59 protein-coding genes and 1 pseudogene (1 of these 60 cut by a window edge) are annotated in these 55,741 nt (G+C 70.9%); 26 read left to right on the top strand and 34 right to left on the bottom strand.

Annotated elements, in window-relative coordinates; all coding sequences use genetic code 11:
- The 3 genes from E1166_RS32445 to E1166_RS05350 all read left to right on the top strand — a co-directional run.
- Positions 1-1,324, top strand: the 3' portion of a protein-coding gene (locus E1166_RS32445) for a DUF6531 domain-containing protein (RefSeq protein ID WP_279433206.1). The gene continues 1,028 nt to the left of window position 1, outside the view; the window shows 1,324 of its 2,352 coding nt (coding positions 1,029-2,352); the start codon falls outside the window, past its left edge; it ends in the stop codon at positions 1,322-1,324.
- A gap of 5 nt (positions 1,325-1,329) precedes the next feature.
- Positions 1,330-2,091, top strand: a complete 762-nt coding sequence (locus E1166_RS31810; RefSeq protein WP_243710175.1) for an RHS repeat-associated core domain-containing protein — start codon at positions 1,330-1,332, stop codon at positions 2,089-2,091.
- Between the two features lie 1,002 nt (positions 2,092-3,093).
- The gene (locus E1166_RS05350) at positions 3,094-4,101 is read left to right on the top strand and encodes an aldo/keto reductase (protein ID WP_132336306.1); all 1,008 of its coding nucleotides are present in this window, start codon (positions 3,094-3,096) and stop codon (positions 4,099-4,101) included.
- Positions 4,102-4,277: 176 nt separating this feature from the next.
- On the opposite strand, the gene E1166_RS05345 is transcribed toward E1166_RS05350, so the two are convergent.
- Entirely contained in the window at positions 4,278-4,469 is a 192-nt protein-coding gene (locus E1166_RS05345) for a DUF397 domain-containing protein (protein ID WP_132336304.1), read from the bottom strand.
- Entirely contained in the window at positions 4,460-5,227 is a 768-nt protein-coding gene (locus E1166_RS05340; RefSeq protein WP_132336302.1) for a Scr1 family TA system antitoxin-like transcriptional regulator, read from the bottom strand. The genes E1166_RS05345 and E1166_RS05340 overlap by 10 nt, the downstream gene beginning before the upstream one ends.
- 379 nt (positions 5,228-5,606) lie before the next feature.
- On the opposite strand from E1166_RS05340, the gene E1166_RS05335 reads away from it, so the two are divergent.
- Both E1166_RS05335 and E1166_RS05330 read left to right on the top strand, forming a co-directional pair.
- Positions 5,607-5,903, top strand: a complete 297-nt coding sequence (locus E1166_RS05335; protein WP_132336300.1) for a hypothetical protein — start codon at positions 5,607-5,609, stop codon at positions 5,901-5,903.
- A 36-nt stretch (positions 5,904-5,939) separates the two neighbouring features.
- The gene (locus tag E1166_RS05330) at positions 5,940-6,131 is read left to right on the top strand and encodes a hypothetical protein (protein ID WP_132336298.1); all 192 of its coding nucleotides are present in this window, start codon (positions 5,940-5,942) and stop codon (positions 6,129-6,131) included.
- Between the two features lie 40 nt (positions 6,132-6,171).
- On the opposite strand, the gene E1166_RS05325 is transcribed toward E1166_RS05330, so the two are convergent.
- The gene (locus E1166_RS05325) at positions 6,172-6,723 is read right to left on the bottom strand and encodes a hypothetical protein (protein WP_132336296.1); all 552 of its coding nucleotides are present in this window, start codon (positions 6,721-6,723) and stop codon (positions 6,172-6,174) included.
- A gap of 167 nt (positions 6,724-6,890) precedes the next feature.
- On the opposite strand from E1166_RS05325, the gene E1166_RS05320 reads away from it, so the two are divergent.
- On the top strand, positions 6,891-8,039 hold the full coding sequence (locus tag E1166_RS05320) for an aminoglycoside phosphotransferase family protein (protein WP_132336294.1): 1,149 nt from the start codon (positions 6,891-6,893) through the stop codon (positions 8,037-8,039).
- A 64-nt stretch (positions 8,040-8,103) separates the two neighbouring features.
- Here E1166_RS05320 and E1166_RS05315 read toward each other — a convergent pair whose 3' ends face one another.
- The 11 genes from E1166_RS05315 to E1166_RS30755 all read right to left on the bottom strand — a co-directional run bounded on the left by E1166_RS05315 (position 8,104) and on the right by E1166_RS30755 (position 18,796).
- Positions 8,104-8,916 carry a citrate lyase subunit alpha gene (locus E1166_RS05315; RefSeq protein ID WP_165944246.1) on the bottom strand — a complete coding sequence of 271 codons (813 nt, stop codon included), beginning with the start codon at positions 8,914-8,916 and terminating at the stop codon, positions 8,104-8,106.
- Positions 8,917-8,924: 8 nt separating this feature from the next.
- Positions 8,925-9,704, bottom strand: coding sequence for a hypothetical protein (locus E1166_RS05310; protein WP_132336290.1), 780 nt, complete (start codon positions 9,702-9,704; stop codon positions 8,925-8,927).
- A gap of 87 nt (positions 9,705-9,791) precedes the next feature.
- Positions 9,792-10,937 (bottom strand): helix-turn-helix domain-containing protein, encoded by a 1,146-nt coding sequence (locus tag E1166_RS05305; protein WP_132336289.1) that lies wholly within the window; start codon positions 10,935-10,937, stop codon positions 9,792-9,794.
- A 113-nt stretch (positions 10,938-11,050) separates the two neighbouring features.
- Positions 11,051-11,419 carry a VOC family protein gene (locus E1166_RS05300; RefSeq protein ID WP_132336287.1) on the bottom strand — a complete coding sequence of 123 codons (369 nt, stop codon included), beginning with the start codon at positions 11,417-11,419 and terminating at the stop codon, positions 11,051-11,053.
- 84 nt (positions 11,420-11,503) lie between these two features.
- On the bottom strand, positions 11,504-14,566 hold the full coding sequence (locus E1166_RS05295; protein WP_132336285.1) for a DUF3427 domain-containing protein: 3,063 nt from the start codon (positions 14,564-14,566) through the stop codon (positions 11,504-11,506).
- Between the two features lie 49 nt (positions 14,567-14,615).
- The gene (locus E1166_RS05290) at positions 14,616-15,065 is read right to left on the bottom strand and encodes a DUF6069 family protein (RefSeq protein ID WP_132336283.1); all 450 of its coding nucleotides are present in this window, start codon (positions 15,063-15,065) and stop codon (positions 14,616-14,618) included.
- A 57-nt stretch (positions 15,066-15,122) separates the two neighbouring features.
- The gene (locus tag E1166_RS05285) at positions 15,123-16,121 is read right to left on the bottom strand and encodes an RNA polymerase subunit sigma-70 (RefSeq protein WP_132336281.1); all 999 of its coding nucleotides are present in this window, start codon (positions 16,119-16,121) and stop codon (positions 15,123-15,125) included.
- A gap of 424 nt (positions 16,122-16,545) precedes the next feature.
- A complete protein-coding gene (locus E1166_RS05275) occupies positions 16,546-17,766 on the bottom strand; it encodes an MFS transporter (RefSeq protein WP_207914011.1) in 1,221 nt (406 codons plus the stop codon).
- 200 nt (positions 17,767-17,966) lie between these two features.
- The gene (locus tag E1166_RS05270; protein ID WP_165944239.1) at positions 17,967-18,320 is read right to left on the bottom strand and encodes a hypothetical protein; all 354 of its coding nucleotides are present in this window, start codon (positions 18,318-18,320) and stop codon (positions 17,967-17,969) included.
- 10 nt (positions 18,321-18,330) lie between these two features.
- Positions 18,331-18,603, bottom strand: a complete 273-nt coding sequence (locus E1166_RS05265) for a hypothetical protein (RefSeq protein ID WP_132336273.1) — start codon at positions 18,601-18,603, stop codon at positions 18,331-18,333.
- A 19-nt stretch (positions 18,604-18,622) separates the two neighbouring features.
- Entirely contained in the window at positions 18,623-18,796 is a 174-nt protein-coding gene (locus E1166_RS30755; RefSeq protein WP_165944244.1) for a hypothetical protein, read from the bottom strand.
- Positions 18,797-18,978: 182 nt separating this feature from the next.
- On the opposite strand from E1166_RS30755, the gene E1166_RS31805 reads away from it, so the two are divergent.
- Both E1166_RS31805 and E1166_RS31800 read left to right on the top strand, forming a co-directional pair.
- Positions 18,979-19,293: an FAD-binding oxidoreductase gene (locus E1166_RS31805; RefSeq protein ID WP_243710174.1), complete on the top strand. Its 315-nt coding sequence runs from the start codon at positions 18,979-18,981 to the stop codon at positions 19,291-19,293.
- 45 nt (positions 19,294-19,338) lie between these two features.
- Complete coding sequence (locus E1166_RS31800) at positions 19,339-19,719, top strand: hypothetical protein (protein WP_243710173.1); 381 nt, start codon at positions 19,339-19,341, stop codon at positions 19,717-19,719.
- A 73-nt stretch (positions 19,720-19,792) separates the two neighbouring features.
- Here the strand turns inward: E1166_RS31800 and E1166_RS05255 are convergent, their stop codons facing one another.
- Positions 19,793-21,301 carry an aminotransferase class V-fold PLP-dependent enzyme gene (locus tag E1166_RS05255; protein ID WP_165944243.1) on the bottom strand — a complete coding sequence of 503 codons (1,509 nt, stop codon included), beginning with the start codon at positions 21,299-21,301 and terminating at the stop codon, positions 19,793-19,795.
- Entirely contained in the window at positions 21,298-21,894 is a 597-nt protein-coding gene (locus E1166_RS05250) for an XRE family transcriptional regulator (protein WP_243710172.1), read from the bottom strand. The genes E1166_RS05255 and E1166_RS05250 overlap by 4 nt, the downstream gene beginning before the upstream one ends.
- 61 nt (positions 21,895-21,955) lie before the next feature.
- Between E1166_RS05250 and E1166_RS05245 the strand changes: the two genes are divergently transcribed.
- Entirely contained in the window at positions 21,956-23,107 is a 1,152-nt protein-coding gene (locus tag E1166_RS05245) for a pyridoxal-phosphate dependent enzyme (RefSeq protein WP_243710170.1), read from the top strand.
- On the opposite strand, the gene E1166_RS05240 is transcribed toward E1166_RS05245, so the two are convergent.
- A complete protein-coding gene (locus E1166_RS05240) occupies positions 23,050-24,408 on the bottom strand; it encodes a PLP-dependent aminotransferase family protein (RefSeq protein ID WP_132336269.1) in 1,359 nt (452 codons plus the stop codon). The two genes, E1166_RS05245 and E1166_RS05240, sit on opposite strands and share 58 nt — an antisense overlap.
- Positions 24,409-24,482: 74 nt before the next feature.
- On the opposite strand from E1166_RS05240, the gene E1166_RS05235 reads away from it, so the two are divergent.
- Entirely contained in the window at positions 24,483-25,655 is a 1,173-nt protein-coding gene (locus E1166_RS05235) for an MFS transporter (protein ID WP_132336267.1), read from the top strand.
- Positions 25,652-26,308: an HAD family phosphatase gene (locus E1166_RS05230; protein ID WP_132336265.1), complete on the top strand. Its 657-nt coding sequence runs from the start codon at positions 25,652-25,654 to the stop codon at positions 26,306-26,308. Before E1166_RS05235 ends, E1166_RS05230 begins: the two co-directional genes overlap by 4 nt.
- A gap of 359 nt (positions 26,309-26,667) precedes the next feature.
- On the opposite strand, the gene E1166_RS05225 is transcribed toward E1166_RS05230, so the two are convergent.
- The gene (locus E1166_RS05225; RefSeq protein WP_132336263.1) at positions 26,668-27,102 is read right to left on the bottom strand and encodes a VOC family protein; all 435 of its coding nucleotides are present in this window, start codon (positions 27,100-27,102) and stop codon (positions 26,668-26,670) included.
- Positions 27,103-27,377: 275 nt separating this feature from the next.
- Positions 27,378-28,817 carry an arabinofuranosidase catalytic domain-containing protein gene (locus E1166_RS05220; RefSeq protein ID WP_279433205.1) on the bottom strand — a complete coding sequence of 480 codons (1,440 nt, stop codon included), beginning with the start codon at positions 28,815-28,817 and terminating at the stop codon, positions 27,378-27,380.
- Positions 28,818-29,192: 375 nt separating this feature from the next.
- On the opposite strand from E1166_RS05220, the pseudogene E1166_RS05215 reads away from it, so the two are divergent.
- Positions 29,193-29,711 (top strand): annotated as a pseudogene (locus E1166_RS05215) (penicillin acylase family protein); the annotation flags it as partial.
- A gap of 198 nt (positions 29,712-29,909) precedes the next feature.
- Here the strand turns inward: E1166_RS05215 and E1166_RS05210 are convergent.
- Positions 29,910-30,503: a DUF4386 domain-containing protein gene (locus E1166_RS05210; protein ID WP_132336259.1), complete on the bottom strand. Its 594-nt coding sequence runs from the start codon at positions 30,501-30,503 to the stop codon at positions 29,910-29,912.
- Positions 30,504-30,603: 100 nt separating this feature from the next.
- Here E1166_RS05210 and E1166_RS05205 point away from each other — a divergent pair, with 100 nt between their 5' ends.
- The 3 genes from E1166_RS05205 to E1166_RS05195 are packed head-to-tail and all read left to right on the top strand — an operon-like array spanning position 30,604 to position 33,057.
- A complete protein-coding gene (locus E1166_RS05205) occupies positions 30,604-31,314 on the top strand; it encodes a TetR/AcrR family transcriptional regulator (RefSeq protein ID WP_243710167.1) in 711 nt (236 codons plus the stop codon).
- Positions 31,315-31,342: 28 nt separating this feature from the next.
- Complete coding sequence (locus tag E1166_RS05200) at positions 31,343-32,653, top strand: AAA family ATPase (RefSeq protein ID WP_132336257.1); 1,311 nt, start codon at positions 31,343-31,345, stop codon at positions 32,651-32,653.
- 53 nt (positions 32,654-32,706) lie between these two features.
- Complete coding sequence (locus tag E1166_RS05195) at positions 32,707-33,057, top strand: globin (RefSeq protein ID WP_243706049.1); 351 nt, start codon at positions 32,707-32,709, stop codon at positions 33,055-33,057.
- A 14-nt stretch (positions 33,058-33,071) separates the two neighbouring features.
- Here E1166_RS05195 and E1166_RS05190 read toward each other — a convergent pair whose 3' ends face one another.
- The 3 genes from E1166_RS05190 to E1166_RS05180 form a co-directional block, all read right to left on the bottom strand.
- Positions 33,072-33,392: a GYD domain-containing protein gene (locus tag E1166_RS05190; RefSeq protein ID WP_132261538.1), complete on the bottom strand. Its 321-nt coding sequence runs from the start codon at positions 33,390-33,392 to the stop codon at positions 33,072-33,074.
- 134 nt (positions 33,393-33,526) lie between these two features.
- On the bottom strand, positions 33,527-34,393 hold the full coding sequence (locus E1166_RS05185) for a cellulose binding domain-containing protein (protein WP_132336255.1): 867 nt from the start codon (positions 34,391-34,393) through the stop codon (positions 33,527-33,529).
- Positions 34,394-34,455: 62 nt separating this feature from the next.
- On the bottom strand, positions 34,456-36,048 hold the full coding sequence (locus E1166_RS05180) for an NAD(P)/FAD-dependent oxidoreductase (RefSeq protein ID WP_132336253.1): 1,593 nt from the start codon (positions 36,046-36,048) through the stop codon (positions 34,456-34,458).
- A 225-nt stretch (positions 36,049-36,273) separates the two neighbouring features.
- On the opposite strand from E1166_RS05180, the gene E1166_RS05175 reads away from it, so the two are divergent.
- On the top strand, positions 36,274-37,560 hold the full coding sequence (locus tag E1166_RS05175) for a hypothetical protein (protein ID WP_243710165.1): 1,287 nt from the start codon (positions 36,274-36,276) through the stop codon (positions 37,558-37,560).
- A 50-nt stretch (positions 37,561-37,610) separates the two neighbouring features.
- On the opposite strand, the gene E1166_RS05170 is transcribed toward E1166_RS05175, so the two are convergent.
- Positions 37,611-38,462 carry an aldo/keto reductase gene (locus E1166_RS05170; protein ID WP_132336251.1) on the bottom strand — a complete coding sequence of 284 codons (852 nt, stop codon included), beginning with the start codon at positions 38,460-38,462 and terminating at the stop codon, positions 37,611-37,613.
- 142 nt (positions 38,463-38,604) lie between these two features.
- Complete coding sequence (locus E1166_RS05165; protein WP_132336249.1) at positions 38,605-39,564, bottom strand: LysR family transcriptional regulator; 960 nt, start codon at positions 39,562-39,564, stop codon at positions 38,605-38,607.
- Between the two features lie 37 nt (positions 39,565-39,601).
- Here E1166_RS05165 and E1166_RS05160 point away from each other — a divergent pair, with 37 nt between their 5' ends.
- Positions 39,602-40,486 carry a serine hydrolase gene (locus E1166_RS05160; protein WP_132336247.1) on the top strand — a complete coding sequence of 295 codons (885 nt, stop codon included), beginning with the start codon at positions 39,602-39,604 and terminating at the stop codon, positions 40,484-40,486.
- A 153-nt stretch (positions 40,487-40,639) separates the two neighbouring features.
- Positions 40,640-41,611 carry an MBL fold metallo-hydrolase gene (locus tag E1166_RS05155; protein WP_132336245.1) on the top strand — a complete coding sequence of 324 codons (972 nt, stop codon included), beginning with the start codon at positions 40,640-40,642 and terminating at the stop codon, positions 41,609-41,611.
- Positions 41,612-41,658: 47 nt separating this feature from the next.
- Here E1166_RS05155 and E1166_RS05150 read toward each other — a convergent pair whose 3' ends face one another.
- The 6 genes from E1166_RS05150 to E1166_RS05125 form a co-directional block, all read right to left on the bottom strand.
- The gene (locus tag E1166_RS05150; RefSeq protein ID WP_132336243.1) at positions 41,659-41,886 is read right to left on the bottom strand and encodes a TM2 domain-containing protein; all 228 of its coding nucleotides are present in this window, start codon (positions 41,884-41,886) and stop codon (positions 41,659-41,661) included.
- A gap of 170 nt (positions 41,887-42,056) precedes the next feature.
- Positions 42,057-42,542, bottom strand: coding sequence for an SAP domain-containing protein (locus tag E1166_RS05145; RefSeq protein ID WP_132336241.1), 486 nt, complete (start codon positions 42,540-42,542; stop codon positions 42,057-42,059).
- A complete protein-coding gene (locus E1166_RS05140; RefSeq protein WP_165944242.1) occupies positions 42,539-43,468 on the bottom strand; it encodes an AAA family ATPase in 930 nt (309 codons plus the stop codon). The genes E1166_RS05145 and E1166_RS05140 overlap by 4 nt, the downstream gene beginning before the upstream one ends.
- Positions 43,469-43,592: 124 nt before the next feature.
- Entirely contained in the window at positions 43,593-44,345 is a 753-nt protein-coding gene (locus E1166_RS05135) for a hypothetical protein (RefSeq protein WP_132336237.1), read from the bottom strand.
- A 2-nt stretch (positions 44,346-44,347) separates the two neighbouring features.
- On the bottom strand, positions 44,348-45,133 hold the full coding sequence (locus E1166_RS05130; RefSeq protein ID WP_132336235.1) for an ABC transporter permease subunit: 786 nt from the start codon (positions 45,131-45,133) through the stop codon (positions 44,348-44,350).
- A complete protein-coding gene (locus tag E1166_RS05125) occupies positions 45,130-46,029 on the bottom strand; it encodes an ATP-binding cassette domain-containing protein (protein WP_132336233.1) in 900 nt (299 codons plus the stop codon). Before E1166_RS05125 ends, E1166_RS05130 begins: the two co-directional genes overlap by 4 nt.
- Positions 46,030-46,162: 133 nt before the next feature.
- On the opposite strand from E1166_RS05125, the gene E1166_RS31410 reads away from it, so the two are divergent.
- From E1166_RS31410 to E1166_RS05110, 3 genes are all read left to right on the top strand, one after another.
- Positions 46,163-47,401: a histidine kinase gene (locus E1166_RS31410; RefSeq protein WP_132336231.1), complete on the top strand. Its 1,239-nt coding sequence runs from the start codon at positions 46,163-46,165 to the stop codon at positions 47,399-47,401.
- Between the two features lie 71 nt (positions 47,402-47,472).
- On the top strand, positions 47,473-48,081 hold the full coding sequence (locus E1166_RS05115) for a response regulator transcription factor (protein WP_132336324.1): 609 nt from the start codon (positions 47,473-47,475) through the stop codon (positions 48,079-48,081).
- Between the two features lie 167 nt (positions 48,082-48,248).
- A complete protein-coding gene (locus E1166_RS05110) occupies positions 48,249-48,848 on the top strand; it encodes a hypothetical protein (RefSeq protein WP_132336229.1) in 600 nt (199 codons plus the stop codon).
- A 126-nt stretch (positions 48,849-48,974) separates the two neighbouring features.
- On the opposite strand, the gene E1166_RS05105 is transcribed toward E1166_RS05110, so the two are convergent.
- Positions 48,975-49,760, bottom strand: coding sequence for a D-Ala-D-Ala carboxypeptidase family metallohydrolase (locus E1166_RS05105; protein ID WP_132336227.1), 786 nt, complete (start codon positions 49,758-49,760; stop codon positions 48,975-48,977).
- Positions 49,761-50,079: 319 nt separating this feature from the next.
- On the opposite strand from E1166_RS05105, the gene E1166_RS05100 reads away from it, so the two are divergent.
- Entirely contained in the window at positions 50,080-50,721 is a 642-nt protein-coding gene (locus E1166_RS05100; RefSeq protein ID WP_132336225.1) for a hypothetical protein, read from the top strand.
- A gap of 129 nt (positions 50,722-50,850) precedes the next feature.
- Positions 50,851-51,315, top strand: a complete 465-nt coding sequence (locus E1166_RS05095) for a PPOX class F420-dependent oxidoreductase (RefSeq protein WP_132336223.1) — start codon at positions 50,851-50,853, stop codon at positions 51,313-51,315.
- Positions 51,316-51,320: 5 nt separating this feature from the next.
- On the opposite strand, the gene E1166_RS05090 is transcribed toward E1166_RS05095, so the two are convergent.
- Positions 51,321-51,962 (bottom strand): NAD(P)H-binding protein, encoded by a 642-nt coding sequence (locus tag E1166_RS05090; RefSeq protein ID WP_132336221.1) that lies wholly within the window; start codon positions 51,960-51,962, stop codon positions 51,321-51,323.
- A gap of 64 nt (positions 51,963-52,026) precedes the next feature.
- Positions 52,027-53,259 (bottom strand): serine hydrolase domain-containing protein, encoded by a 1,233-nt coding sequence (locus E1166_RS05085; RefSeq protein WP_132336219.1) that lies wholly within the window; start codon positions 53,257-53,259, stop codon positions 52,027-52,029.
- 79 nt (positions 53,260-53,338) lie between these two features.
- Here E1166_RS05085 and E1166_RS05080 point away from each other — a divergent pair, with 79 nt between their 5' ends.
- From E1166_RS05080 to E1166_RS05070, 3 genes are all read left to right on the top strand, one after another.
- A complete protein-coding gene (locus E1166_RS05080) occupies positions 53,339-53,932 on the top strand; it encodes a pentapeptide repeat-containing protein (RefSeq protein ID WP_132336217.1) in 594 nt (197 codons plus the stop codon).
- Positions 53,933-54,287: 355 nt separating this feature from the next.
- Positions 54,288-55,160, top strand: a complete 873-nt coding sequence (locus E1166_RS05075) for a hypothetical protein (RefSeq protein ID WP_243710163.1) — start codon at positions 54,288-54,290, stop codon at positions 55,158-55,160.
- A 99-nt stretch (positions 55,161-55,259) separates the two neighbouring features.
- The gene (locus tag E1166_RS05070; protein WP_132261559.1) at positions 55,260-55,607 is read left to right on the top strand and encodes a DUF1330 domain-containing protein; all 348 of its coding nucleotides are present in this window, start codon (positions 55,260-55,262) and stop codon (positions 55,605-55,607) included.
- The last annotated feature ends 134 nt before the right edge of the window (positions 55,608-55,741 follow it).

Genomic DNA, 55,741 nt, shown 5'->3' with positions numbered 1-55,741 from the left:
GACCACCGACCCGGCCGGCAACGAGCGCAGCAAGACGTACACCCCGTTCCACGACGTGGCCACCTCGGTCAGCCCCGAGGGCGGCACGGTCACCAACACCTACGGCGCGAACGCGGGGGAGTCGCTGACCAAGTCGGCCTCGCCGACCGGCGCCAGCGCGTCGGCCGCGTACGCCAACGCGGCGACGTCGACGAACCCGACGGCGAACTTCCAGCCGTCGTCCTCGATCGACACCCAGGGCAACAGCTCCACCTACACCTACAACGGCGCCGGCAACCGCACCTCCACCGCCGACGCGATGGCCGCCGAGGCGAAGGTCGACTACCACGACGACGGCACGGTGAAGACCTCCACCGACCCGGCCAACGACGACAACCCCACCAGCTACAGGTACGACGACAGCAGGCAGCTGACCAAGCTCACCCCGCCGACCGGCAACAACCTGGCGGTCAAGACCTTCACCTACGACCCCTACGGCCGGCTCAAGACCGTGTCGGACGGCTGCACCACCAGCTACACCTACAGCCCCGACGACCGGGTCATGGAGATCGCCTACTCTGGCTGTGGCACCCAGCCGCCGGTCACCTTCGAGTACGGCGGCACCGGCAACCTGCTCACCCGCACCGACGCCACCGGCACCACCACCTGGTCGTACGACCCGCTGAACCGGCTCCGCGAGCGCACCAACCCGGGTGGTGGCATCCTGAAGTACGTGCCGGACGCGGTGGGGAATCTGGTCCAGTTGACCGACGGGCGGGGCACCACGCGGTACTACTACAACTCCCGCAACTGGCTGGTGCGCATGGACACCGCCGGTGGCACCCGTTACAACTTCCTCTACGACAAGAACGGCAACCGCACCCACACGTACTTCGCCACCAACGAGACCAACAGCGCGTGGGCGTTGCGGATCAGGACCACGTACGACGAGTCGGACCGGCCCACCCGGATCACCGCCACCCGCAACTCGGCCAGCCCGGCGACGGTCCACGACGTCACCTACTGCCACGCCGAGTACGTCGCCGGCCAGCCCTGCTCCACCGAGAAGGGCGACGACACCGGTCTGCGGCAGTGGCAGAGGGACGAGGTCAGCGGCGCGGTCACTCGCTACGACTACGACGACGCGAACCGGCTGACGAAGGCCACGAACCATCACGGCAAGACCTACGAGTACGCCTACGACAGCAACGGCAACCGCATGAGTGTCGCCGTCGACGGCACCACCACCCAGTCCCTGACCTTCAATTCCGCCAACCAGATCACCACCGCCAACAACAGCTACGACGGTCGGGGTAACCAGGCTGCACCAGTCACCCGTCGGTGAACCCGATGACGTACAACAGCGCCAAGCAGATGGTTGGCGCAAACTCTGCGAGCTACGGCTACGCCGGCAGCGACCAGGTAGAGCTGACCCGGAACGCGACGGCGACCATGCAGTACGGCATGGAGGACCAGCACGGGATGCCGTGGTTGCAGTCCTGGACGTTCAATGGCTCGACCGCCTATGTGGAGCGCGACGGCATCGGCACGCCGCTGGGGTTGCGGATCAACGGCACGGATCACGCGTACGTGTTGGATGGGCTCGGGTCGGTGGTGGCGATCGTGCGGGCCGACGGGACGAAGGTGGCGACGCACCAGTACGACCCGTACGGTGTGAGCGCGGTGGCGGATGAGTATTTCCTGGGGCAGACGAGCCTGATCCGATATGCCGGTGGGACGTACGACTGGACGACGGGGTTCACGAAGTTCGGGCAGCGGTGGTACAACCCGGTGCAGGGGCGCTTCACCCAGCAGGACAACCTCAGCTTCATCGGCAACCCCCAAAAGGGCAACCGGTACGCCTACGCGGCCGGCAACCCTGTGAATTACACCGATCCTACAGGTTTCGACCACGATGATCCCTTCGTGGAGGCAATCGACTACGGAGGAAAGTTCGCTACTGCCGGAGTTGCAATCGGCGGTGCGGTCGGCTGCGCTGTCGGTGCCTTTGCTGCAGGCGTTGGTTGTCTCGCCGCAGGTGCATTCGCCGGGATCTTCCTCGGAGCCTTCGGATTCATGTTCGGAGTCGCATATTATTGGGGTTCCCACTAGGAGGGTTTAATGTTTCGACGTCGGCCTTCGGCGCGAGCATTCGGAGTGCTGGTTCTCCTGTTTGCAGTGTTGTTTGTTGCGGCTGGATATTTAAGTGGAGCCCTTGGTGTAGGAAAGGTGGGAGCCGTGGTTGTCATGGGTGTCATCGGGCTGGTAGCAGTTCCGGCGTTACTGTACGTGGCACCGCATATTTCGCGAGACCCGGACCGTAGGTCATGAGATGACGCAAGCCCTTCATGCTCGAGAGCGATTCCCGGGAGCGGGCTGAGTAAGTAGATGGCAGGAGAGGCTCCAGGTGGAGATAGTTAAGTCACCTGGGGCCGCTTCCGGCGAGAAGCGCGAATGCCGCACCGCCTGCCCGGTCTCCAGGGAGCCCCGGAATTCCTCGTGGAGCGATCGTTGGTTACTGGGTAACGACTGGATCTCGCGAAGATGGACAGTGGAGCACGAGGTCGCAGCGACGTGGCACATGGGCGTTGCTGTAGCAAGGTATCGACGCGCCCGCCGCCTGCGGCCAAGAGAAATAAAATGATTATAGAAGGAATTTCTGGCTGGTGGTTGCCCTCCTGTCAGTCACCCCCATCGTGTTGGCCGCCGAACGGTTCATGGACGTGTCAGAACGTCGGAGTGCTGGTATGCATAAGATTGAGGGGCGCATTCCAGGGTGAACGGAATTAAGAGTCAGGCCGCCAGGATCGTGCTGGGCATTGCTGTGGCATGGGTTCCTGCGGCCTTGGTCTACTGTTTGATCACGGGTCACCCTTTGTGGATGGGGCTCGTAGCTGGCATTCCGGCCGTGCTCGGGATTGGGGTGGCCGCATCCACGCTCTCTAAGAATCGATAAATTTTGGCTGCGCAGCGGCTTGGCACTCCTTTGGCTGCTCGGCCTGGTGGCGAGGCACCCGAGCGCGGCCCGCCCGAGGCGACGTACGTTGCGGTTGACCTGGAGTGCGCTCCAGCTCCTACGGTCGGGTTGTCGTACCGATGAAGGGGGAAGTACGGATGAAGACCGTGGAGCTGGGCCGTACCGGCGAACACGTCAGTCAGTTGGCACTCGGCTGCATGCTGATGGGGACACGCACCGACGAGGCCGATTCGTTCCGGATGCTCGACGGGTTCACCGGCATCGGCGGGACCTTCCTCGACACCGCCGACTGCTACGCCTGGTGGCTGCGCAGGGGCAGCCACGGTGGGGAGAGCGAGGAGTTGCTGGGGCGCTGGTTGGCTCGCAGCGGCCGGCGCGACGAGGTGTTTCTCGCGACCAAGGGCAGCGCGAAGATGAAGGATCCGGGCAGCCTGTGGGGCGCCGGCGACGAACCGGACTGGGAGGTCGCGCGTACCCGGTTCGAGGGAGCCGGTGCGGAGACGCTGCGCCACGCGATCGACGACAGCCTCCGCCGGCTCGGCACCGACCACGTGGACCTGTACTACGTCCACGTCGACGACCGAGCCACGCCGCTGGAGGAAACTCTCGAGGCGCTCGCCGGAATTGTGCAGGCTGGAAAGGCCCGCTACATCGGATGGTCGAACGTACGCACCTGGCGGCTGGAGCGAATCCGGCAGCTCTGCGCCGCGCACGGCTGGCCGACCCCGGTGGCGTTGCAGCAGCAGCACTCGTACCTGCGCCGCCGGCCGGGGCTGCCGGATGTGTCCATCGTCGACGACGAGCAGCTCGACTACCTGAACACCCACGACGACCTGACGCTGGTGGCGTACTCGCCGCTGCTCAAGGGCGTCTACGACGACCCGGCGAAGCGCAACGGCCACCACATCATGCAGCCGTACGAGGGGCCGGACACCGTCGCTCGCCTCGCCGTGCTCAACCAGGTGGCGGCCGAGGTGGGAGCCGCGCGGGGCCAGGTGGTTCTCGCCTGGCTGCTGCGTCACTCGCCGACGGTCGTGCCGCTGGTCGGGCCGCGTACGCCGGAGCAGTTGGAGGCGGCGCTGCCGGCCCTCGACATCAAGCTCAGCGACGAGCAACTGGCCCGGCTCGACGCCGCAGGCGCCTGACCGGCGGGGTACGCAGTCGCCGGCCCGCGCCGCCGGCGGACCCGCCAGGAACCGGACGGCTTCCAGGACGTCGCCCCCGCACACCTTGTTGTCGACGACGAGGAGTGTGCGGGGCGATGGCCTGCGTGGCATCCAGCTTCAGATACCACCCGGACCGATCAGAGGGCAGATGGGGGTTACCGCGAGGTCTTCGCGAAGGCGACGAAGCCGCGCCACGCCTCGGGGCTGAAGACCAACGTCCCGCCGTCGCGGTCCTTCGTGTCGCGGACGAGGACCGTGCCCGCAAGGTTGTCGGCGACCTCTACACAGTCACCGCCGTTGTTGCCGCTCTTGGTGCTCTTGCGCCACCGTGCGCCGGTCAGGTCCATGACGTCGCCGCTTTCCTGATGAGGTCGAGGGACTGGGCCCGGGGAAGGGCCTCCCCCACGATGCGCGCCCAGCGCCGTTCGAGGGTAGCAATTTCCGACCGCTGGTCGAGGATCTGCGCCTTGACCTGACCGTCGACATGGGCGTACCGCGTGCCGTCCTCCATCTCGGCGATGGTGAACGGCCCGCCCAGGCCCGGGTACATGCCGGTGTCCTGCGGAACCACGTGAATCTGCACCGTGGGCAGGTCGGTGCAGGCGACCAGGTGCTCGCACTGCTCGCGCATCAGCTCGGGCCGCCCCCGCATCGACCGCCGTAGGACCGATTCGTCGATGACGGCAACCAGCAGCGGAGGGTGGTCGCGGCGCAGGATTGCCTGCCGCTTGATCCGCGCCGTCGCGAGCTGGTCGACCTCCTCGGCGGTCAGTGCCTCCCCGGCCAGCGTCGCCCGGGCGTACTCCGGGATCTGCAGTAGACCCGGCACCCAGGCCAGCTGGAACGCGCGCAGCGCGACCGCCTCGCGCTCGATGTCGGCCCACAGCCGGAACCACGCCGGCTCCCGGCGCTTGAGGACGTCCGGCCACAGCTCGGCGACATCCTTTCCCAGAAGCCTCGCGACGTCGGAGCGGTGCCGGGTCTGCGGGATCCGTCCGTGGCTTACCCAGCGTGCCGCCGTCTTCGGGTCGACCCCGACCTGGGCGGCGAGGCTCTCGGCGGTCTGGCCCGCCTCGACCATCGCCGTCTTGACCGCCTGATTCATGCCTTGTCCTCTCCGGGACGTCCCAGACATCCGAGGTGCATAGCCTAACGCTGTGTTGTCGATCCGCAACTCTTGGCAATGTCGGGTCGGAGCGGCGCGACCGGTGGCGGTGACACCCGGTGACCGCTTCCGTCAGGACGCCCCGGACCAACGACGGGCTGTCCCCCAACCGCCGACAGAGGAGGGCAACATGCCGGAGGAACAACCGGAGCCCGCGCCGACGCCGCAGCCGACGAACGATCCGCCCGCGCGTCCGATCGTCCCGGGGCCGGTCGTACCCGGGCCGATTGGTCCGCTGGTGCCACCGCTCAGAGGGCCGAGCCGGGTGACGAACGCGGTACCCGCGTCGCGCTCGGGGGCGCAACGGGAGGCCGGCGTGATGAGCGGCGGGCCACAGGACGGCCCGCAGGTCGTCGCCGGTGACGTGTTGCTGCTCGGGCGCGAGGCGTCCCCACAGTTCGTCCGCCCGCTCACGGTGCGGGTGATCCGCCGCCTCGACGACTGGCACACCTACGACGGGTGGCTCTGGCTCGACGGGTACGAGGTCGGGACGAAGGGTGTGGCGACCCGCCGGCGGACGCTGTACGTGCGGCTGGCGGGATTCCGGTGGCTGAGCATGTCGGCACGCCCGACCCGACCCCGCCGCCCGCCGGCTCGAACGGTGGTGGCCGGGTGAGCGCGCACCCCGTTACGTCCGACCTGGTTGTGCCGGGTGGACGCGCATCCGTGGCCGTGTGGCGCGGCACGGCTGGGGCTGTTGGCGCGCTTCGCCGACCGGTCGGAGTTGGTCGCGTACCTCGATGTGCTGCGCGAGCTGGCCCACGGCGACCTGACCGACCTCGACGGCGGCCGTGAACCGAACCTGACCCACCGCTTCCTGTCCTGGGCCAGCCCCCGCGTCTGAGCGCGAGCACCGAGGAGTGCGAGTCCGGATGTAGAGCCGGTCAGCGGCGACGGCGGGCGAGCGGCAGCAATCCCACCAGCACCAGCGCCGCTCCGAGTGGCAGCAGATCCAGGTTAACCGCGATCGCCACGAACCCGACCAGCGCCAGCACCGGGCTCCAGGCCGGCAGCAACTGCGGCCGTACCACCACCGCCCTTACCAGCATTGCCAGCAGGCCCAGTTCGAACAGGGCCGGCCCCAGCACGAACACCGGGCCGGGGATCACCGCCACCTCATCCAGGCCGGGAAAGAGGTCGTACCCGATCACCCAGAGGAAGCCGGCGGCCCCGAGCAGGGTGGCCGCCGTCGCGGTCTCCAGCATTGCCCGCAGGCCGGCCGGCAGGAGTACGCCGCGCAGCCTCACCGCCAGCGCGGCAAAGCAGAGGATGCCGAGGCCGAACGCGACGTGGCCGACGTCCCACGCCCAGCCGTTGCCCCGGTCGCCGTCGAGACCGTCGGCCACCCGGAACAGGCCGTAGACGAGCAGAAGCAGCGGGGCGGCGAGCGCGGCCAGCCGCAGCGAGGTGGTGTCGCGGGTGTCGATGACGGTCATCGACCCAGCCTGGCGGCGCGAAGGCGACGGGTCATCCGGGTTACTCCCGGCCCGTCCCCTGAGGACACCCGGAGTCGATCCAATCGCCTGCGATCGTTGCGCCCCTGTCGCACCCCGCTCCGATAACCCGTCGCCGGCCCGCGCCGAGCGCACTACCGTCGGTGGCTGTGACCCGTACCGTGACCCTCGTCCTGGTCGACCCCACCGGCCGACCCCTCGGGGCGCTGCCGTCGTATCAGGTGGAGAGCCCGTGGTGGCAGGAGGCCGAGCCGGTGGTCCGGGGCGCGCCCGTCGACGTGGTCGTGTTGCGGCTGCTCACCGGCGAGAGCGACAGACCCGGTGCCGGCGGGCAGGTCACCTACCTGGCCGAGGTGGCCGGGCCGCCCGCCGTCGCGCTGCGCCCGGTGCCGGTGGACCTCACCGGGCACCCGCTGCGCGCCCCCTACGCCGAGCCCGGCGGCCCGGCCGCCAGCGTCGGCTGGGCCCGTAGCGTCCTCGAGCGCCTCGGTCGGCCCGCCACCGAGGTGACGCAGCGGCGCACCTGGAACCTGTCGGCGATCTGGCGGCTCGACGGACCGCACGGACCGGCCTGGCTCAAGCAGGTGCCCGGTTTCTTCCGGCACGAGGCGGCGGTGCTGCGCCACCTCAACCTGCTCGCCGAAGGTCGCGTACCCGTGCTGCTCGCCGCCGACGACAGCACCGGGCGGATGCTGCTCGACCACGTGCCGGGCGAGGACCGCTACGGCGCCGACACCACCGAACGCGTGGCCATCGCCGCCGACCAGCACGACCTTCAGGTACGCACGCTGCCGGCCGTTGACGACCTCGTCGCGGACGGGGTGCCGGACCTGCGTGGGCCGGCGCTCGACCGGTGGATCCGCGCTCTCATCCCAGCGGATGCGCCTCTCGACGGTCTGGCGGAGCGGCTGGCGGAGGTGGCCCGGTGCGGGCTGCCGGACACCCTCGTCCACGGGGACCTGCATCCGGGCAACGTGCGCGGCGACGGACACCGGCGGGTGATCATCGACTGGGGCGACGCGTTCGTCGGGCACCCGGCGTTCGACATCCTCCGGCTGACCGAAGGGCTCGCCCCCGACACCGCCGACCCGCTGGTCGCGGCCTGGTGCGCGCGATGGCGGGCGAGCGTACCGGGCTGCGACCCGCAGCGGGCCGTGGAACTGTTGCGGCCGGTCGCGTCGCTGCGGATGGCGGCCGTGTACGCGATGTTCCTCGCCAACATCGAGCCGAGCGAGCGGCCGTACCACGCCGACGACGTGCCGCGCTACCTGGCGCAGTGGCGAGGACGAGACCGGTGAGGAGCCGGCGGGACACGATCGGGCCGCACAGCGCCGGTGGGCGGCCGTGCGGCCCGGTGGTGGCTCAGACTCCCAGGGCGCGGAGCTGAGGCAGGGCGGTCTTGGCGGTGGGGCGGCTGGTATTCCTGGTGGCGCGGTCCTCGGCCTGGGTGCGGTCGGGTTCGCGCAGGTTCCCGGTGACCCAGTCGGAGCTGCCCTTGTCACCGTTGTAGGCGGTGCACTCCCACCACTTGTCGACCGGGTAGCCGGGGTCGCGGGCGCGCTTTTTCACACAGTCGGTCGGCGTGAGCTTGGCGACGACCGCTTCGTAGGCGCGGATCTGGCTCCGGAGGACGAGGTCGGTGCCGTTGACGAAGCCGGCCTGGGCACGGGCCGCGAGAACGATGGCGAAGATCGGGCCGATGACGAAGCCGATCTTGTCGACCGCCTGTGGGCTCTGCACCGCATTCGCGAACGCGCTGGCCTGGGTGGCGCAGCTCGTGGCGTTCTGGGCCCACGCCCGCAGCGTGTACTCGTCCATGAAGTCGATGTTGAGGAACTCGATGGTGTGGGCTTCGAGGCAGCCTTCCACCTCGGCGGCGGCGATGGCGTCGATCTGCGCGATGATCTCGGTCCTGCTCTGCGCGATGGCCGTCTTGATCTCGCGGATCGCGGCGTCGAGGTTGGCGCCCCCGCCCCCGTCGTTGAGCAGGTAGCCGGCGACGGCGATGGCCGCGCTGACCCAGTCGAAGGCGAACGCCTGAACGGCGGCGGTTTCGGTCGGGCGCTTGGTCTCGCTGGTGGTCGCGGCGGCCTGGGCCGGCACACCGGTGCCCGCCACCGCGATCGACACCGCCAGGCCGGCGGCGGCCAGGCTGTTCAACAGTCGTGTTCTCACTGAAACTCCTATGGCTGCTTCAACGTGGGCAGGGTCGTCTTGGCTACTTTCCAGCTGGAGTTGACCGCGGCTGCGAGCTTGAGGTCCTCCACATTGACCTGCGGACTTGTCCATGTGCCGGTCACTTTGTTGAGAGTCTCCGTGGCCATCGCCGTCTCACCATTGGCCGCCGTACACAACCAGGTCTTCGAGTACCAGTAGGCGTCGTTCTCAGTCCAGGTCGGCTCGCACTTCGGCTCCAGTCTCTGCACGATCTTCTCGTTGGCCTGGATGTACCGCTGGCGGAGCAGGGTCTTGGCCTCCGGGGTGTACCCGGCGTCCACGGCGGCCACCTCTGCCATCGCGTACTTGACGTTGAGGGCGTGACCGATGGCGTCGGCGGCCTTGTCGTCCTGGGTGGCGTCCAGCTCTCTCTTGTCGACCGAGGCGGACGTGATGATCCTGCTGGCGAGGTTCCGCACCCACCGTCGGTCGTGGCGGAACTGTGCATAGTTGGCGTACTCGATGGCAAATCCGTCCATTTCGCCCAGCGCCCGGGCGGCGACGTGTCCGTCGATGTGGCTGACGATCTCGTTCCGGGCCTGCCCGACCATGCCGACCACCTCGCGGACCAGCGCCTCGACCTGATCCGCGGACAGGCCTTCGCGGGAGATCTTCAGGGCGGTGAACACAAGGGTGATGACCGGGCCGCTGACGTCCTGCGCCCGGGCCGGCTGAACACTGCTGGGCACCGCGACCCCAACCGCCAACAGCGTCGCGATCAGGCCGCGTACCAGTCTTCGTCGCACATCTGCTCCCTTCGTCTTGCCGGGAGTCTGTCGGTGCCGAAGGGCGCGCGTCTTCGTGAGCCGTGCGCAATTCCCCAGTGACGTTTGTCAGTCCGCGTAGTGGTCCACGGCGAGCGTCCGCGCTACCGTCGCACTCAGCAGCCGCACGCCGGCGGTCGAGTTGGGGTCGATGCCGGTCACCTCGCGCACGCGGCGCAGCCGATAGTCCAACGTGCGGGGGTGGATGTGCAGCGCGGTGGCGGTGCTCGTGCGGTTCATGTCGTGGGCGTAGTAGGCACACAGCGTCGCCACCAGGTCCGGGCCGGTAGCGAGCGCCCTGGCATAGCTGCGCAGCCACCCGTCGACCGCCGGGGCACGCGCGACCGCCATCTCCACGAACAGGTCGGTGATGCCGGGCAGGCGGTCCGGACGATCCTGCGGCGGCGCCACCCGGCTCGCCTCCCGCGCCCAGGCGAGCGTCTCGGCCAGCCCACCCACCGCGCCCTGCGCCGCACCGATGCCGCAGGGCTGCCCGATCAGCGCCGCCGCGGTCCGTACCCGCTGAAGGATCTTCGTCTGTGACTCGCTGCCGGGGGTGAGCACGGCGACCTCGTCGGCGGCGAGCCAGGTCACCGGGATCCGGTCGGCGGTGAACGCGGCGACCACCTCGGCCTGCGCCTCCGCGGTCACCGGCCGCGCCGTCTTCAGGACCGTGAGGTGGTACTGCCCGGCAAGGCGCAGGTCGGCGACGAACGGCTCCACCGGCTCGTCGGCGAGCAGCGCCCTGGCCAGGATCTCCAGCCGCGTCGAGAGCATCCGTGCGGTGCCCACGCCCCGGGTGTAACCGCGCAGGTAGGCGCTACGCGCGGGGACGCCCTGGGTGCCGAGCCAGCCGACGATACGCAGCAGGTCGGTGACGTCCTCGGGACGGGCCAGATCGTGCACCTCACGCACCATCATCGCGGTGTGCAGACCCAGCACCTGCTGCTGCGACGGCACGGACAGGCCGATCTCCGCCCGCTGCCGGCCCACCGCGGCGATGCCGGCCAGGTCGGCCTCGCCCAGCGGCAGCTCGGCCGAGGCGAGGTCGAGCGAGCGGCGCCGGATGAAGACCGCGAAGTCGTACATCCCGATGCGCTCGTCGGAGCCCGGCCGCATGGCCTGGTATTCGTCGACCTCGCTGGTGTACGTCTCGACCGCCTGCCGGGCGTTGACTTCCACCCGCTCGCGCAGGGCATTGAACAGTGCACTCATCCGGCTCCTCCCCGTCGGACGCGCCCAGAAGCAGCGACGGTTACGGATGGGTCGCGCTTAGGTATCGACCGTAACAGATGTGCTCTTTGGCGACACGTTCCCGGGCAGCACCCCTACTCCGGGGCGTGGCAGACCGCCTCGACGTTGTTGCCGTCCGGATCGCGGACGAACGCGCCGTAGTACGTCGGGTGGTACTCCGGCCAGACCCGGGGCGCGTGCAGCACCTCCGCGCCGGCAGCCACCGCGGCGTCGTGGAACGCCTGGACGGCGGCGCGGCTCGCAGCGGTGAAGGCGATGTGCGTCTCGTGTCCCTCGCCGTCACCGGTCACCGGGCTGATCCAGAAGTCGGGCCGGTCGACGCCGTAGCCCAGGACGTCGCCGAACTCCATCATCCGGCGCGCGCCGAGCGGGGCCAGGACAGTGTCGTAGAAGGCCCGGCTGGCAGGCACGTCGCGAACCTGAATGCCCAGGTGGTCGAGCACGTGTAGCTCCTTCGTGGGTGTGATTGAGGGCAGGTTACGACTCAGCTGTGACAGTCCACGCCGAAACCCGTCCACGCGGCAGCGTCATGCGGCGATGGTCCGGGCGGCGGCGTACATGTCCGCCGGCAGCGGGTACGTCAGCCCCCACACGATGCGCATCGGCCGGTCCCCGCTGTGCTGCTGGTACGTCATCGGTCCCGCATAGAGGTACGCCGGTGCCCCGAGGTTTCCGTCTGGCACCCGCGTCTCCCGGACGAAGAGGTGCACCGTCGAGCCCAGCCGGGCGTGGTGGACGTACCGCTGCCCGGTCGCCGACGCCGTCGACGTGGTGCTCTGCGACTCCCACTGGAACAGCCGTTCGGTGATCGCCCGGTCGGCGTACATCGTCGTGGGGGAGTAGTGCTGCTCGGACTTGACGAGGGTGACGAAGAACAGGTCCGCCTGGGCGTCCGGCAACCATTTCACCCCCTCCCGCAGCGACCCCGGCTTCGCCATCCCGAACGCCGCGCACGCCTCGTTGCGGCTGTATCGGGCGTGTACCCGCAGCGCCCCCAGCGGCTCGGTGACCCGGTGGATGCGGTCTCGCAGCACCTCGACGACCTGGCGCAGCTCGACACAGCGCGCCGGCTCCTGCCACAGCCGCGCCAGCCGCTCATCCCGCGACGCCAGGGAGGCGTTCGGTCCCCACAGGTCGAAGTGCAGCATGTCCCACAACCGGCCCTGCGGCGGCTGATCGCCTGCCGCGACCCGGGCCAGCAGGTCCAACCGGTCCACGTCGTCGAGGTGCAACATCCGTCCGATCGCCCGCCCCAGCTCCGCGTCGTCGGCTCCGGGTGGCGGGACGTCCAGGCCGGCGAGCCGCCGCAGTCCGGTCCACCCGCCGAGCGACCTGCTCCGGTACACGTCCTCGATTTCGACACCGGTTTCCCGCAGGAACTCGGTCAGGCTGACCTCCCCGAGCTGCCGTAGCTCCGCCACCAGGCCCTTCTTCGATGTCGGCATGGCGGACTTCAGATTGCTGAGAACGACGGTTTTCGCCACCCGGTCGAGCTGGATGTGGCAGCCGCTGGGCAGCGTCGGGAAGTCCTGCTGCACCGCGTCCCGGACCGCCCGCCGGCTCACCCCGGTCAGCGCCCGCCACCGCAGGTCGAACCGGAAGTTGGCGTGCTGCCCGCCGATGAAGTCCAGCACCGTCAGGCACGGCTTGTCGTCGTCCAGACGCAGGCCACGGCCCAGTTGCTGAAGGAAGACCGTGGCGCTCTCGGTGGGACGCAGCATCAGGATCGTGTCGACCATCGGCAGGTCGACGCCCTCGTTGAACAGGTCCACCGTGAACAGCACGCGCAACTTGCCGGCCTTGAACTCCCGCAGCAGGCCGTCGCGCGCCGCGCGGTCCGCCCGTGAGGTCACCGCCGCCGACGGTACGCCGTGCCGGCGGAACCAGTCCGCCATGAACTCGGCGTGCCCGATGCTCACGCAGAACCCGAGCGCCCGCATCCGGCCCACGTCGACCGTGTCCTGGACCGCCTTGAGCACCATCCGGGCCCGTGCGCTGTTGCCGGTATATAGGCCGTCCAGCTCAGCCGGGTCGTACCCCTGGCCGCGCTTCCATCGCAGGTGCGACAGGTCCACGTCGTCGTGCAGACCGAAGTACTGGAACGGTGCCAGCAACTGTCGTTCCAGGGCGTCCCACAGGTGCAACTCCACTGCGGCCCGGCCGTCGAACCACCGCCGCACGTCGCCGCCGTCGCTACGATCCGGCGTCGCCGTCAACCCCAGCAGTACGCGCGGTCGCAGCCGGTCGAGGAGCCGGGCGTACGTCGGCGCTTCCGCGTGGTGGAACTCGTCGACGATCACCATGTCGTACGCCTCGGGGTTGAGTCTCCGCCGGTGCAGGGACTGGATCGAGGCGAAGACGTGTCGCCACTGCGTCGGTTCTTTCCCGCCGACCAGCATCTCGCCGAAGCTGCCGTCCCCCAGCACCTGCCGGAACGTCGACAGGCTCTGCCGCAGGATCTGCTCCTGGTGCGCCACGAACAGCAGCGAGTCGACGTGTCCCTGCCTGCGTAGCCGCCGGTAGTCCAACGCGGCGACCACCGTCTTGCCGGTGCCGGTCGCCATCACCACCAGGTTGCGGTGCCGGCCATGAACGTGCCGCTCCGCGTCCAGGTCGGCCAGGATCTCCGCCTGGTACGGGTACGGCCGCACCTCGATGTTGGCGATGTCGAGCGGCGCATCGGTCCGGCGTTCCCCGCTGAGGGCCCGCCGAAGCTGCTCGGCGTCCCGGTTCGGGTCGTAGTCCTCGAACGCCGGGTCGTGCCAGTAGTCCTCGAACGTGGCGGTGAACGTGTCGATGACGTGCGGCTGCTCGACGTTCGAGATCCGCACGTTCCACTCCACCCCGTCGACCAGCGCCGCCTTCGACAGGTTGCTGGAGCCGACGTACGCGGTGGTCATGCCGTTGGTGCGGCGGAACAGCCACGCCTTCGCGTGCAGGCGGGTGGTCCTGGTCTCGTAGGAGACCTTGATGTCGGCACCCAACTCGGCAAGCCGGTCGAGGGCACGCTGGTCGGTCGCGCCCAGGTATGTCGTGGTGATGACCCGCAGCCTGCCGCCCCGGCCGATCAGGTCGCGGATGGCGGGCTCGACGATGCGCAGGCCGTGCCACTTGATGAACGCGCACAGCAGGTCGACCTGCTCGGCGGAGGCCATCTCGTGGGTGACCTCGTGGCCGATGCGGGGCTGGTGGCGGCCGTTGACCAGCAGGGCACCGGTGGAGAGCGGGGTGGTGGGACGTGCCGGGAAGGCGGGCACGGCAGGTGGTGTCGGCGGGGCCGCGATGGCGTGCAGCAGGCGCTGCGCATCGGCGACCTGGTCGTCGACGCTGACCGCAAGCGGTTCGGCCTGGGCGATGTTCTCGGCGATCCGATTGGCCAACTCGACCTGCCGGGTGAGCCGGTCGTCACCGGCGCCGACGGCGAGCAGGGCGCGACGGGCCAGCGCCGCGATGTGCCGGGCGAGGACGTCGTGCGAGTCGGCCGGGTCGAGCTTCTCGTGCTGAACCAGGGCCGGGTCGAGGCGCTGGAGCCGTTCGGCGAGCTGATGGGTGATCAGGTGCTCGTACAGGCCCCGGTCGAGTTCGGTCACCGGGGCAACCTAACCAGCCGGCAGCGAGTTGTGGGGGCCAGAGCTGGCGTCAGTCGGTCCGGGTGCGGAGGCTCCGCGCCAGGGTGGGGATCATCACCGCCGCGGGGACGAGGTGTAGCCCGAGGAGCGTGGTGGCGGTGGCGGTGTTTGCCCCGGCGAGGAAGGGCGGGACGAACGAGATCGCGGTCAGCGACACCGTCGTCCAGACGAATCGCTCGGCGGGGCGAGCGCTCCAACGAAGAAACGCGGCGGCAATGACGATGCCCACGACCGAGAAGAAACCGGTCACCACGGCGACCCCGGCCAACGGGATCGTCTCGGCACCATCGGAAACCTTGAAGTCGACCCCAACGGCCCGGGCAAGCGCAGCGGCGAGGGTGGTGGCCACGATCGCTGCGAGCGTGGCAATGAAGCCGATGACGGCGAGTCGGCGGAGTCGGGGAGTGTGGCGGGGCTGGCCCGGGCCTGCGGCGACAGCGGTGTCATTCACGTTGATCATGTCGTTCTCCATCGTTCGGTAACTGGCGTACGCGCAGCGTGGTCGCCCACACCGGGGCTACTCCGTGCCGTCCGCCGGCAGGCGCTGCGGCAGCCCGAGCCGCGGGAACTGGTCGTCGTGAAACGTGATGATCTCGGTGATCGCCCCGCCGGTGACGCGCAGGACGTCGATCGTCAGCGGCAGGTACGCGCCCTCCTGCTTCCGCCAGAGGTAGAAGGCGACGGCGGGCTGCCGGTTCACGGCGGTTTGGACGGCGCGCAGGTTCTCCAGGTTCTCGAAGCCGTCCTCGATCCAGCTGTTGACGACCGTGTCGCGGCCGACGTACAGGCCGGGCGTGGGCGGCATCGAGCAGCGGACGTCGTCCCGCAGCAGTGCGGCGAGCCCGTTGACGTCCGTCGCCACGCTGGCGTCGGCGTAGCGGCGCACCAGCTCGCGCGTCCCGGCGTCCTCCTCGCCGCCGGTCCAGTCCTGCCGCTCGGCGGGCAGGTGCTCCCGCATGCCGGCGCGGGCCCGCTGCAGCGCGCTGTTCACCGAGTTGACGGAGTCCCCGAGGAGCTCCGCGACGTCCTTCGCCGGCCAACCGAGCACGTCCCGCAGGATCAGCACGGCCCGCGGGCGCGGCGCGAGGTGCTGGACCGCGACCAGGTACGCCAGCTCGATTGTCTCCCGCGCGACGGCAACGGTCTCCGGCTCGTCCGCGCCGCCCGCGGGCAGCTCGTCGAGCAGCCGGTCCGGGTAGGGCTGCAACCACCGCACCTCGCCGCCGGTTGCGGGCGCCGGGCGGCACTTGGCGAGCAGGTCCAGGCAGGCGTTGGTGGCGATCCGGTACAGCCAGGCCCGGAACGTCGACCGCCCCTCGAAGGTCTCCCGCCGCCGCCAGGCACGCAGGAACGTCTCCTGCACGGTGTCCTCGGCGTCCTCGAACGACCCGAGCATCCGGTAGCAGTGCACGTGCAGCTCCCGCCGGTGCCGCTGCGCCAGCCCCGAGAACGCCGACTCGTCGACCTCGCCCAGCCCGCTCACGCCCAGCTCCTCCAGCCGCGTGTCCGCACTCATCACGTCATCCTTCCGCCTCGTCGTGTCCCGTCGTAGGTGTGACGGATGCGGACGCGTCAACTCATCACCAGGGTTTCGGCATGGCTGATCCAGTGACGGATCCGGTGGCGGGCTACGACGCACGGTACGGGGAAGGAGGGCACGGATCCGTCGCTTCGGCCCCGATCAGGGTCAGTGAGCCGGAAAGCCGATGTCTACAGTCGGGCCATGAGCACCCACGGTGGCGTGCGGACGTGGCTCTGCCAGCATGGAGCTGAGCAGATCGCGCATCCCGGTGGCAACCTCTATGCCCACCTGTGTCGGGTCAGCGACCGTCTCGCCTTGCTTGGTCACAGCAGCCCGTTTTCTGCATCGCCGGCCCAGCCGCATTGTGAGACCCAGGAAGGCGGTGCCCCGCATAGGGCCACGACGCGAAGCGGTGGACTCATCGACGTGCCACCTTGCCGGGAAGGCCACCCGCGAGGATGACCGCCACCAGCGCGGCCACCGGAATGGCGGCAAGCCCTACCCGGAGGCCGGCGGCGTCGGCGACACTGCCGACCACGGGAGCGGCGACGAGGCCGGACACGCGAAGCACCGTGCCGGCCATGGCGAGGCCGACACCCGGGGACAGACCGGGAGCGGCATTCGCCGCGCGCATGCCGGCGGGAATCAGTGTGCCGATGCCCAGGCCGACCAACCCGAAGGCGATGACCGTGGTCAGGGGCATCGGCACGGCCAGCGCACCGAACATGGTGAGGCCGCCCAATGCCGCACCGTACCGAGCGACGTCGCGGTCGCCGAAGCGATCCACCAGCCGATCCGCGAGAAGCCTTCCCACCGTCTGTGACGCCTGCAGGGCACCAAATCCGAGACTTGCCACGAAAGCGGTGGCACCAAGCTCGCCGCTCAGATAGATGGCGCTCCAGGTGGAACCCGCATCCTCCATGACCTGAGCGGTGGCAGCCAGCATTCCGAGTGCCAGTACGGTCCACACCGTGCGCGAGCGCCATCGCTGCACCGCTCTTCCCACCGTCTGCCCGTCCGGCGAAGAGGAATGGTCACCTGCGTCATGCTGCGGCGGGCGCTCAACTGTGTCGCCGCCGGGCAGCAGGAACCGATACGCGATGCCCACCATGGTGAGCAGGACGCTCCCGACGATGGCGAAGTGCAGCACCAGGGGCAGCCGGAGGCCCGCAGCGGCGCCACTCGTTATCGCACCCACGACGGCACCGATACTCCAGAGGCCGTGCAGGGAATTGAGAATGGAGCGCTTGTACAGCGCTTCGACCCGAAGGCTGTGGGTGTTGTTGGCGACGTCAGCAACGGTGTCACATGCTCCTGCGACGAAAAGCGCGGCTGCCAGCGCTGCCCAGGTGGGTGCGAGGCCGACCAGCGCCAGATTCACCGCGGCGGCGCCGAAGCTGACGAGCGCCACCGGGGACGACCCCCAGCGGCTGACCAGAAAGCCGGCGATCAGGCCGACCAACAAGGCTCCCAACGCGTAACCGGCGATGGCAGCGCCGAAGGCGGCGTTGGACAGACCGATGCTGTTCTTCATCTCGGGGTACCGCGGAACGCAACTGGCGAACAAGGCGCCATTGGCGAAGAACAGCGTGGCCACGGCGACCCGCGCGTGTCTCGCCTCGGACGGCGGTTCGATCACCACAGCCTCGGAGAAGTGCTGCAGCGACCACCCCGAAAAGCGGTGGATAAGTCAATCATCTGCGGCGCCTCACTCGTCAAGGGCGGGAAGGACGTCACGGTAAGCGATCCCGAACGCCGGAGCTGATCGGTCCAAAGCGGAAGGCATTCACGGCGAGAGCGCAAGTTACCATGATCCACAGCACGTGCAAGTGTCGTAGATCACACCGCGGATGGTCGACGCGTCGACTGCTCGAACCCCTGTCCGAGCTCAGCCACCTTGTGCATCCGGTGCGGCCGGGCTGTCCGGATCACAATCCCTCGGACGGCAGCGCGAACACCGCGTTGTTTTTCCTCGCCGAACCGACCGCCCGTGTTCACGTCCACCAGCCCGAGAACGTCACCAGTCAAGGCATCACGTTCGGTCACCGCTAGGGCCATCGTTTCCCGGTCGATCCAGGTGGCAGCGGTCGGCGCGGCGGTGAGGCACGCCGCCCAACCGTGCTGTTGCAGCAGTTCGATCAGCTCGCCGATCCGCAACACCGGGGGAGCGGCGCAGGCGACCAGGGCCAGCACTCCACGCGATTCATGCCAACAGCCCTGCCCTACCGGCAAGGGCCCGCAGCCCTGGCGTCGCCCCTCGGCGCTCCCTCGCGAGCAGGTCGAGCAGGAGCGTCCGTGCCTGCACGTTGGCCCGAACCACCTCGGCAGCGATCCGCTCGGCTTCGAGCAGGTGGAGAAGGGAAAAGGACCGATCTCCGGTCGACATCATCGCCGCTGCCGCGAGGTCGACATGCACCTGTGCCCGCCGGCCGACCAACACCGTCGGCAGCCGCGACGTGTCGAGCCGCGTCCCCACGTTCACTGCCTGGTCTGCGTTACCTGCCCGCACCGCGGCGGGCCAGCGCCGCGATGTGTCGGGCGAGGATGTCGTGAGAGTCGGACGGGTCGAGTTTCTCGTGCTGGACCAGGGCAGGGTCGAGGTGCTGAAGCCGTTCGGCGAGCTGGTGGGTGATCAGGTGCTCGTACAGGCCCCGGTCGAGTTCGGTCACCGGGGCAACCTAACCAGCCGGCAGCGAGTTGTGGGGGACTGCCGCTCGAATACTCCAACGTCACTTCGCCTGTCTGCCGCGAGGATAAACCCGGCCACAGCGCCGGGCCAGCTACTGTGAGCAGCCAGCGCGATGCTGTGACGTATTGCCCACAGTCAGGGTCAGCGAGTCGGACAGCTGGTGTGCTGGCCGGGCAGCCGCTTCCCACCGGCGACGACTCACCCTGGCGGCTTGCCGAGGTCGTCGACCACGACCGTCCCTGCGACGGCGTCGCCATCGTCACGGTCCGCCCCTGGCGGCGGCTGCACTGGCGTCCCGGCCAGGCCGTACCGGTCAGCCTGCCACGCCACCCCGGCCGCTGGCGCTGGTACTCCCCGGCGAACGCGCCACGCCCCGATGAAACCGTCGAACTGCACGTCCGCGCCGTGCCCGCCGGCACCGTCTCCCGCAGCCTCGTCCACGAGGTGCGCCCCGGCGAACTGCTCCAGCTCGGCTGACCTGTCGACACCGGCCTGCATCTCACCGGGCGGGACCTGCTGCTGGTGGCCGGCGACACCGGCCTGGCCCCGCTGCGCGCCCTGGTCGAGCAGGCGGCCGGCGAGGGCGGGCGGCAGCGCGCCACCCTGGTCGTCGGGGCGCGTACCTTCACCGAGCTGTACGACGCGGTCAGCCTCGACCGGCTCCAGTGCGCGCACGACTGGTTGACCCTTGTCCCCGCGCTCTCGCACGATTCGCACGCCGCGCCCGGCGAGTGCGGTGACGCCCTCACCGTCGCCCTCGACCATCTGCGCCCCGACCAGGACGTCCTGGTCTGCGGGCCGCCGGCGATGCTGGCCGGCAGCCGGTTGCGGCTACTCGCCGCCGGCGTCCTCGCCGACCGCGTTCACCTGCCGCGCCTGCCGCAGGCCAGAGTCACCGGGTGAAGGTGCCGCGTTCGTGGCCGGTCAGTCGAGACAGAACTCGTTGCCCTCGACGTCCTGCATCACCAGGCACGATCTAGGCACCGGATGTGTCATCGTGGTTGGGGCTGCCGGCGAGTCGGGACAGCATTGCGCGGGTCTCGGCGAGAACGGCGTCGGCGTCCGCCGCGCTGCTGCCTGGGTTGACGACGCAGGCGCGCAGCGCGAACACCCCGTTGACGGTGGTGCCGGCGAGGAACGCGCGGCCACCGAGCTGTATCGCGGACAGCACCTCGCGGTTGAGTTCGTCGAGGGCCTGGTCGTCGCCGGCCCAGTCGACGGGGCGGCAGCGGAAGCACACGACGCTGAGCCCGTTGGCGAGCAGTTGCAGGTCGGGCGCGGCCCTGACGCCGGATGCGAGCCGGTCGGCTGTGGCGATGTCGTGTGCGATGAGGTCTCGATATCCGGTGGTGCCGAGGTGTTTGAGCAGCAACCACACCTTGAGGGCGCGGAACGGTCGGGTTTGGTCGAAGCCGTATTCGCTGAACCAGACCGGCCCGTTCACCCCGTCTGGGTCGCCGTCGGTGCGCAGGTACGGCGGGACGAGGCTGAAGGTGTCGCGGGCGAGGTGCCGGTCGCGGATGAGGACGAGCCCGGCGTCGACCGGGGCGTAGAGCCACTTGTGCGGGTCCATGGCGAGGCTGTCGACCCGGGCGAGCGCCGTCTTGGTCGCGCGGTGTTCGTCGAGCAGCAGCACAGCGGGTGCGCCGTACGAGCCGTCGACATGCAGCCAAACGCGGTGCTCGGCGCAGACGTCGGCGATCGCGTCGAGCGGGTCGACCGCGCCGGTGTTGACCGTACCGGCGCTGGCCATGACCGCGACCGGGATATCGCCGTTGGCACGATCCCGGACGATCTGGTCGCGTAGCGCGTCCGGGCGCATCCGGTGGTGGTCGTCGGAGGCGATGGTGCGGATGTTGGCCGAGCCGATGCCGAGCAGTTCGGCCGCCTTGCGGGCCGACCCGTGTCCTTCCGCGCCGAGATAGAGCAGGAAGCGCCGGGCGTGTCCCTGAAGCCCGTCGGCGCGCACGTCGATATCGGCGCGCCGGGCGGCTCGATGGCGGGCCACGGTCAGTGCGGTCAGCGTGGCCATGGAGCCGCCGCTGGTCAGCAGGCCCATGCTCTCGTCACCCAACCCGGCCAGATCGGCGAACCAGCGCACAACCTGGTGTTCGATGTGGACGGCGGCGTGGTTGCCGCCGGCCACGCTTGGGTTCATCCCGGCGGCGAGCGCCTCGGCGAATACCCCGAGTGGGTGGGGTGGTGAGTTGACCCAGGCGTAGAAGCGGGGATGTCCGTTACCGAATGGGTACGGTGCGACCCGCTCGACGAAGTCCTTCAGCACTGCGTCAACGGGCGCGCCGCGGGTCGGGACCGGTTCGGTGGCGAGGGCGCGGGCATGCTCGGCGGGGTACGGCTGGAACACGGCCCGCCGCGGTAGATCGGACAGGTAGTCGGCGATGATGTCGACCGTCCGGTGCCCGAACTGCCGCACGTCGTCGCCGGGCCAACTCCAGCCTGCGGGGATCGGTGCCTGAGCGGTCATCGGCTGGCTCCGTGAGTCGCGCCGCCGGCAAGGTCCATCACCAGGTAGTAGACGCATGGCACGGCGGCCGGATTGACGAAGCCGTGGGGGCAGTCCCCGGCGTAGAAGACGCTGTCGCCCGCGTGCAACTCCACCTCGTCGCCGTCCAGCGACAAGCGCAACGTGCCCGCCTCCACCGCCAGGTACTCCCGGGTCCCGGCGCCGTGTGGCGGGAAGACGCCCGCGTCCACGCCCGCCTCGATGGTGGTGCGCATGAACTCGAACTCCACGCCGGGAAGCACTGGGCTGAGGATCCGCCGTTCCCAACCGGACGCGTCCTGGGCCACGTCCTGCTCGTCGCGCCGCAACACCACCGTGCGGGCGGACCCTTCCGCGCGGAGCAACCGGGCGATGCTGGTGCCCAGGCCGGTGGCGACGCGATCGAGAACGAGTACGGTCGGGACCCGACTGCCGCGCTCCACCTCCGACAGCATGCTGCGGCTGACCCCGCTCGCGGTGGCCAACCCCTCCAGCGTGAAGCCCCGCCGGCGGCGTTCGTCGCGCAGTCGGCGGCCAATCGCGGCCATGTCGAGGCCGGTATCAGACGGACTCAAGATCACTCCTCCACTATAACGGAACTCCACTATAGTGGAGCCACCTACCGATGGCCGATGGATGGAGCGAGTCGTGATGAACCCGAACATGATGGAGGTGACGGCTGAGCGGGTGGCGCTGGCCGCGCTGCCCACCCCACTGCAGCCGATGGACCGCCTCGGCGAGCAGTTGGGTCTGCCGCCTGGGCGGCTGTGGGTCAAACGGGACGATCTCACCGGGCTGGCGCTCGGCGGCAACAAGGCCCGCAAGTTGGAGTACTCCGCAGCGGAGGCACTCGCCGCTGGCGCGGACACCCTGGTCACCGGAGGCGCGGCGCAGAGCAACCACGTGCGGATGACCGCGGCTGCGGCTGCCCGGCTGGGGCTGAGTTGCGTCGCGGTGGTCACTGGTACCGAGCCCAGCACGCGGGAGGGCAACCTGCTGCTGAGCGAGTTGCTTGGCGCGCAGGTGCGGTGGGCCGGTGACGTGGACTACGCCGGGCTCAACGCCGCCATCACCGAGGCGGCAGATATCGCTCGGCAGGACGGCTCCCGCCCGTACGTGCTCCCGGTGGGTGGTGCGTCGCTGGCGGGCGACCTCGGTTACGTCACCGCCGCCGTCGAGCTACGCCGCCAACTACCCGACCTCGCGCTGGTCGTAACGGCGGACGCCTCCGGTGGAACGCATGCTGGGCTGGTCGCCGGCCTTGGCGACCACCGGCTGGTCCTCGGCGTGGACACCGGTAATCGGCCCGACCTGCTCGACGCGGTGCCACGGATGGCCGCCGATGCCGCACGCACAGCCGGACTGCCGACGCCGACGGGCCCTGTACGCCTGGACCGCGAGCAGATTGGCGGCGGTTACGGTCAGCCGACCCCAGCCGGGCGTCACGCCCTGGAACTGGCCGCACGTACCGAAGGTCTGCTCCTCGAACCCGTCTACACCGCTAAGGCGATGGCCAGTCTCCTCGCGCACGCCACCGGTGGACGGCTTCCAGAGGGACCCGTGGTCTTCCTGCATACTGGCGGATACCCCGAGTTGTTCATCGGCCAGTACAACCGTTGGCTGCGCGCAGCGCCGGCCGCAGACTGCGATCACCCACCCGCGGTTGCAGCGCCATCCACTTCGCCGACTGAGGGCAAGGTGTGCGAACCAAGAACCGGCCAGCTCGGCCCTCAGCGGGCGAAGCAGGCGGCGAAGGTCGCGGTCAGGGCGTCCAGGGCCGAGGTGTAGGCGTGGTCGGGGGGACGGCCGTAGCCGATGATGACGCCCTGGCGGGTTGAGGGCAGTTCGCTGCGTTCGGAGAGGTAGCCGAGGGCGAGTCCGTGGGCGTGCGCGGCGGTGCGGATGTCGGCTTCGGTGGGGCCGTGCGGGGGGAGGAGGGCCAGGGCGTGCAGGCCGGCGGCGATGCCGGTCATCGTGATCGGAAGTCCCGCGAGGTGGTGGCGGAGTTGATCGCGGCGGCGCAGGTAGCGCTGGCGGGATATGCGGATGTGGCGGTCATAGCCGTGGCGGGTGATCAGGTCGGCCAGGGTCAGTTGGCCGAGGTGTTCGGTGTGGTGATCGGTGTGCAGTTTGGCGTCGGCGACCGGGGTGATCAGGCGGGGCGGTAGGACCATCCAGCCGATGCGCAGCGCCGGGCCGAGCGTTTTGGACGTCGTGCCCAGGTAGGCCACGTGGTCGGGGGCGGCGCCCTGCAGCGCGCCGACGGGCTTGCGGTCGTAGCGGAACTCGGCGTCGTAGTCGTTCTCGACGATCAGGCCGCCGGACGAGCGTGCCCAGTCCAGTAGGGCGCGCCGCCGCTCGGGGTGCAGGGTCTGGCCGGTCGGGCACTGGTGAGCCGGGGTGACCTCCACCGCGTCCACGCCCCGACCACTGAGCAGGTCGGTCCGGGCGCCGAGGTCGTCGACCGGCAGCGGGACAACCCGCGTGCCGACGCGCCGGATCGCCTCGCGGTGCATCGGGACGCCCGGGTCCTCCATCGCGAACGTCCCCCCGATGATCGCGGCGAGGAGCGTCAGTCCTTGCAGGTACCCGTTGGTGATCACGATCGAGTCCGGGTGGGCCGACACGCCCCGGGCCCGTCCCAGGTATCCGGCCAGCGCGGCCCGCAGTTCCGGGCGGCCCCGCGGATCGCCGTAGCCGAAGCTGTCAGCCCGTGCTGATCCCAGCGCCCGCCGCGCCGACTCCAGCCACGCCGCCACCGGGAACGCCGACGCATCCCCGCTGCCGGGACGCAGATCGTGCCGCGGCTGCTCCACCGCCGGCGCGGTCGAGGGCACCGGCGCGGCCGGCGAAGCCAGCGCCACCACCGTGCCGGCACCCTGCCGCGCGGCCAGGTAACCCTCGGCGATTAGCTGGTCGTAGGCCGCCCGCACCGTGCCCCGCGCCAACCCCAGATCCTCCGCGAGCCTGCGGGTTGCCGGCAGCCGGGTCCCGGTGGCCAGACGTCCCGATCGCACCGCCGCCCGCAGCGCCTGTTCCAGCCCGCTGCGCAGCCCTTCGGCGGCGTCCAGGTCCAGGTGCAGGTCCATCCCTGGATTGGGCCACTCATCCGCCACAAGAATGGATCTTACCGGCGGCCCAATCCCATCCATAGGGTCGTCGGGTGACCACGGTTCGACCCGCGCGAACCGTCCCCCGCAGGACCGTCCCGCTGCTCGCGACGGCCTACGGGCTGACGATCGCAAACCTCTATTACTGCCAGCCCCTCCTGCCGGAGATGTCCCGGTCCGTCGGCCCGCACGCCGCCGACCACCTGGTCGCCGTCGGCCAACTCGGCTACGCCCTCGCCCTGATCCTCGTCGTCCCGCTCGGCGACATCGTTCCCCGCCGTCCCCTCCTGGCGGTCCTGCTCTGCGCCGACGCCGCGGCCCTGGCCCTGACCGCCGCCGCCCGCACCACCGGCCTGCTCCTGGCGGCCGGGGCGCTCATCGGGCTCACCGCCGCCGCCGTCGTCAACACCCTCATCCCGTACGCCGCAGCGCTCGCCGGACCCGATGAACGTGGAGGCGCCATCGGCACGATGCTCACCGGGGGTCTCACCGGTGTGCTGCTGTCCCGTACGGTCGCGGGTCTGGTCTCGCAGGTCGCCGGCTGGCGGGCGTTGTTCGCGGTGGCGGCGGTTGTCACCCTGCTGCTGGCCGTCATCCTCCTGCGCACCATGCCGCCCGCCCCGCCCGACCTGGCTCTGCCGTACCGGGCCCAACTGCGGGCCACCATCCGGCTGGCTGCCACCCACCGACTGCTACGACGACGCGCCCTCGTCGGCGCCTGCTCCTTCGCCGCCTTCGGCGTGTTCTGGTCGACGATCGCCTTCCACCTCAACGAACCTCCCTACCGGTACGGCCCTGCCCAGATCGGCTGGCTGGCCCTGGTCGGCGCCGCCGGAGCGGTCGCCGCCCGCCCCCTCGGCCGCGCCGCCGACCGGGTGGGCGCCGTTCGGCTCACCAGGGCGGCGCTGGCCCTCGGTACCGTGTCCTTCGCCGCCCTGTGGGCCGGCGGACACCACCTCGCCTGGCTCGCCATCGGGCTCCTGGCCGTGAACACCGCCGTCAACGCCACCCACCTGCTGAATATGACCGTCGTCTACGGCATCAACGACGCCCGCGCCCGCCTGGCCTCGGTCTACATGACCGGCTACACCCTCGGCGGCGTCGCCGGCGCGGCCGCCGGACCCTTCGCCTACGCGGTCGGCGGCTGGACCGCCACCTGCCTGCTCGGCGCCGCCTTCCTCGCGGTCGCCCTCGTCCCGACGTTCACCCGAACGGAGCACCCATGAAACCCCGGCTGGTCATCTTCGACAACGACGGCGTCATCGTCGACAGCGAACCCACCGCACACCGCGTACTTTCCGGATACCTGACCGAACTGGGCTTCCCCTTCACGCGGGAGGAGTCCTACCGGTATTTCCTCGGCAACGCCGCCCGCACCGTCCACACGGTCGTCGCCGACCGGTACGGCGGCACCCTCCCCGCCGACTTCACCGAACGCTGTCGCGAACGGGTGTTCACCGCCTTCAAACAAGGACTGGACGCCGTACCGGGCGCCGCCGCCGTTCTGGCCGAGCTGCGACGCCGTGGCATCCCCTACTGCCTGGCATCCTCCTCCGACCACGCCTGGATCGACCTCACCCTCGACCAGACGGGCCTGCGTCCCTTGCTGCCGGCCGGGACGGTGTTCAGCGCCCAAGACGTCGGTGGCATCGGCAAACCCGCCCCGGACCTTTTCCTGCATGCCGCGGACTCACTCGGCACCGATCCGCGCGACTGCCTGGTCGTCGAGGACAGCCCCAACGGCGTCCGCGCCGCGACAGCCGCTGGCATGCCCGTCGTCGGCTACGCCGCCGCGACCCCCGCGACCAGGCTGACCGGAGCCACCTTCCTCGTCACCCACCTGACCGGGATCCTCGGCCACCTCGACCACGACGGTTGAACCGGGCTGCGGATGGCCTGTCCGACGACCTCGGCCATGTGATCGCACGACGCCGTCCCGCTCGCAGTCAGCCGGGCAACAGCAACTCTGCCGAGCAGGGTTCACGGATGACCTTCGGCGCGCCTTTCCGCCAAGTTGACGGTTCAGGTCGGCTGTCAGGTGTTCTGACCGGCTATGCCATCGCATGATCGGCCATGGGCCAGCCGCCCGGGAGCCCCGATATCGGTTCTTGGTTCGTCAGGTTTCCCCTCGGGCACCCGCTGGAAGTACAGCTGCGGGCGCGCCCTGGTCGAGCAGGCGGCCGGCGAGGGTGGGCAGCGGCGGGTCACCCTGGTCGTCGGAGCGCGCACCTGCACCGGTCAGTCGAGGCAGAACTCGTTGCCCTCGACGTCCTGCATCACCAGGCACGACTCGTTGTAGCCGTCGGCGCGCAGCAGCCGCACGCGTACCGCGCCGAGCGCGACCAGTCGGGCGCATTCGGCCTCAAGCGCGGCCACGCGCTCCTCACCCACCAGCCCGGTGCCGACCCGTACGTCGAGATGCAGTCGGTTCTTGACGACCTTGCCTTCCGGAACGCGCTGGAAGAACAGGCGCGGGCCCACACCGGTGGGATCCATGCATGCGAACGCCGAACCCTGACGCTCGGGGGGCAGGGTTCGGCTGAACTCGTCCCAGGTGCTGAACCCCTCCGGTGGCGGCGGTACGACGTACCCCAACACCTCGCACCAGAACCGGGCGACGTGCTCCGGGTTCGCGCAGTCGAAGGTGATCTGAACCTGCCTGACCGATGCCATCAGCCCACCATAGAGGCGGGCGGTTCGTCGTCCTCCACAGGTCCAGCAGGTCGGGTGCGGCGCGGAGCTGTCGCCGTACCTGATCGGGGTGGACCTGGACCGGCTCGACGCGCACCTGACCGCGAGCCTCGCGGTGGTGCTCCGCGACGAGCCGGCAGGCCCGGCGCGGACACCGGCCGCGTGGGGCGGGACGGCTGGCGTGGCCTGGGACTGCCGAGGCGTGGCAGTGCGTGCCCGCCAGCACCGTCTCCCCACGGCTCGGTGTTGCTGTGTGATCAGCTACGCGGGGTCCATCGCTGGTTGGTGCCGCCGTTGCAGGACCAGAGGATGAGCTTGGTGCCGTTCGCGGTTGCGGCGCCGTTCGCGTCGAGGCAGAGCCCAGACTGCACGCCGGTGATGGTGCCGTTGGCGTTGAGGTTCCATTGCTGGTTGGTGCCGCCGTGGCAGTCCCAGATGATTGCCTGGGTGCCGTTACTGGTGCCGGCCCCGTTGGCGTCGAGGCATTTGTTGCCGTAGACCTGGAGTTGCCGGCCGGCGGTGTGGGTCCAGCGTTGGGCGGTGCTGTTGCTGACGCAGTCCCACAGTTGCACCTGGGTGCCGTTGGTGGTGCTGGCGTTGGGTACGTCGACGCAGCGGCCCGACTGGCCGCCCACGAGTTGGACGCCCTGTTGCGGGTTCCCGCCGGCCGCCGGGGCGTATCCGGCGGCGGTGATGTTGGCCTGTACGGCGTTCTCGGTGGCCTCCGACGGGTAGCCCGAGGTCAGCACACCCTCGAAGAAGGTGCCGCGGCCGGTGATGCTGTTGTCGCCGCCGATGCCGAGCAGGATGGCCCCTTCCTTTTTCATCGGGTGGTATCCGTTGGGGCGTCTTCCGTCGAAATAGGTTGTGAGGCCGCCCGATTGCGCGTTGCCGCCCCGGATCGCCCAGTGGTTCGGCTCGCCCTTGACCATGGCGGTCACGAAGCGGTGGTTGATGGAGGGGATGTTGTTGAATCCGGCGTTCACCCCGGAGAACAGTCCCCACTCCAGGTCGGCCATGATCCAGGGGCCGGGCCCGGCCCCGTAGCCCCACTGCTTGTTCGCACCGAAGTAGACGGTCTCCATGATGGCGGGAGAGTCGGCCACACCGTCGGTCTGCGCGTTGCCGTAGTCGAAGCAGCACCACTGGTTGTAGTGCGTGCCGTCGACGACGGCGTAGATGCCCTCCGGCTGGTCGCCGGTTGCGACGCCGTTGGTGTTGTTGTTGCGGTAGCCGGTGCCGGGAGCGATGTAGACCCCGTACGCTTTCTGGCCGCCGATAGTGATCGGGGCCGCCTTTGCGTCGGCCAGGTTGTCCCAGCCGCCGGGAGCCGGGCCGGGAAAGTGGCCGGGGGGCGCCTGGGTGAGGCGGTTGTTCCGGCCGGACTGGTCGTAGATGATCGTGATGAGGCAGGTCGTGTTGGCGCAGAACGAGTCCTGGGCGGCGGCGTCGGCGTAACCACCGACACTCAGCACACCGATGTCCCGGGTGGTGTTGTCCGAGGAGCGCCGGACCTGGTAGAGCGGGCCGTTGTACGCGCCGTAGAGCGCCCGGGTGGTGCTGTGCGCGGCCACGCAGGGCGTACCACCTGAGGCGTAGATGTCACAAGGCCCCGACGTTGCGGCTGTCGCCGCCGGCGCGGTGGAGATGATTCCGATTGCGGCACTGAGGAGAGTCAACGAGGTTCCTGCGCCCATGAGGCGGCGAATCCTGCTCTTCGTGTTCATCGATTCCTCCGGACGCATCGACGTCAGACGTCATACTTGCGCATTCGATAGGAGTACGTCAATGGAACCCTCTCGATCCGAGCTCGGTCAGTCGACCTGTCGAGATGGACCGGCGGTCGGTTTTGGTTAACCGATTTCCCCCGAGAACGCGCTGGATGTTCAGGCGCGGGCCGGTGCCGGTGGGATCATTTCGGACTCGGAAGGCCGGGCGCGGCGCGTAGCGTCGTAAGGGATCTTCTGGTGGTCATCCCTGATGTTCCGGTGCCCGGGCGGCGGATAACGTCTGTCGAGACTGGACAGTCACGAAACGGGAAGGATGTCCGATGTCACCTTCCGGCCGATCGCTACGTGTTCACCGAGTTCGCCCGGGCCGGCGGGCTGCGCTTCGCCGACCCGTTCGACCCGGCGGCGCCGGTCAGCACGCCGCGTCGGCTCGCCGTCGACGACCCGAGGGTACGCACCGCGTTGGCCGACGCCGTCCGGGCGCTCGGTGACATCCCGCTGGACGCCCGCCTCGGTGACATCCAGACCGAGCCGCGCGGCGACGAACGGATTCCGATCCACGGTGGCTGGCCGGAGGCCGGCGTCTTCAACATGATCATCAACAGGGTGGAACCCGGAGTGGGATACCGGAAGGTGCAGCACGGCACGTCGTTCCTGATGGCGGTGGAGCTGGGCCGGGACGGCCCGTCGGGCCGGCAGCTGCTCACCTACTCGCAGTCGGCCAACCCGAACTCGCCCTGGTACGCCGACCAGACCCGGCTCTACTCCGGCAAGGGCTTCGACACGATCAAGTTCACCGAACGGCAGCTCAAGGCCGACCCGAACCTGATCACGTACCGGGTGGGGGAGCGCCGTCGCTGAGGTCGGGCTCGCGGGCCTGGGCCGACATCCCGGATCGCGCCGTGTTGCGGTGTCCTCGTCGCTGGACACCGCAACACGGCGCGATCGGTGAGCCGAGGCGAGATCGTCTTCAGACTGAGGAGGGCACCATCCTGGCCGTCTCCGTCATCGCTCTACCCATGTCTGTCCTATGTGCTGCGAGGTCCGAACCGACCATGATCACCGCGCGGTCGGTTGAACACCCTGAGCTATCGCCTCGCCCGACGCGGCACCCGGCCGTACAGCGGTGGACGGCGCGAAGCCGCGAGCGAGCAGCGACAGACCGAAGACGATCTCGAACAGGCCGCCCGGGATCGCCAGCACGAGCCCGACCTCGGCCCCCATCAACTCGGCGGTTGCGCCCGTCGCCAGCAGTGCGTACCCGACGAAGCCCCAGGTCGCCAGCCAGCCCGGCAGCCAGCGCTGCCGCTTGAGGGCCAGGCAGAACGGCAGGCTGCCCAACCCCAGCGACAGCATGGCCAGCTGGTACGCGGTGTCGGCGGCGCCGGTACCGACCGGGCCCAGCAGGACGATCCCGGCGGTGAGCAGGAACGCCTCCGCGCCGCGCGCGACCAGGTAGGTCCAGGCGGTCCCGGGTTGTCGTCGGTGCAGTGCCCGGAAGGCCAGGACGCCGATGGCCGCCACCATGACGGAGTTGAGCACCACGAGCGCCGCCCCGGCGAGCTGCCCGGCGAGTGCGCTGCCGATGCCGTAGGAGACGAAGGCCAACAGGATGAACGCGCCGGCGCATCGGCCGGCCGTACGGAGGGACATCTTCGCCTCACAGGCTTTCGTACTAAGTAAGTGGTACTAAGTACGATACGCTTGGTGGCGAGATCGGTCAACGGAGTGTCACGAGGACGGGAACCGGACGGTGGGCGAACAGGCGCGACAGTTGAGTCGTGAGCGGGTGCTGGAGGCCGCGGTCGGCATCGCCGACGCGCACGGCCTGGGGGCGTTGACCATGCGGTCGTTGGCCGCCGGGCTGAACGCCAAACCGATGTCGCTGTACCACTACATCCGCAACAAGGACGAACTCCTCGACGCCCTCGTCGACCGGGTCTTCGCGGAGATCGAACTGCCCGAGGTGGGTGGCGACTGGCGGGCCGAGGTGCGGCGGCGTTCCGTTTCCGCGCGTACCGTGCTCGCCCGGCATCCCTGGGCGTTGGCCCTGGTCGAAACCCGGACCAACCCCGGGCCGGCGACCCTGCGCCACCACGACGCCATGCTGGGTGTGCTGCGGGCCGGGGGGTTCTCGCTACCGATGACGGCCCACGCGTACGCGGTCGTCGACGCCTACGTCTTCGGCTTCGTGCTCCAGGAGGCATCGCTACCGTTCGACAGCGCGGACTCCGCCAACGCGGTCGCGGACTCGATCATGGAGGGCTTCGCCTCGGGCGACTACCCGCATCTGGTCGAGTTCGCCACACAACACGTCCAGCAGCCGGGATACCACTTCGGCGGGCAGTTCGAGTTCGGCCTCGACCTGATCCTCGACGCGCTGGCGGTGCACCACGGCGCCTCGCACCCGTCGTCGATCCGCCCGGAGAACGGTGTTCCGCAGCGTCCGGGTCGGTCCCGGTAGGGTCGGGGCGACGGCAAGGAGGTGGGCGATGCTCGGGCTGGCGGTGCCGCCCGCCGTCGAGGCGGAGCTGGTTATCACGGCCGTTCTGGCCGACCTGCGTTCCGGCCGGCACCGGGGCGTGGTCGTCGACTCGCCTCCGGGTGCCGGCAAGTCCACCCTGGTCGTCCGCGCCGCCATCGAGCTGGCCGCCGCCGGCGAGCCGCTGATGATCGTCGCGCAGACCAACGAGCAGGTCGACGACTTGATCGACCGGCTCGCTGGCAAGGCCCCCGAGCTGCGCGTCGGCCGGCTGTCGGCCGCCGACTACCAACCGTCCGAGCGGGTGAAGGGCCACGACAACATACGGGTCGCCGCCAAGGTCGCCGACCTGGGCGGTCCGGCGGTGGTCATCGGTACGGCCGCGAAGTGGGCCACGGTGACCGAAGGGCTCTGGCCCTGGGCGATCGTCGACGAGGCGTACCAGATGCGCTCGGACGCCCTGCTGCGCGTGGCCGGCAGGTTCGCGCGGGCGCTGTTCGTGGGTGACCCCGGCCAACTGGATCCGTTCTCCACCGTCGAGACCGCCCGCTGGACGGGCCTGACCTGGGATCCGATGCAGGCGGCGGTGGCGGTGCTGCTGCGGCACAACCCGGAGCTGCCGGTGCACCGGCTGCCGGTGTCGTGGCGGCTGCCGGCGTCGGCGGCGCCGGTGGTGGCGGAGGCGTTCTACCCGTTCACCGGGTTCCGGGCCGGCACCGACGCGGGCGACCGGGCACTGGCGTTCACCGAACCCGGTGCGGGCGACGCGTACGACGCGGCGGTGGAGACCGCCGCCGCGTCCGGCTGGGCGTGGCACGAACTGCCGGCCCGGCACACCCCGCGTACCGATGGGGAGGCCGCGTCGGCCTGCGCGGAGCTGGCCCTGCGGGTGCTGCGCCGGGGTGCGGTAGCGGTCAGTGAGCACGCGCCGGCCGGCGCGCCGGTCACCGCGGACCGGATCGCCGTCGGGGCCGCGCACCGCGACCAGGTCGCGGCGATCCGCGCCCGGCTGGGCGCGGCCGGGGCCGGCGTCACCGTGGACACCGCCAACCGGCTCCAGGGCCGCGAGTACGACGTGACGATCGTGCTGCACCCGCTCTCCGGGCGGCGCGACGCGACCGCGTTCCATCTGGAGTCGGGCCGGCTCTGCGTGCTGACATCCCGGCACCGGCACGCCTGTGTGGTGGTGGCCCGGGCCGGGATCGGTGAACTCTTGGACGCCTACCCGTCGACGGAGCCGGTGCACCTGGACGTGCCGGTCAGGTTTCCGGACGGCTGGGCCGCGAACCACACGATGCTGAGCCACCTGCGTGGTCGGTAGGTCTGCACCGGGCGTGCTGAACTGATCACCGCCGATCAACCGTATTCGTGGACGTGCGGACGACGGAGCTGGTCAACTGCCCTCGCCATTCCTTCGACTGGCTCGGGCCGGCCGGCGTACGCGGGGCGGTCAACCGCTGGCTGCGGCTCGTCGCCGCCGACGCCGAGCTGGCGCCGTACCTGCTCGGGATCGACCGCCCACGGCTGGCGGGTCACCTCGCCGCCCAGCTCACCGCGGCGCTGGGTGGTCCGGTCGCCGGGCGCCCGGCCGGCGGTGCCTGGTGCCGGCTCGGCCTGTCCGAGGAGCAGCACTGGCGGGTCCTGGACTACCTCGCCGCCGTCCTCTGGGCACTGGACCTGCCGTCCGACCTGATCGCCCAGGCCCAACACCAGGTCCGGGGCTGACCTGACACCTCCCGTCAGGCGCCTGGCGGGGAGTAGTCGGTCATGAGGTGTGTCGCCTCGTCGACCTCGGCGGGAGTGAGCACCGGGACGACCTGTACGCGCAGGCCGCCGGCCGCCTCGATGGCGATCGCCACGGACGCGGCCGTGGGATGGTCCGGCATGTCGCACAGCACGTAGGTGTCGTCCTCGCCGAAGGCGAAGTGCATCGACTCCAGGTGTCCGCCGGCGTTCTCGACCATCGCCTGCACCACCTCGGCCCGCCGGGTGCCGCCGTCGGCGGCCAACCCCTTCATCCCGTCGATGGTGTAGGTCGACCTCAGCAGGAACTTCGGCATCGCCGGTCACCACCCCCGTGTCGAAACGGGCACCGGCCCCGCCGTCGGCTCGGGCGAACTCGCCGGCAGGGGGGCCACCCCTGGGTCGCGCGTACCCGCTGGACCCGTCGCCAATCCTGCACCGGCCCGAGGGCTCAGAGGTCGCCGAACTCGCGCACCCCGTCGACGTCCAGGGTGATCCGGTCGTTGCGGGTCCACCCGCCCGCCACGCCCTGCCAACTCGGATCGTCGCGCTCGTCGATGGCGGTCCAGTCCGTCCGGTGCAGGCGTAGCTGCAGCGGTCCGGTCGAACCGCCCGGGGCCAGCACTCCGCCGGTGAAGGTGACCTCCACCCAGCCGGGGACCGGCGTGCCCGGCACCGGGTAGACCGTCGGACTGGGGCCCGGCGGCGGCCCCGGCGGCGGGAAGAACTGGACGGTACGCTCGACGGCCGCGCAACCCAGCTCCGCCCAGTCGCACTCGGGCACCAGCGAGGTGTTCCCACCCTCGAAGCGCACGTGGTAGCGGATCCGCACCGTGTCCAGCTTGAGTGGCCCGGTGCCGGTGTTGGTCACCCGGAGCTGGAACTGCGCCTGGTTGTTCGTCGGCGATGAGTCCAGGTTGCGGTAGTGGACGGTCGCGCGCCCGTCGACCGTACGCACCACCGTGACCGGCGAGGCGTCGGAGTATCCGCCGATGGCGTACGCCTGCACCACGATCCGGTACGCGGTGCCGGGAGCGAGGTCGGTCAGCGTGATGGTCGGCTCCTGGGTGCTGCCCAGCCCCCGGTAGGCGTTCGGGCCGACCGGCGAGAGCACGTCGTAGGTGACCGGGCCGCCCGGTTCGCCCTTCCACACCGCCGGTGACCAGGCCAGGGTGAGGCGGCGAGCCTCGTTGGCGACGACCACCGGGGCACCGGGCGTGGTCAGCGCCGGGTCGTCGGCGGCCCTGGCGGCGGTGACGGCGAGGGCGCTCAGCAGTACGGCCAAGGCGGTGACGATGGTGACGCGACGGGCCCGCATGGTGCGATGCTACGGACAGACATGCACATTCATCAATCAGCCGTGTGGGTGGACGGCGCTGCTCAGTTCACCCCGGTCGGTCGACGCACGGGGCGCGTCTCGGCGGAACCGGCCCCGGTCGGACGGTTCTCGGACTGCCCGGCCCCGGTCGGGCGGGTCTCGGTGGTGACCCGGCCGAGCGGGCGGCTCGGCACGACCGGGGCGTCCCGCCCGGTTCCCCGCCGGTCGTTGCGGTCGCCGTCGGACCGCTCGTGGTAGTCCTGCTCCACGTTGACCGACCAGACGTCGTGGCCGGCGCCGTGGACGATGTTCTCGGCGGTCAGCATCGCCGTCATCATCGAGTGGTCCTGGTTGTTGTAGCGGTGCATCCCGTTACGCCCGACCGGGTGCACGTTGGGCAGTTCCCGGGCCAGCCAGTCGCGGATGGTGTCCACGTTGCGCTGGTAGCGCTCGTCGTACACCGGGTAGGCCTTCGGCATCCGCACCACGTACCCGGCTTCCACGCAGCCGGGACGGACCAGGCCGAGCTTTTCGAGTTCGGCGGTCGCCAGAGCGACCAGATTGTCGTCGGGTGTCCGCCAGGTGGCGTCGTCCTCGAAGACGAAGTACTCCAGCCCCAGGCAGGTGCGGCCGTCCTTGACCAGGTACGGCGACCAGGAACCGAAGTTCTGGATCCGGCCCACCTGCACCGCCGGGTCGTGCACGTAGATCCAGTTGTCGGGGAACGAGAACTCCTCCGGCACCACCAGCGCCACCGTGAGGAAGTCGCGGTACCTCAGGTCGGCGGCGCAGGCGAGCACCTCCGGCGGCGCCGCCGGTCGGATCGCCGCCACCAGCTCCGAGATCGGCATCGACGAGATCACGTGGTCGGCGGGGATCCGGCGCTCGCCCCCGGCCCCGTCGACGGTGACCGCCACGGCCCGGCCGCCCTCCCGGTGCACCGCCGTCACCCAGGTGCCGAGGGTGACCTCGCCGCCGCGTCGGCGGACCTCGTCGGTGCACCGCTCCCACATCATGCCGGGGCCGTACTTCGGATACTGGAACTCCTCGATCAGGCTGGTCACGTCCTTGCGGTTGCGGCGCGGCAACAGGGCGTTCAGCACCGCCTTCGACAGTGACAGGTTCTTGATCCGCTGGGCGGCCCAGTCCGCCTGCAACTGGTCGGCCGGCATGCCCCACACCTTCTCCGTGTAGGTCTTGAAGAAGATGGAGTACAGCCGCCAACCGAACCGGGCCGACACCCAGCCCTCGAAGTGCGACTGGTCGCGGGGCGGACGCAGCCGGGCCCGCGCGTACGAGCCCATGCACCGGATCGCCTCGCGGATCCCCAGGTTGCGCAGGGCGTTGCCCGCGTTCAGCGGATAGTCGTAGAGCGCGCCCCGGTAGAAGATCCGGCTCATCCGGGGGCGCAGCAGGAACTCCTCGTCGGGCAGGACCTCATGCCAGAACGCCTCGACCCGCGGAACCTTGGTGAAGAACCGGTGCCCGCCGATGTCGAAGCGCCAGCCGTCGCGTTCCACCGTACGGCTGATGCCGCCGACTACCTGGTCGGACTCGAAGACCTGGACCGCCGCGCCGTGCCGGAGCAGCTCGTACGCGGCGGTCAACCCGGCCGGGCCGGCGCCGATGACCACCGTGCCGTGACGCTCTTCCATCCCCGTGCGCTCCCTAGCCCTCGGTCCTGCGGAGGAGGCGCGCATACCCGGTCTCTGGCTGCTCTCACGTCAACTGCCGCGGAATCTCCCGATCATGCCGACCCGCCGGTGTCGGGGACTCCTCCGCGCGGGAGGTGTCATTCGGTCCGGGTGGGGGATGACGGGGCAGGTCGCGGCACCCGGTGGGCCGACCGCGCACCCGGACCCGATCACGAGGAAGCAGGCATGGTGGACCGTACGCCGGAGACGACCAGGGGCCGCCGCGCGGGCGGCAGCGGCCGTTCCGGCGTGGCCGCCCGCCGGACGGGCGGCGCCGGCGGTCTCACCGCCCGCCTGAGGGACGGCGCCGGCGGTCTCGCCGCCCGGGTGCCGGGCCACTGGTGGTACGCCCTGGCGGTCTTCGTCGCCGCCAAGATCATCTTTGCCGTCCTCGGTGTCGTCGCGCTCGCCGCCTGGGACGAGGTGCCCGGCGCACCGCCCGCCGACGAGGCCGACACCCGCGCCGAGCAGGCGGCGATCTCCCCACGGCGGTGGATCTCCATGTGGTTCGCCTGGGACGCCCTGATCTACGACCACCTGGCCCGGGAACCCCTCACCGGGCCCTGGGACGACTTCGCCTTCCCGCTGCTCTACCCGTTCCTGGCCCGACCGGTCGCGGTACTGCTCGGCGGCGACACCGCGCTGGCACTGCTGCTGATCGCCAACGTGGCGTTTCTGCTGCTGCTGTACTACGCGCTGCGGCTGGGGGAGATCCTGCTCGGCGACGACCGCTCGGCCCGCCGCTTCACCCGCTACCTGGTGCTGCTGCCGACGGCCTTCCTGTTCCAGGCGGCGCTGACCGAATCGCTCTTCCTCTGCCTGGCGGTGGCCACCTTCTACTACGCCGAGCGGCGGCGGTGGCTGGTGGTGGGACTGGTCGGATACCTCCTGGGGCTCAGCCGCTCGGTGGGGTTCCTGGTGGTCGTACCGCTGGCTCTGGTTCTGCTGCGCCAGCACCGGTACCGACTGGGACCGCGCACCCTCTGGGCCTATCTGCGCAGCGGGTGGCCGCTGCTGCTGATCCCCGCCGGCTGGTTGACCTTCATGGCGTTCTGCCGCTGGAAGGGTGGGGACTGGTTCGCCTACAAGCACGCCCAGGAGAAGGGCTGGGGCATCAGCGTGCAGGACCCGCTGCGGGTGATGTGGCAGGGCCTCACCGGCGGCGACGGCCGGGACGCGGTACGGGTCTGGTTCGCCGTCGCCGTTCTGGCCGTGGTGCTCGCCGGGTTCCGGCGGATCGGGCTGCCGTACGTCGTCTACGCGGTGCTGATGGTCCTGGCCCCGCTGTCGATGGGGCCACCGGTCTACAAGAGCCTGCTGCGGTACCTGCTCGCCGCGTTTCCGGTCTGCCTGGTCCTGGCCCGCTGGACCCGGACCGCCGGGGTGGACGTGTGGCTGAGCGTCGCGCTGGCCCTGCTGCAGGGGGTGTTGTTCGTGATCTGGTTGGCCTACTGGACGCACTTCATCATCTGAGCGACCCGCCCGACGGGGGCCCGCCGCCGCGGGCCCCCAGTGCGGGTGGGTCAGGCCGGGATGTAGTCGAACGTGTCCGGGTTCGGCCCCTGCCGACCGGCCTCGCCCTTGTCCAGGCTGGTGATCCGCTCCATCGTCGCGTCGTCCAGCTCGAAGTCGAAGATGTGGAAGTTCTCCTCGATCCGCTTCGGGGTGCTCGACTTCGGGAAGACGATGTCACCGCGCTGCACGTGCCAGCGCAGCACCACCTGGGCCACCGTACGGTTCAGTTCCTGCGCGATGTCCACCAGCGTCGGGTCGTCGAGTACCGCGCCCTGCGCGATCGGCGACCATGCCTCGGTCGGGATGCCGTGCGCCCGGCCGTACGCGCGGACCTCCTCGTTGCCGAAGTACGGGTGCACCTCGATCTGGTTGACCGCGGGCACGACGTCCGTCTCGGCGGCCAGGCGCTCCAGGTGCGCGACCTGGAAGTTGGACACCCCGATCGACCGGGCCCGGCCGTCACGCTGGAACTCCTCCAGCGTCTTCCAGGTGGAGACGAAGTCGCCGTCGTAGCGGGTGGGCAGCGGCCAGTGGATCAGGAACAGGTCGATGTGATCCATCTTCAGCGCGGCCAGCGTCGACTCGAACGCCTTGCGGGCGTCGTCGGGCCGGTGGAAGCCGTTGTTCAGCTTGCTGGTCACGAAGACCTCGTCGCGGTCCAGCCCGGAGCGGCGGATCGCCTCACCGACCTCGGCCTCGTTGCCGTACATCTCGGCGGTGTCGATGTGCCGGTAGCCGATCTCCAGCGCCGTGCCGACCGCCTCGACCGTGTCCTCCGGCGCGATCTGGTACACACCGAAGCCGAGCTGCGGAATGGTGTTGCCGTCGTTGAGTGTGATGTCGGGAACCGTGTTCGCCATGTCGGCATCTTCTCCCATCTCAGCTGCGTCCGGCCGGTCACGCCACAGGGCTGCCGACGGGACGCGGGTCACCCGACAGCGTTACCCAACCGGGGCGGACACCACCGGTCCGACGCGGGTGATCTGCGACAAGCGAACCGGCTCAGTCGTGGGTGGCGTCGAACAGCACCGGCCATGGCCGCTCCGAGGGCACCACCACGGCCGGCGGCGCCGGCTCCTGCGCCGCCAGCACCTCCGCGGCGAGCTGCCCGAACATCACGGCAGCCGGATGCGCCGCCCGGTCCGGCCAGGCCGCCGAGGTGCGCCGCACCAGCGGTGCCCCGGCGATCGGCCGCCAGGCGATCCGCGGCTCCCGCCGGGCCAGCGACTGCGGCTCCAACGCCACCGCGCCGCCGGCCAACAGCAGACCGAAGACGAACTCGGGATTACGGGCCGGTCGCACCCGTGCCGGCACGAAGCCGTGCCGGCGGCACCCGTCCAGCAGGTGGTCGTACCAGCCGGGCGCGGTGACCCGGGGCGCAGCGACCAGATCCAGCCCGGCCAGGTCGCCCAACGCCACCTCGCGTGGCCGGGCCAGCGGCGACGCCCGGGGCAGCAGCACCCCCACCGGCACGTCCACCGGCGGGCCGAAGCGTAGCCCGTCGGCCTGGACCGGGTGGTGCACCAGGCCCGCGTCGAGCCGCCGCTCGGCGAGCATCCGGACCTGTTCCGCGCTGGTCAGCTCGTGCAGGTCGACGTCGAGCCCCGGGGCGGACGCGGCCAGTCGGTCCAGCAACGCACGTAACGTGACCGCGGGGGTCTCCGGCAGCACCCCGGCGCGGAAGACGCCCAGCGTGCCCTCCTGGACCTGGCGCATCAGGTGGCGCAGCCGCGACTCCCCGGCCAGCAGCTCCTCCGCCTCGCCCAGCAGCAGCCGGCCGGCGGTGGTGAGCCCGACCTGCCGACGGGACCGGTCGAACAGCTCCACCGCCAGTTCCCGTTCCAACCGCTGGATCGACTGGCTCAACGGCGGCTGCGCCATGCCCAACGCCTCGGCCGCCCGGCCGAAGTGCAGCTCACGGGCGACCACCACGAAATGGCGCAGGTGGCGGAGCAGATCCACGCCCGGACGATACGGCAGCCCTCGGTACCGTGCCGCTGTGGCAGTACGAGAGCGGATCCGTGACATCTTCGCCCGAGCCGGGGTCACCGGGAGCCTGCACGTCGTGCCGGTGGACGCGGCGGAGGGTCGGGAGGTGGCCGTCGAGGCAGACCGGCAGACCGTGATCGCCTCGGTATTCAAGATCCTGTTGGTGCTGGAGTTCGCCCGACAGGCCGCCGCCGGCCAACTCGACCCCACCGAACGGGTGGTGGTGACCGCCGCCGACCGGCTCGGCGGGTGGGGTGTGGCCGGGTGCGCCGACGACGTGGAGATGTCCCTACGCGACCTGGCGTTCTTCACCATGTCGGTCAGCGACAACACCGCCGCCGAGTTGCTGCTGCGCCGGGTCGGCGCGGACGTGCTGCCGATGCTCGCCGCCGAGCTGGAGCTGCCGCGTACCCGGATCCTGGGTAGCCCCCGGCAGTTGGTCGAGTTGATGCTCGCCGACGTGGGTGCCCGCACCGAGGCGGACTTCGCCCGGATCTTCCCGACCCTGACCGCCGACCGGATCCGGGCGATGCGGGTCTTCGACCCCGAGCAGACCACCTCCAGCACCGCCCGGGAACTCACCCGGCTGCTCAGCCTGATCTGGCGCGACCAGGCCGGTCCGGCGGCCGCCTGCGCCACCGTCCGGGAGCTGATGTCCCGGCAGCTCTTCTGGACCCGGCTGGCCTCCGGCTTCCCGCCCGGGGTGCGGGTCGCCTCGAAGACCGGCACTCTGCCGGGGCTGCATCTCGACGCCGGGGTCGCCGAGTACCCGGACGGAAGCCGGTACGCGATGGCCGTCCTCGTCCGGACCGAACGGCTCGCCACCCGGCGGATCGACGTGGACCTGGCCATCGGCGCGGCCGCCGCGACCGCCGTGGCGGCACTGCGATCCTGACTTTCCACCGTTCCGACACCGGCTCCGTGGCCGTGAGCTGCTCTGATATCGCATCAGATATGGCGGTCCCGATCTTTTGATCTTGGACATGGCCGAGGGTGCGGTGGTGGGCTGTGCAGCGACCGACCCATCCCAGACGGGGAGAGCAGCAGCATGTCCACACACCATCTCGACCGCCGACGGTTCCTGCGGACCACCGCGGCCGGAGCCGCCGTGACCGCCGGCGGGTTCGTCCCCGACGTGGCGGCCCGGGCCGCACCGGCCACCGCCGCCTCGACCCCGCGCGCCCGGTCCGGTGCGGTCAGCTTCCGCTGGTGGGGCACCTCCGCCTGGCGGGTCGACATCGGTGACCGGACGGTGCTGGTCGACCCGTTCCTCAGTCGCTACGACACCGGCCTGTTCCGCAACGTCTTCGACCCTGCCACCCCGCTCACCGTCGACACCGCCGTCGTCGACTCCATGGTGGACCGGGCAGCCACCATCCTGGTCACCCACACCCACTGGGACCACTTCAACGACGTTCCGCACATCGCCGCCCGTACCGGCGCCCGGGTCTTCGGCACCCTCACCGCGTACCACCTGGGAATCGCGTACGGCGTTCCGACGGGGCAGCTCAGTCCGGTCCGCGGCGGGGAGGTGCTGGAGTTCGGCGACCACACGATCGAGGTGGTCAGCTCGCTGCACAGCCGCAACGCGGCGTGGTCGGTCGCCTTCCCCGGCGTACGGGTCGCCCCACCGCCGAAGCCGACCACCATCGCCGACCTGCCCGAAGGGGACACCCTGGCGTACCAGATCCGGATCGACGGCGGCCCGTCGGTGTTCTTCATGGGCGCCAGCGATTTCGTCGAGCGTAACCTCACCGGGCTGGCGCCGGACGTGGCGATGGTGGCGCTGCCCGCCACCGGCTCCACCGCCGACTACGTGCCCCGGCTGATGTCCGCGCTGGACCGTCCGAAGACCGTGGTGCCGGTGCACTGGGACAACTTCGAGACCCCGCTGGTCAACCCGCCGGTCGTCGCCCCGAACGACCGGCGGCGGCTGGACGACCTGATCGCCGCCGTACGGCGGGTGTCGCCGCGCAGCCGGGTCCTGGTGCCGGAGTACGGCGTCGCGTACCGCTTCTGATGCCGGTCGGGGCCGGGATCGCGACGGATCCCGGCCCCGACCGTGGCTCACTTGGCGAGCGGCTGGCCCTGCTTGTCCTTGAAGGAACTGACCAGGATCAGGATGAGGTCGATGAGGGTCCAGAAACCCAGGCCACCGAAGGTGATGAGCTGGAGGATGCCGGTGCCGATCTTGCCCACGTAGAAGCGGTGGACGCCGAGGACACCGATGAAGAAGCAGAGCAGCAGGGCGACGACCCAGGACTTCTGGGCGCTGCCCGGAGCGGAAACGGTCACTGCGGTCCTTTCTCCGTGAAGTAGCCGCGGGAGCGTATCGAGGGGCCTGGCCGGTGACAAGATTGCCGGGCATTGATCGACCGAACAGGCGGCGTAGCCGAACCGATACGGTGTCCCCGGCCGTCGGAGCGGGTCGTGGCCGTCGGTGTGCCGGTTCCTCTCGGGACGGCTCAGAGCCGACGGATCGCCGCCGAGTCGAGCCGGAAACCGACGGTCCGGTCCACGATCCGGTCCACCAGATCGGCCTTGCGGCTACCGGCCATCGCACCCAGTCCGAGCCGGGCCGCCAGCGCCCGCAGCTCCCGTACCGACCACGCCGACAGGTAGGCGGTGCCGTCGCCGCGGCTGGTCATGGCCGCCAGCGCCGCCACCGCCCGGTCCGGGCCGGCGGCCGGCGCAGCGGGCCGGCCCCGCGCTGCCCCCACGTTCGCGGCGGCGTCCGGGGTACGGGCGAGGGCGGTGGTGTCGTCGTCCGGGGCCCGGGCCGGCGCGGTGGTGTCGTCGTCCGGGGCCCGGGCCGGTGCGATGGCGTGAGCGGGGACGACCGCCAGCCGGGCCCGGCCCTCGGCCAGCGCCGCCAGCTCGGCGGGCGGCAGGTCCCGCACCAGTTCCGCGAGGCGGACCAACAGCGCGGCGGTGGGCGCCGGCTCGGTCACGCCGCGACCTTCGGCTGGAGGTGGGCCAGGAACTCGTTGGTGATCTGGCGCAGCTCCTCCTGCACCGCCGGCAGGCCCACCCGGGGGCGCAGCACCGCCGGCACGCCCCGCGGGGCGTTGGTGGCGAAGAGCGTGACGTTCTCCCGCAGCACGGTCGGGAAGACGGGCAGGCCGAGCGCCCGGACCTGGTCCATGTAGCCCTGGTGGGCGGAGATCGGCCGCTGCGCGGTCAACTGGATCATGGTGAACACCACGCCGGCGATATCGGGAGCCACCTTGTGGTGCCGCCGGATGGTGGCGAACCGCCGCGAGTCGACGTTGTACCGGTCGACCAACTCCCGCACGTTGCCGCAGAGGTAGTCGATGCCGAGGGTGGACAGATAGTCGGCCTTGGCCGGGATGAGCAGGTGATCGCTGGCGATGATGGCGGACTGGGTGACCACGTTGAGGTTCGGCGGGCAGTCGATCAGCACCAGGTCGTAGCCGCCCAACGCCTCGTCGTGCAGCCCCTCGGCCAGCGAGCCGCGTACCCGGAACAGCTCCCGGTCGTACTCCTCGCCGTCGGCCACCCCCCGGGCCAGCGCCAGGTCGATGTCGGTGAGGCCGAGGTGCGAGGCGATCAGATCGAGCCGTCCCGCGCCGGACAGGTGGGCGTTGGCCGGCCCGGGGGAGACCACCAGCTCACCGAGGGTAACCGTCGGGCTGTCCCCGCGCAGCCCGTCGTACCAGCGCTTGACGGTGCGGTCGGCGCGGAGCCGGTCGCGCCAGTCGTCCGGCTCGTAGAAGCTGAAGGTGAGGCTGGCCTGCGGATCCAGATCGACCAGCAACACCCGCATGCCCCGGTTGGCCAGCTCCGCGCCGAGGTTGGCGGTCATGGTGGTCTTCCCCACGCCACCCTTGTAATTGATCACGGATACCACGTGCACGACGTCTCCTCCCCGCAACGGGGAACGGTAACCGCCGCTGGGCCGGCTGACCATCTACGAGGGCGCTTCCGCTACCGTGCGTACGCGAACGCGAACGGCTGGGTCGCCGCGGCGGGCACCCCGGTCAGCGGTCACGCTCCTCACCGCTCACCCACCCGGCATCGGTGCGTTCCTCCCGCCGAAGTGGCTCGCCCGCCGTCCGCCAGTACTGGCGTTTCCCCTCGTCGCGCACCACCACCCCGAGTCGGCCCAGCTCGGCGCGCAACTCCCGGATCTCGCCGCCACGGTCGGCGTCCAAGGCCCGCTGCCGGGCGCGCAGCAGGGCGTCCGCGCCGGCCGGCAACCCGGGTAGCCCCTCCACCCACCGCCGGTACGCCTCCCGGTGCGGGTCCTGCTCCCGCCACGGCCAACCGTGCCCGGTGAAGGCCGCGGCCAGCCGGTCCCGGTCCAGATCTGACCGCTCCCGGGCCAGTTCCCCGCCGTCGACGCCGAGGAGCACCAGCGCCTTGTTGTCGACGAAGACGCCGGCGACCGTGGCCCGGGAGACCTCCTGCTCGTGGCCGTCGTGGCGCAGCCGCACCGCCGTGCGGCGGACGGTGACGATGAGCCGCTCCCGGGTGCCGATGTACGCCAGGACCAGTCCGGCCAGGGCCGGCACCGCGCAACCGGCCGCGTACGCCTGCTGTTCGGGCAGCCGGGCCAGGAACGCGAACCAGTTGTCGAACGGCACCCAGGGCCGCTCGGCGAGCCAGCCGGACACGGCGGTCAGCCCCGCGCCCAGTCCGGCCCCGAGCAGCGGGAACCCGACCCACATCACCACCAGTTCGGTGACGCCGCCGTCGACCACGGTGGCCTCGCCGTGCCCCTGGGCGTCCACGGTCAGGACACCTCCCGCCGCAGCACCCGGACCAGCCCGGCGGCCAGCGGCAGCGCCAGCCAGACCAGCAGCGACACCGCCAGCCGGCCCCACTGCCCGGCGGTCACCTCGGCGCTCAGCAGGGGTTCCATGGTGACCGCGGTGTCCAGCCACTCGGCCGGCTTGCGCAGCGCCGTGACCATCGCGGCGAGGATGCTCCAGACCGTCGGCAGCAGCAGGTAACTGACGATGGCCAGCGGGGTGTTCAGCAGCAGCAGGCCGAAGGCCGCGCCCATCAGCGCGTTCGCCACCTGGAACACGGCGGCGTGCGGCAGCAGCTGCCAGTCGAAGGCCCAGGTGCCGGCCCCGCCGGTGGCCTTGGCGACCAGTGTCCCGACGGCGGCGACGGCGAGGCTGACCAGCACCGAGGCCAGCGCCGCCAGCAGCAGGGCGGCGAGCTTCGCCACGACCACCCGGTCCCGGCGGGGAACCAGGGCGAAGGTGGTCAGCGCGGTGCGCTGCGACCATTCGGAGGTGATGGAGAGGATCCCCAGCACCGGCAGCAGCAGCCCGACCGGGAACAGCGACGGGGTGAAGAAGGCGCGGAAGGTCTGCTCGGCGTCGTCGAGGACGAACACCTGCACCGTGACGATGGCCGCGGCGATCAGCCCGATCGCGGCCAGCAGCCAGCGGCCGGCCCGGGTGTCGGTGAGCTTGCGCAGCTCCACGCCGGTCAGCCGGGCCAGCGACGGTCCGACCATGGCCGGCCGGTGGACGGTGGCGGCCGGGGCGGCGATGGTGGTGGTCATTTCACGGTCTCCTTCGTCGACGCGCCGGCGGTGAGGGTGAGGAAGAGCTGTTCCAGGCCGCCGCTGCCGGCGGGCCGCAGCTCGGTGAGGGCGAGCCCGGCGTCCGCCGCGGCCTGACCGACCACCCCGGGTTCGGCGCGGACCACGAAGCCGCCGTCGGTGCCGGCGGTGGCGGGCAGGGTGGCCCGGTCCAGGGCCTGCCGCAACGCGAGCGGGTCGCGGGCACGGACCAGGGTGCCGGCCCCGGCCAGCAACTCGTCCTTGTCGCCGGCGGCGACCACCCGACCGCCGCCGATCACGACCAGCCGGTCGGCCACCGCCTCCACCTCGCGCAGCAGATGGCTGGAGAGCAGCACGGTGCCGCCCCGGTCGGCGAAGTCGCGCAGCAGGCCACGCATCCAGAAGATTCCCTCCGGGTCCAGACCGTTGGCCGGCTCGTCGAGGATCAGCACCTGAGGGTCACCCAGCAGCGCCAGCGCCAGGCCGAGCCGCTGCCGCATCCCCAACGAGTACGCCCCGACCCGCCGTTTCGCCGCCGCCTCGTTGAGCCCGACGAGGTCGAGCTTCGCGGCCACCTGCCGGCGGTCCACGCCCATCGTCCGGGCGGCCAGGGTCAGTGCCTCCCGGCCGGTCCGCCCGGCGTGTTGTGCCGAGGCGTCCAGCAGCACCCCGACCTGCCGCCCCGGGTTGGGCAACCGGCGGTAGGGCGCGCCGGAGACGGTGGCGCCGCCCGAGGTGGGCGGGGTGAGCCCGCAGATCATCCGCATGGTGGTGGACTTGCCGGCGCCGTTCGGGCCGAGGAAGCCGGTCACCGTGCCGGGTTCGCAGTGGAACGACACGTCGTCCACAGCGGCCTGCGGACCGTACCGCTTGGTGAGGTGGTCAACTTCGATCATGGCGTCGAGCCTGTCGGAGCCACCCGGCCATGCGCTGCGGCCGGCGGTCGAGATCCGGCCATACCTCGGTCTACCGGCAACCCTCGACTTTGGTAGCTGTCGGTGCGGGCAGCCGAATTCCTAGCATGGGCGGGTGAGCGCCGCCGTCGTACCCGAACATCCCTGGCTGCTGTCCGGGACCCTGACCCGCCCACCGACCATGGTGCGGCGCACGGCCCGGGACTGGGTGGTCGACAGCCTCTGCTTCCTGCTCGCCCTCGCCTGGGCGTTGTTCTCCTTCGGCGACGCGGTGGGCCCGGATCCGGAGCTGGCGCTCAACGCCGGACCGGGCTGGCTGGTCGGGGTCGACCTGGTGCTCGGGGTCTGGGTGAGCGCCGCGCTCTGGTTGCGCCGCCGCTGGCCGCTGGCCTTGGCGGTGGCCACGGCGCCGTTGGCGCTCTTCTCGTCCAGCGCCGGCATCGCGATGCTGGTCATCCTGTTCACTGTGCTGCTGCACCGGCCCCTGCCGACGGGTGCCGCCCTGGTCGCCTGGCATCTGGCCACCACGCCGGTCTACCTCGCGCTCCGGCCGGACCCGGAGCTGCCGTTCTGGCCCGCCGTCGCCTGGACGGTGCTGATCGTGGGCGTGGCGGTGGCCTGGGCGCTGTTCGTCCGGGCCCGCCGGCAGCTGGTCCTGTCGTTGCGTGAGCGGGCCGACCGGGCCGAGGCCGAGCAGCAACTGCGGGTGGCCCAGGCACGGCAGCTGGAGCGCACCCGCATCGCCCGGGAGATGCACGACGTGCTGGCGCACCGGATCTCGCTGCTCAGCCTGCACGCCGGGGCGTTGGAGTTCCGCCCCGACGCACCCCCGGAGGAGATCGCCCGGGCGGCCGGGGTGATCCGGGCCAGCGCCCACGCCGCCCTTGAGGACCTGCGCGAGGTGATCGGCGTGCTGCGCACGGAGTCCGGCGGCGAGCAGAGTCCGGAACGGCCGCAGCCGACGCTCGGCGACCTGCCGGCGCTGGTCGCCGAGTCCCGGGCGGCCGGGATGCGGGTCGGCGTGGTCGACGAGGTCGGCCAGGCGGCGGCGGTGCCGGCAGCGGTCGGGCGCAGCGCGTACCGGATCGTGCAGGAAGGGCTGACCAACGCCCGCAAGCACGCGCCGGGGGCGCGGGTCACGGTGCGGCTGGCCGGCGGGCCCGGCGACGGGCTCGCCGTGGAGATCCGCAACCCGTGGCCGGTCGGGGAGGCCCCGCCGGCGATCCCGGGCACCGGCACGGGACTGGTGGGGGTCACCGAGCGGGTCAGCCTGGCCGGGGGCCGGCTGGAACATGGCCGGGACGCCGCCGGCGACTTCCGGCTCGCCGCCTGGCTGCCCTGGTCGGCCAGGTGAGCGCGGGGGAGCGGGCGCCGGTCCGGGTGCTCGTCGTCGACGACGACCCACTGGTCCGGGCGGGGCTGTCGATGATCCTCGGCGGGGTGCCGGAGATCCGGGTGGTGGGCGAGGCGGCCGACGGTGCCGAGGTGCCGGCCGCCGTCGACAGGTACGCGCCGGACGTGGTGCTGATGGACATCCGGATGCCCCGGGTCGACGGGCTGACCGCCACCGAGGCGCTGCGGACGCTGCCGGAGCCACCCGAGGTGCTGGTGTTGACCACGTTCGACGCCGACGAGCAGGTGCTGCGCGCACTGCGCGCCGGCGCGGGCGGGTTCCTGCTCAAGGACACCCCGCCGGTGGAGATCGTCCGGGCGGTGCTGCGGGTGGCGGCGGGGGAGGCGACCCTCTCCCCGACGGTGACCCGGAAGCTGATCGCCCAGGTGACCGCCGGTCCGGCACCCTCCGGTGGCGACGCCCGGCAGCAGCGGGCGCTGCGGGCGCTCGCCGGCCTGACCGAGCGGGAACGGCAGGTCGCGCTCGCCCTGGGGCAGGGGCGGACCAACGCCGAGATCTCGGCTGAGCTGTTCATGAGTGTGGCGACGGTGAAGGCGTACGTGTCCCGACTGCTGACCAAGCTGGAACTGAACAACCGGGTGCAGGTGGCGCTGCTGGTGCACGACGCCGGCCTGGTCTGACGGGCACCGCGGGCGGAATGTCCCCGGTGCGCCACCGCCCGCCGGCCAAACGTGCGCGGGGTACGGTCCGATGCGATTGAACCGCTGTCCCGCGCGGGCCGTACCACTGGCCGAGGATGCGCTGCGGCGGACAGCCGCAGTCGCTGGCGAGCTGCGGGAGGCCTGCCGTGCGAGTTGGTGAGCAGTCGACGGACCCCATCGATCTGGTTCTGGGCGAGGTGCCGGTGCCGGCACCGCTGACGCCGGAGGACGTCCGGCTCGCGGTGCGGGCGGTGGTCGTGCACGCCGCCGAGGAGTGGCCCAACGGGCCGCTGTGCCGTAACGACGGCGCGTCGTACCCGTGCCGGTTGCACCGGTGGGGACGACGGGTACTGGAGAACCACGGGCTCAACGACCGTCAGATCGAGGCCCTGATCCGGCACGGGAACCCGTTCGTGCACGTGCCGTTCCCGTTCACCTACGGCAGCCCGGCGCAGTCGCGTCCCGGCGCGGCGACACCACCACGCAGCCAGGCGCCCGGCCAGCCGGGCCGGCCCGTACCCGCCTACCCGACACGTACCCAGCCGGGCCGGCCCGCCGCCCCGGCCATGCGGCCGGCTGCAGCCCAGGGCATACGGCCGGCTGCGGCTCAGGGGATACGGCCGGCTGCTGCCCAGGGCATACGGCCGGCTGCGGCTCAGGGCATGCGGCCCGGTCTCCGGCCCGGCGTGCCCGGTCGGCCGGTGGTACCCCCCGCCACCGCGCCGCGCTGGCCCCGGGCGAGCTGAGCGCAGGCACGACCGCCAGCGTTGCCGGGGTGCCGCCGACGCCGGCCCGGACCGGGTCCCCCACCCGGCCGGGCCGGCGTCGATGTCTGCGCCGGTTCGATCGGCGGAGCCGACCGTACAGTCCCGTCAGTCGGCGGAGCCGACCCCGCACTCCGGGGCCGACCAGACGGTGGTGGCGCTCGTCCGGTCGCGGTCGTTCTCGCGCCGCGAGTCCAGGTGCACGTGGCTGCCGTGACCGGGGTAGCCCGGCCCGAGGATGCCGCTGAACCCGTGGCTGCGGGCGGCCCGGGCGAGGTCGCACAGCGAACCGGCCAGGGGAACCACGTCGGCGGCGTTGCCGTAGAGGTGCTGGCTGTCCGCCGCCCCGCCGACCTGTTGGTTGCAGGTGGCGCTGCGGAAGCCGCTGGTGACGTGGAGCGGCTGGTCGCCGAGCGTGTGGCGCAGCGCCTCGAGCTTCCACATGGTGCGCAGCGCGGCGGCGCGGGTCTCCGTGGCCGACAGCGGGCCCCCGCTCCACCCGCCCCGACCGCACCCGTCGTCCATCTCGTCGAAGCTGAAGTGCGCGGGTGTGCAGTCGTCGTCCTGCAGTTGGTACAGCTTGGCGAAGGTCTGCGGGCCGGCGATCCCGTCGACGCGTAGCCCGTACGCGGCCTGGAACCGGCTGACCGCCGCGGCGGTCTCCGGTCCGTACTGCCCGTCGACCCGGACGATGCCGCCGTAGGCGGGCCATCCGGCGACCCGGACCTGGAGTTGGCGGACATCTTCGCCAACGCGCCCCGACGACAGGGTGCGGTTCCAGGTGTAGCAGGCGTCGGCGTGGGCGGCCGGCGCGGCGAGCACCGCGCCGGCTGCGGCCCCGGGTAGTGCGAGGGCCATCGCCATGAGGGCTCGCTTGAGCGTGTGTACGCGCACAGGTGTCCTCCGGTGGGTGAGCGACTGGGTGACTGAGCAGGCATCGACCTCGACGCCCCGTCCTCCCCACCCTGGCAGTTCTCCTCCCCGTTAGAGGTGATTTGTGAGAATCGCTCAGGATGAGGGGTTTTTCTGGATGACGACAGTGCATTGGGCCGATTCGTGCCGTGGACGATCCGACCCGGAGCGGGGCGGCGAGGACGGCCGGCCCGGACCGACCCGACCGACCCGAAAGGGCCCATTCAGTGACGTTGGGTGACTGTCGGCCCGCCGTTCGCAACCGGTAACGTCTGCCCTGGCCGACGACGGGGAGGTCAGCGTGGCTCGCGGAGGCGTGTTCTGCGTCGAGGGGCAGTGGCATCGTGACTTGAACGAGCGTGGTTCCGTCCTGCCCACCCTTGAGCTGCTGGAACGGCTTGGCCGGATCCGCTTCATCCACAAGGACGCCGCGACCCGCGACGAACTGTTCTACTTCCTGGATCGCTGGCTGCTCAAGCAGTACGCCGACTACCGGGTCGGCTTCTTCGCCATGCACGGGGAACCGAGCCGGCTCTGCCTGACCGACTGGGACTCGGTGGCGCTCGCCGACGTCGCGGAGCGGATGGCCGGGCGGTGCGAGGGGAGGCGGCTCTACTTCGGCAGCTGCTCGGTGCTACGCGCCTCCGACGCCGCGCTGCGCACCTTCCTGAACGTCACCGGGGCGGCCCTGATCTGCGGGTTCACCCGGGAGGTGGACTGGGTGGAGTCGGCTGCCTTCGAGACGGTGCTGCTCGACGTGCTCGCCAACGGCCAGCGGCACAACGCCGCCGAGCTGCGGATGGGCTCGGCGCACTGGGCGCCGCTGGCGGCGTACCTCGGCTTCCGGGTGATCTACGCCAACGGCCGGGCGTGGCGGCCGGCGGCCCGGCCCCGGGTGCCGGCCCAGACCGTGCCGGGCCGCGTCGTCGGGCGGAACCCTTGAAGCGACCGACCGCGGAACCCGGGTGACCGGGTACGGCGCCCCAGCGGACCGGTCGCGTACGGGTCCGGCGGGATCCGTCGGTGCGTCGGCCGGTGGGCCGGCGCGCGGATGGCCTGGTAGAACCATGGCATGCCACGCCACATCGCGAGCAACACCCGGGTCGACCGCGCCGCCCTGACCGAGTTCCTCCGTCCCCGGCACCGGGTCGTGCTGATGACCACCCGATCCGACGGCCGCCCGCAGGCGTCCCCGGTGGCCTGCGGGGTCGACGCCGAGGGCCGTCTGGTGATCTCCACCTACCCGGAGCGGGCGAAGGTCCGCAACATCCGCCGTGATCCCCGGGTCTCCGTCTGCGTCCTCTCCGACGACTGGGACGGCCCTTGGGTGCAGGTCGACGGCACCGCCGAGGTGCTCGACCTGCCGGAGGCGCTGGAGCCGCTGGTGGAGTACTTCCGCAGCATCTCCGGCGAGCACCCGGACTGGGACGAGTACCGGCAGGCCATGGTGACGCAGGGCAAGTCACTGATCCGGGTGACGATCGACGGTTGGGGCCCGATCGCCACCGGCGGCTTCCCGTCCCGGCTCGCCGACTGACGCGGTCAGTACGCGGCGGTGAACCGCATGTTCTCGAAGCGCGGCGCCTCGATCTCGTCGACGATCGCCACCGCCAGGTCCTCGTAGGTCAGCACCGAGCGCCCCTGCTCGTCCAGAACCGGGTGCTCGATGCCGGTCCGGTACCGGCCGGTCCGCTCGCCCGGGTGGAACTCCAGCGGGGGCGGGGAGACGTAGGTCCAGGTGACCCCGTCGGCCGAGGAGCGGTACCAGGCCAGCGCGTCGGCCTGGCCCAGCGCCGCGTCCCGGTACTCCTCGGGGAAGTCCGGTTCCTCCAGGAAAGGGGTGTCCCGCGGTGTCAGCAGGGTCGCCCCGCCGCCGACGTGGATCACCCGGGGCGAATCGGGCAGCTCCCGCAGTACGGTGATCAACGTCTGCGCCGCGTCCCGCCACAGCGCCCGTTCACCGCCGCCGACCGCCACCACGATCACGTCGGCCTCGGCGGCGAGTTCCCGCACGCTGCGGGCCGAGGTGGCGTCCCCGGTCACCACGTGCACCCCGGCGGGCAGCCAGGTGACCGACTCCGGCCGGCGGACCGCCGCGGTGACCCGGTGCCCCCGGGCCACAGCCTCGGCGACGATCCGCGAGCCGGCGGTGCCACCGGCGCCGTACACGACGATGTTGCTCATGCCGTCCAGGCTATGGAGCACCTGGACCGCCCGTCGCCGGAACGGCCCGGATCCCTCCGCCGGCTCAGCCGATGACGGCGCTGTAGACGAGCTGCCGTAGCTGCGCGCGCAGCGGGTAGGTGCTCGACGGCATCAGCTGGGTGAAGAACAGGGCGGTGATCTCCTCAACCGGGTCGACCCAGAACGCCGTGCTGGCCAGACCACCCCAGTAGTACTCGCCGACGCTGCTGGGCACCCGAGCCGGCACCGGGTCGGTCACGACGGCGAAGCCCAGACCGAAGCCGATACCGTCCAGCACCGTCTCGGCGAACCCCTCCGGCTCGAACGACGCCAGGTCACCCCCGCCCGGCAGGTGGTTGCGGGTCATGTAGCGCACCGTGCGGGGGGCGAGCAGGCGTACGCCGTCCAGCTCGCCGCCGCGCAGCAGCAGTTGGGTGAAGCGGTGGTAGTCGGCGGCGGTGGAGACCAGCCCGCCGCCCCCGGAGAGGCACTGCGGGCGGTGCAGCGCGGCGGCGCCGAACCGATCGGCGCGGATCGCCCGACCGGTCGCCGGGTGCGCCATGTAGAGCGCGGCGAGCCGCTTGGTGTCCGGCTCGCCCACCCAGAACCCGGTGTCGGTCATGCCCAGCGGGCCGAGGATCCGGTCGGTGAGGAATGCGTCCAGGCGCTGCCCGGAGAGCACCTCGACCAACCGGCCCAGCACGTCGGTGGAGACGCCGTAGTTCCACCCGGTGCCGGGCTGGAACATCAGCGGCAGCTTCGCCATCCCGGCGGTGGCTTCGGCGAGGTCCAGGCCCGGTGGGACGCCGAGGTCGTACCCGGCGGCGCGGTAGAGGGCGTCGACGACCGAGGTCTGCGCGAAGCCGTAGGTCAGGCCGGAGGTGTGGGTGAGCAGGTGCCAGACCCGGATCGGCTCGACCGCCGGCACCGTGTACGCCTTGAGCGCCGAACCCCTGTCGAAGACCCGGACGTCGGCGAACTCCGGCAGCCAGCGGCTGATCGGGTCGTTCAGGTCGAACCGGCCCTCCTCCCACAGCATCATCGCCGCGACCGAGGTGATCGGCTTGGTCATCGAGTAGATTCGCCAGATGGTGTCCGGTTCGACGGGCACCCCCGCCTCGACGTCGCGTAGCCCGTACGTCGTGCTGTGCGCGACCTCGCCCCGCCGGGTGACGACGACCTGCCAGCCGGCCAGCCGCCCCTCGTCGACGTAGCGGCCGAAGTGCCGGTCGATCCGCGCGAGCCGCGCGGGGTCGAAGCCGAGCCGGTCCGGGTCGGTCTTGGGTGCCACACTCACCTCGCGAAAGTACTAGCCGCCGCTGCGGCGGCGGAAGAGTCGGCCCGTCACTGTCGGCCCGTGCCGTTACGGTGGGTCGATGTCGGAAACCATCGAGGACGCCACGTTCCGCGACGAAGACTGGTATGCCGAGGAGCTGGTCGGCCGGCATTTCGTGGGGTGTTCGCTGCAGCGGGTCGATCTCGGCGAGGCGACCAGTCGGGGTGCCACCTTCACCGAGTGTTCGTTCGGCAACGTGTCCTTCAACTCCTCCCGGCACGCCGACTCGGCCTTCGTCCGGTGTGCGTTCCGGCGGTGCAATCTCTTCGACGTCGAGTTCGCCGGGTGCAAGCTGGTGGGCAGCACCTTCCAGGAGTGCGACCTGCGCCCGCTGCGGGTGACCGGCGGGGACTGGTCCTTCGTCGCGTTGCCCGGTGCCGACCTGCGCGGGGCGACATTCACCGGCGTACGGATGCGGGAGGCGGACCTGACCGGGGCCGACCTGACCGACGCGACCGTGACCGGCGTCGACCTGTCCGGCGCGCAGCTGCGCGGGGCCCGACTGACCCGGGCGGATCTGCGGGGCAGCGATCTGACCGCGCTGGATCCGCTGTCCGTGCAGCGGGACGGCGCGCTGATCGATGCGGAGCAGGCGCTCGTGCTGGCGCAGGCGCTGGGTTTCGAGCTCCGCTGAGCCGGCCGTTCCTGCTTCGCCGACGGATCGGTCCTGATCTGTTTCGGTCTGGCGCTGCGGCCGGTCAATCCCAATCGTCCTCAGTGGAGAGTATCGGTGCCGGCGATCCGTCCCCGCATCGTGACCGGACGGACATAGGACCGCTAGGATTCGTACTCGGCTGAGCGGGTCGATCCTGGCGTCGTTGGGACGGTTTTCGCTACCGCCGTTCGGTAACGAACTCAAAACGCTGACAGGCCGGACTATGGCGTAAGCGGTCGTACGGATGTAAACGTGACGGGGCTCACGTCGGCCTTGCGATCATGGTTGGCCGACGCGCGGTGTGCGGAACGGAGAAGCGGTGGCGGACGACCAGGTGAGACGGATCGGACCCGGTCCCTCCGGCGGCGCGACCACTCGGACCGCCCGGCACCGCAAACGCCGTCGCCGCCGGGCGCTCGCGTCGCTGACCGCCCTGACCTGCCTGGCCGCTCTGGTGTCGTACCTGAACGTCGGCGGGGACCGGGCGCTCCCGGCCGAGGAGCGCACGCCGTCGCCCGGTGCGCCGACGGTGGCCGGTCGGCCCACCGGCCTGCCCGCGGAGGTGACCGAGGCCGGTGTCGCCTCCCCAGGGCTGCGGCCCCGGCAACGCACCCCGTCGCCGACCCCCACGGCCGCGCCGACCACGAAGCCGGTGCCGGCCGGGCCGGTGCTCACCGTCGCCGAGGCGGAGGTGCCCGCCACGGTGGACCTCACCGCCCTCGGCGGCCGCGACTGGGTCCACTGGGGACTACACGGCCCCGACTCCGAGGTCCGCAAGCGGGGCGGGTCGCTCGAGATCCGCGACGAGGGCGGCCGGGGCACGCGGGCCAGCATCGACACCAACCCGGAGTCGTTCCGCTGGCGCGACGGCACCCCCGTCGCCGCGGTCGGCGCGGCCATGACCAGCGTGTACACCTGCGGTGTTGGCAACGGCTTCAGTCTCGCCGTGGCCGGTAGCGGCCAGTTGCGCACCGTGCGCCTCTTCGTCGGCGTCTGGATGGCGCGGGGCCGGCTCGACGTTCGGCTCTCCACCGGCGGCCCCACCCGGACGGTGCGGCTGGAGGACCCGCACACCAGCCACACCGTCCAGTGGGTCGTGCGGTTCCGGGTGCCTCCGGGCGAGAAGCTGTTGATGTCGTGGGTCGTCGAGCGGACCTTCAACTCCGACTGCGGCAACGTCGGCCTCCAGGCGGTCGCGTTGCGCTGAGCCGGATCCGTACCGGGGCACTGGGGCGGTCCACCGCGTGGCTGGAAGAATCGTCCACAGTGATCCACACAGGGTGGGTCGACGACACGGGGAGAAACCATGCCCGCCTTCGCGCTGGCCCATATTCGCACGCCGCAGATCAACGAGGACGTTCTCGAGTACATCGACCGAATCCAGACCACCCTCGACCCGTACCAGGGGAGGTTCCGGGTGCACGGGGCCGAGGTGGAGGTCCTGGAGGGTGACTGGCCGGGGACCGTCGTGATCGTGGAGTTCCCCGACGTCGAGCGGGCCCGAGCCTGGTACGCCTCGCCGGCGTACCAGGAGATCCTGCCGCTGCGGACCCGGCACATCGAGGCTGCCACCCTCATCGTGGAGGGCGTCGGCCCGGACTACGACCCGCGCCGCACCGCAGCCCGGCTGCGCGAGGCCACCACCGCCGACTGAAGGTACGGGCTGCCCCCAGCGTAGCCGCGACTCGGGCACTGGCGAGCGGAAACGCGAAAATGCTGGCCTCGCTTCCAGTGGCGTCGCTCTATTTGACGGACGGCCCGACAGGGGGCACGGTGGGGGTAGGGGCC

Source organism: Micromonospora sp. KC213 (genome assembly GCF_004348325.1).
Lineage (GTDB): Bacteria > Actinomycetota > Actinomycetes > Mycobacteriales > Micromonosporaceae > Micromonospora.
This window is presented reverse-complemented; position numbering and strand designations above follow the sequence as displayed.

Coding starts and splice junctions, on each gene's coding strand:
- E1166_RS31810 (WP_243710175.1), top strand. CDS start 1,330: ATGACGTACAACAGCGCCAAGCAGATGGTTGGCGCAAACTCTGCGAGC.
- E1166_RS05350 (WP_132336306.1), top strand. CDS start 3,094: ATGAAGACCGTGGAGCTGGGCCGTACCGGCGAACACGTCAGTCAGTTG.
- E1166_RS05345 (WP_132336304.1), bottom strand. CDS start 4,469: ATGGACCTGACCGGCGCACGGTGGCGCAAGAGCACCAAGAGCGGCAAC.
- E1166_RS05340 (WP_132336302.1), bottom strand. CDS start 5,227: ATGAATCAGGCGGTCAAGACGGCGATGGTCGAGGCGGGCCAGACCGCC.
- E1166_RS05335 (WP_132336300.1), top strand. CDS start 5,607: ATGAGCGGCGGGCCACAGGACGGCCCGCAGGTCGTCGCCGGTGACGTG.
- E1166_RS05325 (WP_132336296.1), bottom strand. CDS start 6,723: ATGACCGTCATCGACACCCGCGACACCACCTCGCTGCGGCTGGCCGCG.
- E1166_RS05305 (WP_132336289.1), bottom strand. CDS start 10,937: ATGAGTGCACTGTTCAATGCCCTGCGCGAGCGGGTGGAAGTCAACGCC.
- E1166_RS05290 (WP_132336283.1), bottom strand. CDS start 15,065: ATGATCAACGTGAATGACACCGCTGTCGCCGCAGGCCCGGGCCAGCCC.
- E1166_RS05285 (WP_132336281.1), bottom strand. CDS start 16,121: ATGAGTGCGGACACGCGGCTGGAGGAGCTGGGCGTGAGCGGGCTGGGC.
- E1166_RS05255 (WP_165944243.1), bottom strand. CDS start 21,301: ATGACCGCTCAGGCACCGATCCCCGCAGGCTGGAGTTGGCCCGGCGAC.
- E1166_RS05245 (WP_243710170.1), top strand. CDS start 21,956: ATGGAGCGAGTCGTGATGAACCCGAACATGATGGAGGTGACGGCTGAG.
- E1166_RS05240 (WP_132336269.1), bottom strand. CDS start 24,408: ATGGACCTGCACCTGGACCTGGACGCCGCCGAAGGGCTGCGCAGCGGG.
- E1166_RS05230 (WP_132336265.1), top strand. CDS start 25,652: ATGAAACCCCGGCTGGTCATCTTCGACAACGACGGCGTCATCGTCGAC.
- E1166_RS05225 (WP_132336263.1), bottom strand. CDS start 27,102: ATGGCATCGGTCAGGCAGGTTCAGATCACCTTCGACTGCGCGAACCCG.
- E1166_RS05220 (WP_279433205.1), bottom strand. CDS start 28,817: ATGGGCGCAGGAACCTCGTTGACTCTCCTCAGTGCCGCAATCGGAATC.
- E1166_RS05210 (WP_132336259.1), bottom strand. CDS start 30,503: ATGTCCCTCCGTACGGCCGGCCGATGCGCCGGCGCGTTCATCCTGTTG.
- E1166_RS05200 (WP_132336257.1), top strand. CDS start 31,343: ATGCTCGGGCTGGCGGTGCCGCCCGCCGTCGAGGCGGAGCTGGTTATC.
- E1166_RS05190 (WP_132261538.1), bottom strand. CDS start 33,392: ATGCCGAAGTTCCTGCTGAGGTCGACCTACACCATCGACGGGATGAAG.
- E1166_RS05185 (WP_132336255.1), bottom strand. CDS start 34,393: ATGCGGGCCCGTCGCGTCACCATCGTCACCGCCTTGGCCGTACTGCTG.
- E1166_RS05180 (WP_132336253.1), bottom strand. CDS start 36,048: ATGGAAGAGCGTCACGGCACGGTGGTCATCGGCGCCGGCCCGGCCGGG.
- E1166_RS05175 (WP_243710165.1), top strand. CDS start 36,274: ATGGTGGACCGTACGCCGGAGACGACCAGGGGCCGCCGCGCGGGCGGC.
- E1166_RS05170 (WP_132336251.1), bottom strand. CDS start 38,462: ATGGCGAACACGGTTCCCGACATCACACTCAACGACGGCAACACCATT.
- E1166_RS05155 (WP_132336245.1), top strand. CDS start 40,640: ATGTCCACACACCATCTCGACCGCCGACGGTTCCTGCGGACCACCGCG.
- E1166_RS05130 (WP_132336235.1), bottom strand. CDS start 45,133: ATGACCACCACCATCGCCGCCCCGGCCGCCACCGTCCACCGGCCGGCC.
- E1166_RS05125 (WP_132336233.1), bottom strand. CDS start 46,029: ATGATCGAAGTTGACCACCTCACCAAGCGGTACGGTCCGCAGGCCGCT.
- E1166_RS05115 (WP_132336324.1), top strand. CDS start 47,473: ATGATCCTCGGCGGGGTGCCGGAGATCCGGGTGGTGGGCGAGGCGGCC.
- E1166_RS05095 (WP_132336223.1), top strand. CDS start 50,851: ATGCCACGCCACATCGCGAGCAACACCCGGGTCGACCGCGCCGCCCTG.
- E1166_RS05090 (WP_132336221.1), bottom strand. CDS start 51,962: ATGAGCAACATCGTCGTGTACGGCGCCGGTGGCACCGCCGGCTCGCGG.
- E1166_RS05080 (WP_132336217.1), top strand. CDS start 53,339: ATGTCGGAAACCATCGAGGACGCCACGTTCCGCGACGAAGACTGGTAT.
- E1166_RS05070 (WP_132261559.1), top strand. CDS start 55,260: ATGCCCGCCTTCGCGCTGGCCCATATTCGCACGCCGCAGATCAACGAG.